Annotated in this window: 49 protein-coding genes and 1 tRNA gene; 33 read left to right on the top strand and 17 right to left on the bottom strand. The window is 38.0% G+C overall.

Annotated features, from left to right (window positions below; translation table 11 throughout):
- Positions 1–32 precede the first annotated feature (32 nt).
- From A7A78_RS05355 to polA, 3 genes are all read left to right on the top strand, one after another.
- Complete coding sequence (locus tag A7A78_RS05355; RefSeq protein WP_068761421.1) at positions 33–722, top strand: LytR/AlgR family response regulator transcription factor; 690 nt, start codon at positions 33–35, stop codon at positions 720–722.
- 133 nt (positions 723–855) lie between these two features.
- A complete protein-coding gene (locus A7A78_RS05350; RefSeq protein WP_068761420.1) occupies positions 856–2,658 on the top strand; it encodes a thrombospondin type 3 repeat-containing protein in 1,803 nt (600 codons plus the stop codon).
- Between the two features lie 230 nt (positions 2,659–2,888).
- Positions 2,889–5,747 carry a DNA polymerase I gene (gene polA / locus A7A78_RS05345; protein ID WP_068761419.1) on the top strand — a complete coding sequence of 953 codons (2,859 nt, stop codon included), beginning with the start codon at positions 2,889–2,891 and terminating at the stop codon, positions 5,745–5,747.
- Positions 5,748–5,850: 103 nt separating this feature from the next.
- Here the strand turns inward: polA and A7A78_RS05340 are convergent, their stop codons facing one another.
- Entirely contained in the window at positions 5,851–6,120 is a 270-nt protein-coding gene (locus A7A78_RS05340) for a lipocalin family protein (protein WP_117624753.1), read from the bottom strand.
- Positions 6,121–6,132: 12 nt separating this feature from the next.
- Complete coding sequence (locus A7A78_RS14995) at positions 6,133–6,321, bottom strand: hypothetical protein (RefSeq protein WP_131811110.1); 189 nt, start codon at positions 6,319–6,321, stop codon at positions 6,133–6,135.
- 205 nt (positions 6,322–6,526) lie between these two features.
- Between A7A78_RS14995 and A7A78_RS05335 the strand changes: the two genes are divergently transcribed.
- The 9 genes from A7A78_RS05335 (at position 6,527) to A7A78_RS05295 (ending at position 15,724) form a co-directional block, all read left to right on the top strand.
- Positions 6,527–8,080 carry a T9SS type A sorting domain-containing protein gene (locus A7A78_RS05335; RefSeq protein ID WP_068761417.1) on the top strand — a complete coding sequence of 518 codons (1,554 nt, stop codon included), beginning with the start codon at positions 6,527–6,529 and terminating at the stop codon, positions 8,078–8,080.
- Positions 8,081–8,181: 101 nt separating this feature from the next.
- On the top strand, positions 8,182–9,735 hold the full coding sequence (locus A7A78_RS05330) for a T9SS type A sorting domain-containing protein (RefSeq protein WP_068761416.1): 1,554 nt from the start codon (positions 8,182–8,184) through the stop codon (positions 9,733–9,735).
- 216 nt (positions 9,736–9,951) lie between these two features.
- Entirely contained in the window at positions 9,952–10,407 is a 456-nt protein-coding gene (gene rplM, locus A7A78_RS05325) for a 50S ribosomal protein L13 (RefSeq protein ID WP_068761415.1), read from the top strand.
- The gene (gene rpsI / locus A7A78_RS05320) at positions 10,407–10,793 is read left to right on the top strand and encodes a 30S ribosomal protein S9 (protein ID WP_068761414.1); all 387 of its coding nucleotides are present in this window, start codon (positions 10,407–10,409) and stop codon (positions 10,791–10,793) included. Before rplM ends, rpsI begins: the two co-directional genes overlap by 1 nt.
- Before the next feature lie 216 nt (positions 10,794–11,009).
- A complete protein-coding gene (rpsB, locus tag A7A78_RS05315; protein WP_068761413.1) occupies positions 11,010–11,876 on the top strand; it encodes a 30S ribosomal protein S2 in 867 nt (288 codons plus the stop codon).
- A gap of 97 nt (positions 11,877–11,973) precedes the next feature.
- The gene (gene tsf / locus A7A78_RS05310) at positions 11,974–12,939 is read left to right on the top strand and encodes a translation elongation factor Ts (protein WP_068761412.1); all 966 of its coding nucleotides are present in this window, start codon (positions 11,974–11,976) and stop codon (positions 12,937–12,939) included.
- Between the two features lie 110 nt (positions 12,940–13,049).
- Entirely contained in the window at positions 13,050–13,757 is a 708-nt protein-coding gene (gene pyrH, locus A7A78_RS05305) for a UMP kinase (RefSeq protein WP_068761411.1), read from the top strand.
- Positions 13,758–13,807: 50 nt separating this feature from the next.
- A complete protein-coding gene (gene frr / locus A7A78_RS05300) occupies positions 13,808–14,362 on the top strand; it encodes a ribosome recycling factor (RefSeq protein WP_068761410.1) in 555 nt (184 codons plus the stop codon).
- 93 nt (positions 14,363–14,455) lie between these two features.
- A complete protein-coding gene (locus A7A78_RS05295; RefSeq protein WP_068761409.1) occupies positions 14,456–15,724 on the top strand; it encodes a DUF5686 family protein in 1,269 nt (422 codons plus the stop codon).
- Between the two features lie 54 nt (positions 15,725–15,778).
- Here the strand turns inward: A7A78_RS05295 and A7A78_RS05290 are convergent, their stop codons facing one another.
- Positions 15,779–16,216: a hypothetical protein gene (locus A7A78_RS05290; RefSeq protein WP_068761408.1), complete on the bottom strand. Its 438-nt coding sequence runs from the start codon at positions 16,214–16,216 to the stop codon at positions 15,779–15,781.
- 124 nt (positions 16,217–16,340) lie between these two features.
- On the opposite strand from A7A78_RS05290, the gene A7A78_RS05285 reads away from it, so the two are divergent.
- The 4 genes from A7A78_RS05285 to A7A78_RS05270 all read left to right on the top strand — a co-directional run bounded on the left by A7A78_RS05285 (position 16,341) and on the right by A7A78_RS05270 (position 22,505).
- A complete protein-coding gene (locus A7A78_RS05285; protein WP_068761407.1) occupies positions 16,341–18,728 on the top strand; it encodes an efflux RND transporter permease subunit in 2,388 nt (795 codons plus the stop codon).
- Between the two features lie 176 nt (positions 18,729–18,904).
- Entirely contained in the window at positions 18,905–20,347 is a 1,443-nt protein-coding gene (gene asnS, locus A7A78_RS05280; protein WP_068761406.1) for an asparagine--tRNA ligase, read from the top strand.
- Positions 20,348–20,436: 89 nt separating this feature from the next.
- Positions 20,437–21,900: an RNA polymerase factor sigma-54 gene (rpoN, locus tag A7A78_RS05275; protein WP_068761405.1), complete on the top strand. Its 1,464-nt coding sequence runs from the start codon at positions 20,437–20,439 to the stop codon at positions 21,898–21,900.
- Positions 21,900–22,505, top strand: a complete 606-nt coding sequence (locus A7A78_RS05270; RefSeq protein WP_068761404.1) for a hypothetical protein — start codon at positions 21,900–21,902, stop codon at positions 22,503–22,505. The genes rpoN and A7A78_RS05270 overlap by 1 nt, the downstream gene beginning before the upstream one ends.
- On the opposite strand, the gene A7A78_RS05265 is transcribed toward A7A78_RS05270, so the two are convergent.
- The 8 genes from A7A78_RS05265 to A7A78_RS05230 form a co-directional block, all read right to left on the bottom strand.
- Positions 22,500–23,201 (bottom strand): outer membrane beta-barrel protein, encoded by a 702-nt coding sequence (locus A7A78_RS05265; RefSeq protein WP_068761403.1) that lies wholly within the window; start codon positions 23,199–23,201, stop codon positions 22,500–22,502. The two genes, A7A78_RS05270 and A7A78_RS05265, sit on opposite strands and share 6 nt — an antisense overlap.
- 95 nt (positions 23,202–23,296) lie before the next feature.
- Positions 23,297–23,770, bottom strand: a complete 474-nt coding sequence (locus tag A7A78_RS05260; protein ID WP_068761402.1) for an ExbD/TolR family protein — start codon at positions 23,768–23,770, stop codon at positions 23,297–23,299.
- A gap of 10 nt (positions 23,771–23,780) precedes the next feature.
- On the bottom strand, positions 23,781–24,407 hold the full coding sequence (locus A7A78_RS05255; protein WP_068761401.1) for an ExbD/TolR family protein: 627 nt from the start codon (positions 24,405–24,407) through the stop codon (positions 23,781–23,783).
- The gene (locus tag A7A78_RS05250; RefSeq protein WP_068761400.1) at positions 24,407–24,832 is read right to left on the bottom strand and encodes a hypothetical protein; all 426 of its coding nucleotides are present in this window, start codon (positions 24,830–24,832) and stop codon (positions 24,407–24,409) included. The genes A7A78_RS05255 and A7A78_RS05250 overlap by 1 nt, the downstream gene beginning before the upstream one ends.
- 12 nt (positions 24,833–24,844) lie before the next feature.
- Positions 24,845–25,654, bottom strand: coding sequence for a MotA/TolQ/ExbB proton channel family protein (locus A7A78_RS05245; RefSeq protein WP_068761399.1), 810 nt, complete (start codon positions 25,652–25,654; stop codon positions 24,845–24,847).
- Between the two features lie 121 nt (positions 25,655–25,775).
- A tRNA-Ser gene (locus A7A78_RS05240) sits at positions 25,776–25,863 on the bottom strand.
- 79 nt (positions 25,864–25,942) lie between these two features.
- Positions 25,943–26,971 carry an asparaginase gene (locus A7A78_RS05235; protein ID WP_068761487.1) on the bottom strand — a complete coding sequence of 343 codons (1,029 nt, stop codon included), beginning with the start codon at positions 26,969–26,971 and terminating at the stop codon, positions 25,943–25,945.
- A gap of 95 nt (positions 26,972–27,066) precedes the next feature.
- Positions 27,067–27,831 (bottom strand): TatD family hydrolase, encoded by a 765-nt coding sequence (locus tag A7A78_RS05230; RefSeq protein WP_068761398.1) that lies wholly within the window; start codon positions 27,829–27,831, stop codon positions 27,067–27,069.
- Positions 27,832–27,879: 48 nt separating this feature from the next.
- On the opposite strand from A7A78_RS05230, the gene A7A78_RS05225 reads away from it, so the two are divergent.
- From A7A78_RS05225 to A7A78_RS05215, 3 genes are read left to right on the top strand one after another with little or no spacing between them, the layout of a single operon-like run.
- The gene (locus tag A7A78_RS05225) at positions 27,880–28,314 is read left to right on the top strand and encodes a retropepsin-like aspartic protease family protein (RefSeq protein WP_207489332.1); all 435 of its coding nucleotides are present in this window, start codon (positions 27,880–27,882) and stop codon (positions 28,312–28,314) included.
- Between the two features lie 14 nt (positions 28,315–28,328).
- A complete protein-coding gene (locus A7A78_RS05220) occupies positions 28,329–30,392 on the top strand; it encodes a tetratricopeptide repeat-containing sensor histidine kinase (protein ID WP_068761397.1) in 2,064 nt (687 codons plus the stop codon).
- On the top strand, positions 30,389–31,027 hold the full coding sequence (locus A7A78_RS05215) for a response regulator (protein WP_068761396.1): 639 nt from the start codon (positions 30,389–30,391) through the stop codon (positions 31,025–31,027). Before A7A78_RS05220 ends, A7A78_RS05215 begins: the two co-directional genes overlap by 4 nt.
- Positions 31,028–31,319: 292 nt before the next feature.
- On the opposite strand, the gene odhB is transcribed toward A7A78_RS05215, so the two are convergent.
- The 4 genes from odhB to A7A78_RS05195 form a co-directional block, all read right to left on the bottom strand.
- Positions 31,320–32,597: a 2-oxoglutarate dehydrogenase complex dihydrolipoyllysine-residue succinyltransferase gene (odhB, locus tag A7A78_RS05210; protein WP_068761395.1), complete on the bottom strand. Its 1,278-nt coding sequence runs from the start codon at positions 32,595–32,597 to the stop codon at positions 31,320–31,322.
- 88 nt (positions 32,598–32,685) lie between these two features.
- Positions 32,686–33,189, bottom strand: coding sequence for an ORF6N domain-containing protein (locus A7A78_RS05205; protein WP_068761394.1), 504 nt, complete (start codon positions 33,187–33,189; stop codon positions 32,686–32,688).
- 32 nt (positions 33,190–33,221) lie between these two features.
- Complete coding sequence (locus A7A78_RS05200; protein ID WP_068761393.1) at positions 33,222–35,993, bottom strand: 2-oxoglutarate dehydrogenase E1 component; 2,772 nt, start codon at positions 35,991–35,993, stop codon at positions 33,222–33,224.
- A 152-nt stretch (positions 35,994–36,145) separates the two neighbouring features.
- The gene (locus A7A78_RS05195) at positions 36,146–37,120 is read right to left on the bottom strand and encodes a polyprenyl synthetase family protein (RefSeq protein WP_068761392.1); all 975 of its coding nucleotides are present in this window, start codon (positions 37,118–37,120) and stop codon (positions 36,146–36,148) included.
- 154 nt (positions 37,121–37,274) lie between these two features.
- On the opposite strand from A7A78_RS05195, the gene A7A78_RS05190 reads away from it, so the two are divergent.
- From A7A78_RS05190 to A7A78_RS05130, 13 genes are all read left to right on the top strand, one after another.
- Complete coding sequence (locus tag A7A78_RS05190; RefSeq protein ID WP_068761391.1) at positions 37,275–37,886, top strand: TetR/AcrR family transcriptional regulator; 612 nt, start codon at positions 37,275–37,277, stop codon at positions 37,884–37,886.
- On the top strand, positions 37,879–39,258 hold the full coding sequence (locus A7A78_RS05185; protein WP_068761390.1) for a TolC family protein: 1,380 nt from the start codon (positions 37,879–37,881) through the stop codon (positions 39,256–39,258). The genes A7A78_RS05190 and A7A78_RS05185 overlap by 8 nt, the downstream gene beginning before the upstream one ends.
- Before the next feature lie 72 nt (positions 39,259–39,330).
- The gene (locus tag A7A78_RS05180) at positions 39,331–39,693 is read left to right on the top strand and encodes a four helix bundle protein (protein WP_207489328.1); all 363 of its coding nucleotides are present in this window, start codon (positions 39,331–39,333) and stop codon (positions 39,691–39,693) included.
- Positions 39,694–39,752: 59 nt separating this feature from the next.
- Positions 39,753–40,913, top strand: a complete 1,161-nt coding sequence (locus tag A7A78_RS05175) for an efflux RND transporter periplasmic adaptor subunit (protein WP_068761389.1) — start codon at positions 39,753–39,755, stop codon at positions 40,911–40,913.
- Between the two features lie 15 nt (positions 40,914–40,928).
- The gene (locus tag A7A78_RS05170) at positions 40,929–44,423 is read left to right on the top strand and encodes an efflux RND transporter permease subunit (RefSeq protein WP_068761388.1); all 3,495 of its coding nucleotides are present in this window, start codon (positions 40,929–40,931) and stop codon (positions 44,421–44,423) included.
- A gap of 209 nt (positions 44,424–44,632) precedes the next feature.
- Complete coding sequence (locus A7A78_RS15270) at positions 44,633–45,817, top strand: T9SS type A sorting domain-containing protein (RefSeq protein ID WP_068761387.1); 1,185 nt, start codon at positions 44,633–44,635, stop codon at positions 45,815–45,817.
- Between the two features lie 3 nt (positions 45,818–45,820).
- The gene (locus A7A78_RS05160) at positions 45,821–46,519 is read left to right on the top strand and encodes a T9SS type A sorting domain-containing protein (protein ID WP_068761386.1); all 699 of its coding nucleotides are present in this window, start codon (positions 45,821–45,823) and stop codon (positions 46,517–46,519) included.
- A 247-nt stretch (positions 46,520–46,766) separates the two neighbouring features.
- The gene (gene aspS / locus A7A78_RS05155) at positions 46,767–48,521 is read left to right on the top strand and encodes an aspartate--tRNA ligase (RefSeq protein WP_068761385.1); all 1,755 of its coding nucleotides are present in this window, start codon (positions 46,767–46,769) and stop codon (positions 48,519–48,521) included.
- 42 nt (positions 48,522–48,563) lie between these two features.
- Positions 48,564–49,118, top strand: a complete 555-nt coding sequence (locus A7A78_RS05150; RefSeq protein ID WP_068761384.1) for a hypothetical protein — start codon at positions 48,564–48,566, stop codon at positions 49,116–49,118.
- On the top strand, positions 49,090–49,962 hold the full coding sequence (locus A7A78_RS05145) for a tetratricopeptide repeat protein (RefSeq protein ID WP_068761383.1): 873 nt from the start codon (positions 49,090–49,092) through the stop codon (positions 49,960–49,962). Before A7A78_RS05150 ends, A7A78_RS05145 begins: the two co-directional genes overlap by 29 nt.
- Complete coding sequence (locus A7A78_RS05140; protein ID WP_068761382.1) at positions 49,935–51,731, top strand: chloride channel protein; 1,797 nt, start codon at positions 49,935–49,937, stop codon at positions 51,729–51,731. Before A7A78_RS05145 ends, A7A78_RS05140 begins: the two co-directional genes overlap by 28 nt.
- A gap of 27 nt (positions 51,732–51,758) precedes the next feature.
- Complete coding sequence (locus tag A7A78_RS05135; RefSeq protein WP_068761381.1) at positions 51,759–52,004, top strand: hypothetical protein; 246 nt, start codon at positions 51,759–51,761, stop codon at positions 52,002–52,004.
- A gap of 96 nt (positions 52,005–52,100) precedes the next feature.
- The gene (locus tag A7A78_RS05130) at positions 52,101–52,298 is read left to right on the top strand and encodes a cold-shock protein (protein WP_068761380.1); all 198 of its coding nucleotides are present in this window, start codon (positions 52,101–52,103) and stop codon (positions 52,296–52,298) included.
- 53 nt (positions 52,299–52,351) lie between these two features.
- Here the strand turns inward: A7A78_RS05130 and A7A78_RS05125 are convergent, their stop codons facing one another.
- Positions 52,352–52,801, bottom strand: coding sequence for a nucleoside deaminase (locus tag A7A78_RS05125; RefSeq protein WP_068761484.1), 450 nt, complete (start codon positions 52,799–52,801; stop codon positions 52,352–52,354).
- A gap of 109 nt (positions 52,802–52,910) precedes the next feature.
- Here A7A78_RS05125 and A7A78_RS05120 point away from each other — a divergent pair, with 109 nt between their 5' ends.
- Positions 52,911–54,689 carry a 1-deoxy-D-xylulose-5-phosphate synthase gene (locus A7A78_RS05120; RefSeq protein WP_068761379.1) on the top strand — a complete coding sequence of 593 codons (1,779 nt, stop codon included), beginning with the start codon at positions 52,911–52,913 and terminating at the stop codon, positions 54,687–54,689.
- Positions 54,690–54,737: 48 nt separating this feature from the next.
- On the opposite strand, the gene A7A78_RS05115 is transcribed toward A7A78_RS05120, so the two are convergent.
- The gene (locus A7A78_RS05115) at positions 54,738–57,347 is read right to left on the bottom strand and encodes a T9SS-dependent M36 family metallopeptidase (protein ID WP_068761378.1); all 2,610 of its coding nucleotides are present in this window, start codon (positions 57,345–57,347) and stop codon (positions 54,738–54,740) included.
- Positions 57,348–57,671: the final 324 nt, after the last annotated feature.

The following is a 57,671-nucleotide window of genomic DNA, read 5'->3' as shown; positions in this document are numbered from 1 at the left end:
AGTTTCCCTTTTAGAATATTTAAAAACAAAAATTGAAAGCATTAAAAATCTATATTGTAGAAGACGAGCCACTCATTGTAGCCACAATTACTTCGGCTTTAAAAAAACAAGGTTTTCACGTGATTGGCGACAGTGATGAATTTGACGAAGCCTTGCCTGCAATAGATAAAAACCAACCCGATTTGGTTTTACTAGATATTCAACTGGAAGGTGCAAAAGATGGTATAGATCTCGCCATAGAGCTGGACAAACGCGCAATTCCATACTTATATCTCACTTCACAAACAGATCCTGAAACCATAAAAAGAGTTAAGGAAACACACCCATTGGGTTATATTGTAAAACCTTTTACGGAGAACGGATTGCGAAGCAATATTGAACTAGCTTGGCATAATTTTTCCTTGACAAACCAAGATTTTATATTACTGAAATCTGAAGGACGCACGCATAAAATAAATCAAGAAAGCATATTGTATTTGAAAGCTTTTGATAATTACTGCTATGTGGTTACGGCTTCAGACAATTTTTTGGTGCCACATACTTTAAAGCATACTTCAGAAAAACTGAACCTCAATAATTTTGTACAGACCCATCGTTCTTATTGGGTAAATATTAAAAAAATTTCTTCCACAACTTCCACTGTGGTTTTTTTGGGTGATGAGGAAATTCCTTTGAGTTCCTCCCATAAAGAATTGCTAATGTCTAGATTGCAAGAACAATAGTTTCTTTCTTCTGAAAAAGTGCTTCACTAAAAAATTTCGTCCATTCACTAAAAAAAATCCTGTCCAAAGTTACTATCCTGTAGTTTTAAGGTGTTAATTATCCAAAAGGATACTCGCCTTTAAAGAACTGACCATGAAAACAATTTACTTTATAGCGTTTCTGCTTTTCTCTCAATTCATTTTTGCTCAAACTTGCATTACTGGCAATGTAGGCTTAACATCCCAAGCTGCAGTAGATACTTTTGTGAGCACTTATGGAGGCACAGGTTGTGATACTATAGACGGTAATTTAACTATTAACGGCGGTGGAATTACTGATTTATCGGGTTTATCATTCCTAACTGATGTAACAGGTAACTTGATAATACAATCGTTAAACATTAGTTTAGCTGGCTTGCAAAACCTTTCAACGGTTGGTGGGGCTTTAACTATTCAATTCTACAACTTTTCTGTGTGCAACTTACCAGGGCTAACAACGGTCGGTTCTTATTTTTACTTTAACAATAGCAATTTACCTACATCTGCCAATTTTTCGAGTTTGCAAAGTATTGGCGGAAATTTTCAATTGTATAGGTTACAGGCCTTAACCTCAATAAATTTTTCTTCGTTAACTACGGTAGTAAATAATTTTACCATAGAAGATACTGGATTTACTTCACTAACTAATTTCAGTAATATTAGTACCATTGGAGGAAACGTAACTATTGATGATAATACTGCTTTAACAACCTTAAATGGTCTTACAGCTGCTTTTGGCAATACCTTGACTATAACCTCAAACACAGTACTTACAAGCATAGCTTCTGTTAATCAAGTTGCTGCTTTAACAGGCCAATTGAACATCCTGTCCAATGCAATATTACCCGCTGTTAGCTTTCCAAATTTAACTCAGGCAAGCGCAATTTACATTCAATCCAACAGTAATCTTACAAGTTTTTCTGTTCCAAATTTAAATTCTTGTGGCACGATGCAATTTCAAACAAATAACTCTCTTGCTACTATTGCTTCAATGCCCAACTTAACTTCATTAAATTCAGGCTTATATTTCATTCAATGTGCCTCATTAACTTCTTTGGCAGCCTTTGGAAACCTTACAAATTCTGATGGAGTCACTTTATCTTCTACTGGTGTAAACAATCTTGATCCACTACAAAATTTGGTAGCTTTAAATGATATGGTAATTATAAGCTGTCCTTCTTTAACGTCTATAAGCGGTCTTACTAATATTACAGCATTAGATACGTTTACATTAAATAATGCAGATGCTATTACCTCATTGGATGGTGTGCAGAATTTAGTAAGTATCAATAATGATTTAAATATAATCAACAACGATGTGTTAACTGATATTTCTCAACTGGACAATATTATTGTTGTTGGTGACGCAATTAATTTAAGATTTAATCCTGCTTTGGACGAATGCTGTGTGATGCGAAATTTTATAGATGGCTCAGCCTATGCGGGTGGTACAATTACTATAAATAGCAATAATACCAACTGTTCTTCTTTTGCAACGATTATCCCATATTGTAACACTACCCAACCCGATACTGACAATGATGGTATTTTAGATGTTGACGACAATTGCCCTTCCACAGCAAATGCTGACCAATTAGACACCGACGGTGATGGTGTAGGCGATGTTTGCGACAACTGCCCCACCTTTGCCAACGCTTCACAAACCGACACCAATAATGATGGCGTAGGCGATGCTTGTGAAGGAGACCCAGGAACAAATACAGGTAATAGTGGCGGCGGTATTGGCATTAATACTACAGACCCTAAAAGTTTATTGGAAGTGGCAGATGGTGATATATTCATAAACAATTTACATCGTGGCGTGATAATGAAAAGCGCCACTGGAAAATGTTTTCGCTATCAACCCGATGATAAAGGGAATCTCGTAGCAAAAGAAATTACCTGTCCCGATAATTGAGTTAGTTGTAATTTCATGATTCAACTAGTTTTGTGAGAAGAAAGCCGCTGTGGGGAGCGGCTTTTTTTATTGGTATAATGCCCATTTTCCAAATACTTATTTTTACTTTTGAAGCTAATTCAATGTCACGTTGAGCGCAGTCGAAACGCTTTCAATTTCTGAATTCGCTTTGACCTTCCCCCCAATAGCTATCGGGAGCATTCAGGCTGACATCATTTTCAAATAAAATTATGTCAGAAAAAAAACGCCTTTTCCTTGTTGATGCCTACGCTCTAATTTTCCGCGGGTATTTCGCTTTAATAAAAAACCCAAGATTAAACAGCAAAGGCCAGAACACCTCAGCCATTATGGGGTTTATGAATTCACTAATAGACGTTGTGAAAAGAGAGCGCCCAGACCATTTGGCCGTTTGTTTTGACAAAGGCGGAAGCGAGGCCCGCAACGAAATGTTTCCAGAATATAAAGCAAATAGGGATGAAACCCCAGATGCTATCAGGTTTGCAATTCCCTACATTTGCGATATTCTTGAGGCCATGAAAATTCCAATTATGGTCAAGGATGGTTTTGAGGCCGATGACGTTATTGGAACCTTGGCAAAAAAAGCCGAAAAAGAAGGCTACACTACCTATATGGTTACGCCCGACAAGGATTTTGCACAATTGGTTTCAGAAAATATATTTATGTATCGCCCTGTTTTCGGTGGAGGTTATGAAACTTGGGGCATTCCAGAAGTTCAAAAGAAATTTGAAGTAAAAGACCCATTACAGGTAATTGATTTTTTAGGAATGATGGGCGACAGCAGTGATAACATTCCGGGACTTCCGGGCGTGGGCGAAAAAACTGCGAAGAAATTTCTGAAAGAATTTGGCTCTATGGAAGGTCTTCTCGCAAACACGGCAAAGCTAAAAGGCAAAATGAAGGAAAAGGTTGAGGAAAACGGTGAGCTTGGTTTGCTCAGTAAAAAGCTGGCGACCATTATGCTGGACGTTCCCGTGGATTTTAATGAAGCCGATTTTGAAATGTGTCCCCCAGACACACAGAAAGTCTTGGAAATTTTTGATGAACTGGAATTTAGGAGGCTAAAAGATAATTTCTTGAATGCTTTTTCAATTGAAGGAATGGCTTCCGTTGGTACTAGTCGTGTAACCCCAGAAAATAATAGCGCTTCAGAAACTAAGGCTAAACCTGCTAAAAGCAATCCTGCCGGCGAAGGTCAATTTTCGCTTTTTGGCAACGATGGCGATGCTTCGGAAGAAATAAAAAGCTACAATTCCCGTGCAACTATTGAAAACACGGAACATTTCTACCAAACCGTTCAACCCGGAATGGGCACCAAATTGTTTCTTCAGAATTTAATGAAACAGAAAAGTGTGTGTTTTGATACGGAAACCACAAGCTTAAATCCGTTGGAAGCAGAATTGGTTGGAATCGCTTTTTCTTGGGAAAAGGGTAAAGGTTTTTACATTCCCTTCTCCGAAAATCGTGAAGAAGCACAACTACTTTTGGAAGAACTCCGCCCGTTTTTTGAAGATGAATCCATTCAGAAAATTGGTCAAAATTTGAAATACGACATAAAAGTTTTAGCGAAATACAACATTTCAGTAAAAGGAAAATTGTTCGATACCATGCTTGCGCACTATCTCATAAACCCAGATATGCGCCACAATATGGATGTTTTAAGCGAGACGTATTTGAATTATACGCCAGTTTCCATCACGGAATTGATTGGTAAAAAAGGCAAAAACCAACTCAACATGCGCGATGTTGAAATTGAAAAGCAGACGGAATATGCTGTTGAGGATGCCGATGTAACATTTCAATTAAAAGAACATTTCGAAAAAGAATTGGTAGAAGCCAATACCCAAAAACTATTTGATGAAATTGAAGTGCCTTTGCTTCGCGTTTTAGCAGACATGGAATTGGAAGGCATAAATCTTGACGAGGAATTTCTGAAAAAGCTTTCCACAGAATTGGACAAAGACATTCTTAAACTTGAAAAACACATTTACGAAGAGGCCGGTGAAACCTTTAATATCGCTTCACCAAAACAGTTGGGCGATATTCTTTTTGAAAAGATGAAACTGATAGATAAGCCTAAAAAAACCAAAACGGGACAGTATTCAACTGCTGAAGATGTACTTTCCTATTTGGCAAAAGACCATAAAATAATCCGCGATGTATTGGAATATCGCGGTCTTTCAAAATTGAAAAGCACTTATGTGGACGCACTTCCAGACCAAGTTGAAAAAACTACTGGTCGGGTGCACACAGATTATATGCAGACTGTAGCCGCAACTGGGCGACTGAGCAGCAACAATCCAAACCTTCAAAATATCCCAATTAGAACCGAGCGCGGACGCGAAGTTCGAAAAGCATTTATTCCAAGAAATGATGATTATGTCTTGATGGCTGCGGATTATTCACAAATAGAACTCCGAATCATAGCTGCGTTAAGTGAAGAAGACACAATGATTGAAGCTTTTAAAAAAGGGGAAGACATCCACGCTTCTACAGCTTCAAAAGTGTTTAATGTTCCTTTAAATGAAGTGACACGCGAACAACGAAGCAATGCAAAAACTGTAAACTTTGGGATTATTTACGGTGTTTCCGCTTTCGGATTGAGCAACCAAACCGATCTTTCCCGAGGCGAAGCAAAAGATTTGATAGAAACCTATTATAAAACCTATCCAAAACTTCGGAATTACATAAGCGAGCAAATAGATTTTGCCCGTGAAAATGGTTATGTGCAAACTGTTTTGGGACGAAGACGCTATTTAAAAGACATCAACGGAAGCAACCAAGTTGTGCGTGGCGCCGCGGAACGAAACGCCGTTAACGCTCCAATTCAGGGAAGTGCTGCAGATATCATTAAAATTGCGATGATAAATATTCACAAAAAGCTGGAAGAAGAAAACTACAAAAGCAAAATGCTGCTTCAAGTTCATGACGAACTTGTTTTCGACACCTACAAACCCGAATTGGAAAAACTAAAAACGATGGTAAAACACGAAATGGAAAACGCATACAAACTTTCCGTTCCGTTAGAAGTAGATATGGGGGTTGGGGAGAATTGGCTGGAAGCGCATTAATTAAATGGACCATGTCCAGTTGCCATTGGTAGTTAAATCAAATTATAAAAGGGCATTTCTGATGGAAACACCCTTTTAAATTATGTCATTTAAAGAAATTTATTTAATCCTTTTGATAAACAAATTCAATGTCGCCATATTCTTGGTAATCAAAAGTGGCCTTTAAAATATCATTGTTTAAGGTAATTGTTGTAGTTGTAACCTCTGGCCCTGTTGCAGTATCTACCGTGGTGGTTAATTGGTCACCATTCAATTCATAAGTTCCAGAATTTGTAAGGGTTCCATTGCATATATACATAATTTCCCCATTTAGTTCCTCGGCTTCCACTTTGCTGAAATTTTGTGTAAAAGTTCCATCAGCTTTAAAAGTTATATCACCGGTGAATCAAGGCACCTCGTTTATAAAATTAGGGTCTGCGGTACCGTCATTGTTAAAGTCAATGGGGGCACCAAGATTAGCTTGGGTCAATGTCCAAGATCCTTCCAATCTGTTTTCCGAAGATGAAGAATCATCATCTGAAGAACAGGATGCGAACAAAATCGCAATAAATAATACACTCATTAATCGTTTCATAATATATAAAGTTTAAATGTTAGGAATTCAAATTAAAGGCTTTATAGAAATTAAAAGTTCAATTTTATAATACACTTAAGTGATTTTTACGACATAATTAACAAAATTGTTTTAAGAAATATTTAACTTTATGATATTCTAGAGCATTGAATAATAGAGAAATACATTTCATAAAATATTTTATCAATAATAAATTTTAAGTCTGATGAAGAAAGAAATTACATTTTTGGCAATAATCCTTACTATATTTATGATGAAAGCCCAGGACCCCAACATTCTTTGGCAACGCACTGTTGGCGGCAGCAATTGGGACGAACCCAACTTTATACTTTCCACTGAAGACGATGGTTTTTTTATGGGAGGGAATTCAAAGAGTAATATTTCTGGAGAAAAAACGGAAGATTCACGTGGCGGAAAGGACTATTGGATAGTAAAATTTGACAGTTCAGGTACTCTTGAATGGCAAAAAACTATTGGAGGAAATCAAGAGGAATTTTTGAGGGATGCCAAACAAACTGCTGATGGAGGTTATATTTTGGCAGGGTTTTCAAATTCCGATATTTCAGGAGAAAAAACAGAAAATTCACAAGGAAATTACGATTATTGGATTGTTAAAATTGATACTAACGGTGCTATTGAATGGCAAAACACCATAGGCGGTGATGCATATGACAGTGTATATAATGTGGAAATAACCGCTGATGGTGGTTATCTAATCGCCGGTATCTCAAATTCGGGGATATCAGGCGATAGAACATTACTAAATCAAGCAGTTAATCCTTATACAACTGACACTTGGGTTATAAAATTGGATATAAATGGAAATATTGAATGGCAAAGGGCCCATTCAGTTATTATGAGAAGCTTAAAATTATCAAATGATGGAGGTTATTTTATTGGAGCCCTTGATAAATACCCTATTATAGAAACATCCTATTATATCATGAAAGTCAATTCCAACGGTGAGACCATTTGGGAAAAATTTTATGGTGGAGATGGTGAAGATTGGTTATATAACATAAATATTACAGCAGATGGGGGGTGTATTGCAATTGGCTATTCAGATTCCAATGTTTCTGGTGATAAGACGGAAGATTCAAAAGGAGGAGTTGACTATTGGGTTGTAAAAATGGATGCTGATGGCAATTTTGAATGGGACAAAACTTTAGGGGGCAGTGATAACGATATTCCTGCAAATATAATTCAAACCCCTGATAATGGGTATCTTTTGGCTGGAGAATCATTTTCAAACATTTCAGGAAATAAAACTGAAAATAGCCTTGGCTTAAATGATTTTTGGATTATAAAATTGAATGAAGCAGGAGATATTGAAGGTCAAAATACTATAGGCGGAAATTTTAATGATGAAATCCCTTTAATACTTTTAAATACAGACGGAACCTTTACAATTGGAGGCAGATCTACCTCAGATATTTCTGGAGATAAGACAGAAGATTCCCGGGGCGGTAATGATTATTGGATCATACACCATGCTGAAATATTGGGCATTCCTGAGACCCCTTTCAACAATACGATAACCTTTTACCCTAACCCCGTAAATAACACATTGCAACTCAATACCCAAGAACAAACCATAGATCACCTAAATATTTATTCAGTTACTGGCAGTCGCGTATTGTATAGGGACGTTAATACCGTTTCTCCCACGGTAGATGTTTCCAGTTTGGCTTCGGGCGTTTATTATTTGCAGTTGTATTCGGGGAAAAATGTTGCTGTTAAAAAGTTTGTGAAAGAATAACTTATTGAAATCGAAAAAATTTTTGTGGAGATATAGCTAGAAAAAAATCATAATTCCGTATTTTGTTGATTAAAAGACAGTTAAATTAATTTTTCAATATTATGAAAAAAACAACTACACTTTTAGCTTTATTCGTTTCCCTATTTACTATATATGCTCAGGATCCCAACATTCTTTGGCAACGCACTGTTGGCGGCAGCAATTGGGATGAACCCAACTTTATACTTTCCACTGAAGACGATGGTTTTTTTATGGGAGGGAATTCAAAAAGTGATATTTCGGGAGAAAAAACAGAAAATTCACGTGGTGGCAAGGATTATTGGTTAATAAAATTTGATGGCTTTGGTACTATTGAATGGCAAAAGACTATTGGGGGAAATCAAGAAGAATATTTGGCAGATGCCAAACAAACTTCAGATGGAGGTTACATCTTGGCAGGATATTCTAATTCTAATATTTCAGGAGAGAAAGCCGAAAATTCGCAAGGTGGTAATGATTATTGGATTGTTAAAATTGATGCTAACGGCACTATTGAATGGCAGAATACCATAGGAGGCGATGACAACGACAAAGCATTTAATGTGGAAATAACAAATGATGGCGGATACCTAATTGCCGGGACTTCAGATTCTGGGATATCCGGTGATAGAACTCTGGCAAATAATGGAAACAATGGATACACAACCGACACTTGGGTGGTAAAATTGGATATTAATGGAGTTATTGAATGGCAAAGAGGTCATGCAGTTATTATGACAAGTTTAAAACTAACAAATGATGGAGGATATGTTATTGGTGCACGGGGTAAGTATCCTGTTTCAACGCTTTCATATTTTGTAATGAAAGTGAATTCTAACGGCAATACCTCTTGGGAAAAATTTTATGGCGGAGACAGTTTGGATCTTTTAACAAACGTAATACCCACAATTGATGGAGGATATATGGTAATTGGTAGCTCGATCTCTAACGCTTCTGGCGACAAGACAGAAGATTCCAAAGGTTACTACGATTATTGGATCTTAAAGACAGATATGAATGGTAATATTGAATGGGACAAAACAATTGGTGGCAGTGAAGAAGATCGTCCAGATACTGTTATTCAAACTCAAGATAATAAATTTATTTTGGCAGGAATGTCATTCTCAGACATTTCAGGAGATAAATCAGAAAATAGCCTTGGCCTAAATGATTTTTGGATTTTAAAATTGAATGAAGTGGGAGTTATTGAAGGGCAAAACACTATAGGTGGAAATTATAATGATGCTTACCCTTTAATACTTTTAAACACAGACGGAACCTTTACAATTGGAGGCAGATCTACTTCTGATATTTCAGGTGATAAGGCAGAGGATTCCCGTGGTGGCTATGATTTTTGGATTATCCACCATGCTGAAATATTGGGCATAACGGAAAATCCATTCAACAACACAATAACCCTTTACCCCAATCCCGTAAAAAATACGTTGCAGGTTAATACCCAATCCCAAAATATAGACCAACTAAACATTTATTCAGTTACTGGCAGCCGCGTATTACAAAGGAACGTTAATACCGTTTCTCCAACGGTGGATGTTTCCAGTTTGGCTTCGGGCGTTTATTATTTACAGTTGTATTCTGGGAAGAATATGGCGTTGAAAAAATTTGTGAAAGAATGATTTCAATTCATAATTCTGAATTCAGAATTATGAATTTTCCAGTGTTGGTTCTTGATTCTTGATCCTACAGCAAAGCGGTCTTTTTTCATAGAAAATTTATTTCCTGTCCCTTGCTTTTCAAATAAATAACACTACATTTGCACCCCTCTTAGACAAAATCCGTTTTGTTTGGGGGTGAGAAAACAATGATTTATTAACCCTATTGACAAAAAACTAATGGATACATTAAGTTACAAAACAGTATCTGCTAACAAGAATACCGTTGTAAAAGAATGGTTGGTAGTAGATGCGGACGGCCAGGCATTGGGTCGTCTTGCTAGCGAAGCTGCTAAATTACTTCGCGGAAAGCACAAGCCAAGTTTCACCCCTCACGTAGATTGTGGTGATAACGTAATTATTATTAACGCCGGTAACGTAAAACTTACAGGTAACAAATGGAATGACAAAACGTACATCCGCCACACAGGCTATCCTGGTGGACAACGTAGCCTTACCGCTACAGAAATGTACAAAAAAGACCCTGCAAGGCTTGTTGAAAAAGCTGTGAAAGGTATGCTTCCAAAAAACAAATTGGGCGCAGAAATGTTCAGAAACCTAAAAGTGTATGCTGATGCAAACCACGGACAGGAAGCACAAAAACCTAGAACTATTAACCTTAACGACAACAAGTAATGGAGACAATTCACAAAATAGGTAGAAGAAAAACCGCTGTTGCACGTGTGTACCTTAAAGAAGGTAAGGGAAACATCACCATCAACAAGCGTGAGTTGGAAAATTACTTTCCAACTGGAACACTTCAGTATAAAGTAAAACAACCTTTAACACTTACAGATAACGAAAAAACATTCGACATTTCAGTAAATGTATTCGGTGGTGGAATTACCGGTCAGGCAGAAGCAATTCGTCTTGCTCTTTCCCGCGCTATGTGTGAGCTTAACGATGAAAATCGTGGCATCCTTAAGCCAGAAGGTTTACTTACAAGAGATCCAAGAATGGTAGAGCGTAAGAAATTCGGACAGAAGAAAGCTCGTAAGAAATTCCAGTTCTCTAAACGTTAATATTACTCAACTATATTGGGTATCTCACTTGGGGTACCCAATTACAGTTGAAAAGTTCATATTCATTATTAATTAAAAAAGCTGTTAACCCGAAAAATTCGGGTGTTAGTTTAGCATCTAAACCAAAGCTCTGCTTTGTGCTCCATAGCCTTTGGCGAAGGAGTACCAATAATGAGTCGGTTGCTATCCTTTCACAGAACGTAAACTAAAACAAAAATGGCAAAAAAAGTAGAAGTAAAAGACTTACTTGAAGCAGGTGTGCATTTTGGCCACCTAACCCGCAAATGGAACCCAAACATGGCGCCGTATATCTATATGGAGCGCAACGGGATCCACATTATCAACCTTTACAAAACCGCTGCAAAAATCAACGAGGCTAACGAAGCCCTTAAAAAAATTGCAGCCAGTGGACGCAAAATCCTTTTTGTAGCTACCAAAAAACAAGCGAAGGACATTGTTGCTGAAAAAGCAAAGAATGCAAACATGCCTTACATCACTGAAAGATGGCCGGGCGGTATGCTTACCAACTTTGTGACTATCCGTAAAGCCGTTAAGAAAATGGCTTCTATTGATAGAATGAAGCAGGACGGGACTTTCAACACCCTTTCAAAGAAAGAGCGTTTGGCAGTAGATCGTCTTCGCGCAAAATTGGAAAAGAACTTAGGTTCCATTTCTGATATGAGCCGTCTTCCCGCAGCACTTTTTGTGGTTGACACAACTCGTGAGCACATTGCAGTTGCAGAAGCATTGAAATTGAACATTCCAATCTTCGCGATGGTGGACACCAACAGTGACCCACGTGTTATTGATTACGTAATTCCAAGTAACGATGATGCTTCAAAATCTATTGAAAGCATTATGAACTTTGTTTCTGAAGCTGTTATTGAAGGTCTTTCTGAAAGAAAATCTGGAGGTGATGACGATAACAACGATGAAGAAGGAATGACAAAAAAGGCAAAAGCTCCTAAAAAAGTAAAAGCGGAAGTTCCATCAACAGATGAGGATGACGTAGAAGCAATGGAAGAAGCTAAAAAGCCCGTTCGTCAGAAATCGAAAAAAGAAGTTCTAAACGAAGAAGAATAATAACTTTATCTTAAAATTTAAAAGTCGTTTAGTTCTTTTCTTTAGTGAAAATATATTGAACGACTTTTTTTAATATTAAACTCAAAAATTTATACAAATGGCAAACATAACAGCCGCAGAAGTAAATAAACTAAGACAAACCACCGGCGCCGGAATGATGGACTGCAAAAACGCTTTAGTTGAAGCAGGTGGAAATATGGAGGAAGCAATTTCAATCCTTAGAAAAAAAGGACAGAAAATTGCCGAAAAAAGAGCAGACCGCGACTCTAGCGAAGGTGTTGCAACCGCAAAAGTGAACAGCAATAACACAAAAGGTGTTGCTATTTCATTAAACTGTGAAACCGACTTTGTTGCGAAAAACGACTCTTTCGTTGAAATGGCAAACAAAATGGCTGAAATTGCTTTGAACACATCTTCAAAAGATGAGTTTTTGGCTTCAGATTTTGGCGGGATTACCGTTGCTGATAAATTGACTGAACAAACTGGTGTTATCGGTGAAAAAATCGAGATTGGTGGTTACGAAATTTTGGAAGCTCCTTTCGTAGGTTCTTACGTTCACGGTAACAAAATTGCTGCTTTAACAGGTCTTTCAAAAGCAGTTAACAACGCAGAGGAATTGGCAAAAGACGTTTCTATGCAAGTTGCATCTATGGGTGCTACTACTCTTTCTTACAAAGATTTTGATGCAGATTTCGTAGCTTCTGAAACGGAAGCGAGAATTGCAGTTATTGAAAAGGAAAACATTGAGTTGGGCCGTTTGGGCAAAACCCTTAAAAACGTTCCTAAATACATTTCAAGAGCACAATTGACTCCAGAAATTATGGCACAAGCTGAAGCTGATGCAAAAGCTGAATTGAAAGCCGAAGGCAAGCCAGAGCAAATCTGGGATAAAATCCTTCCGGGGAAAATTGAGCGTTTCATTAGTGACAACACTACAATGGACCACGAAAAAGCGTTGCTTGACCAAAACTTTATTAAAGACGACAAAAAGAGCGTTGCAGATTACGTAAAAACGTATGGCGATGTTGAAGTTGTTGGTTTTAAAAGAGTTTCTTTAGCATAAGCTTTTTAAACATACATTTTACCGAAGAGAGACTGATTAATTTCAGTCTCTCTTTTTTTACTTCCACCGCATCAATAATTTTCTTTATTTTTGCGCAGTAAAAATCTGCTATGCACTACAAACGAATACTTTTAAAACTTTCCGGCGAGGCCTTAATGGGCGATCAACAATACGGCATTGACCCCGTTAGACTGAAAGAGTACGCCCACGAAATAAAACAGATTACCGAAAAAGGTGTGGAAGTGGCCATCGTTATTGGGGGTGGCAACATTTTTAGGGGATTGGCTGGCGCCAGTAGCGGGATGGACCGTGTGCAGGGCGACCATATGGGGATGCTTGCAACCGTAATTAACGGGCTTGCCTTACAGAGCGCACTGGAAAATGAGGAAGTGCCCACACGTTTGCAAAGTGCCATTAATATTAACGAAGTAGCAGAACCATTTATCCGCAGAAAAGCGATTCGCCATTTGGAAAAAGGTCGCGTGGTTATTTTCGGTGGAGGAACTGGAAATCCTTACTTTACAACAGATTCGGCTGCAGTTTTGCGCGCTATTGAAATTGGCGCCGATGTTATTTTGAAAGGAACCCGCGTAGATGGAATTTACACCAGCGACCCTGAAAAAGATACCCACGCAACAAAATTCGATTTTATCAGTTTTGAAGATGTATTGCAAAAAGGACTGAAAGTGATGGATACCACAGCTTTCACCTTGAGCCAGGAAAATGAATTGCCGATTATTGTTTTTGATATGAATACAAAAGGGAATCTACTAAAAGTAGTTTCCGGCGAAAAGATTGGCACAAAAGTAAATTTGTAAAAAATATAATTTAAGTTTAATCAAAAGATACCCGCCTTCGCGGGCATGTTATGGAAGACGAAATAGATTTTATAATTGAAGGCACAAAAGAAGCAATGGGGAATGCCCTGAGGCATCTTGAAAAGGAATTGGTAAACATTCGTGCCGGGAAAGCTTCACCTGCCATGGTTGGTAGCGTGATGGTTGATTATTACGGAAGTCAAACCCCTTTGAGCCAAGTGGCGAACGTGAGCACCCCAGACGGAATGACCATTAGCATTCAACCTTGGGAAAAAGGAATGATTCCTGAAATTGAGCGCGGTATCCATCTTGCAAATATTGGCTTCAACCCAATGAATAATGGTGAAAGTGTTATTATCAGCGTTCCTCCCTTAACCGAAGAACGCAGAAGGGATTTGGCAAAACAGGCCAAAGCAGCGGCTGAGGAAGCAAAAATAGGCGTCCGCAATGACCGTAAAAATGCCAATAACGATTTGAAAGGTCTTGAAATTTCTGAAGATCTTAAAAAAAGTTTGGAGGAAGACATACAGGAAATGACAGACGCGCACATCAAAAAAATAGATGAGATCTTAGCGAAAAAGGAAAAGGAAATAATGACGGTATAAATTCCGTTTCGTTAAACTAAATACAATAGAGCGGCAACTGTGCCGCTTTCTTTTTATTTTTAAATCATTCTTAACACCTTCTTCCAACAGTTTATGCGCAACCTCTTTTTCTTTTTTATGTTTTTGATTGCCTTTTCTGTTTTTGCGCAACAGCCAGCAATTCAAACTACCAAAAAAGACAGCCTATCCACCATTGAGGAAAAAAAGGAGCATCCGCTTTCCTCGGGTTATTATCCGGTGGGGTTTTTTGATATTGACCTCAAAACCCTTATAAAATATAATAATTACGAAGGCTTCAGGCTGGGCATAGGAGGTCTAACCAACGATAAACTTTTTGAGAAATACAGGTTTGGAGGCTATGTGGCGTATGGTTTTAAGGATAAGGCAATAAAATATAGTCTTGGGGGCGGTGCGCGTATGAACAAGGAAAAAAAGACCTGGGTAAATTTATATTATACGGACGATATAAAGGAAATAGGAACTTTTGATTTTCTTACCGATGCCCGTGTGTATTCCGTTTTTGAACCGCGATTGGTTAATATTACCCAATTTTATAAATACCGAAAATATTACGCCAATGTAACCAGCGAACTTACCCCTAAAATACTTGCGGAAGCGCGAATAGAACACAGCAATGTGGAAAATATTGAGGATTACTTTTTTGTGAACGACAACCGACTTTACAGTGATTATCAGTTGGCGGAAGCTACTGTTTCTTTTAGAATTAGCCCAAAAACCAATTTTTTTACCAATGAAGATGGAACTAAAGAGTATTTTGACGGTCTCCCAAAAATAAGTGCTCAAGTTACGCAAGGCTTTAAAGGTGTGGCTGGTAGTGATTTCAACTACACCAAAATTGGATTGAAGTTTGACTATTTCATAAAACGGACGGATCTTTCTTCAACAAATATTCTTTTGGAGGGACTGTTTGCCACAGGGGACGTGCCATTAACGCATTTGTTTCACTCATATCCCAACCAACCCAAAAAAGATGAAATTTTGCAGCGCTTCTCGGTTGCAGGGGTGCAGAGTTTTGAGACGATGTATTTTGGGGAATTTTTTTCAGATAAATTGACCACGTTGCAAATTAAACACAGTTTGCGACGGTTTAAACTTGCCGAGAAATGGAAGCCCGAATTGGTGCTGATTACGCGCCATGCATGGGGCGACATGGGAAATACGTCACGACATGTTGGAATTCCGTTCAATACCTTGGAACATTTTTATAACGAAAGCGGTTTTGAAATCAATAAAATTCTTTTTGGATTCGGGCTTAGCGCCGCTTACCGTTATGGGTATTATAACATTCCGAAGTTTTCAGATAATATTTCGTTTAAGTTTACTTTTTATTTGAAGGTTTAATTGGTTGTTAGTTGTTTGGGACACGATCTGGACACTGAATTTTGCTTAGATTTTCTATTTTATAAGTATGCCCCAAGTTGTGTCCAAAATAGAAGTATCATAATTTTGGGTCATTGATTCATATTTGTTATTTGAGTTTTTCCTGAAATCAAAAGGTAAGGATACATGGATATCTGGATTTTGAAAAGGAAGAATTTTTATCATTTGATTGACTTCGTATTCATCCGATAGATTACACAAATCAAGAACCCGAATTAATTTTCCATTTTCCATTTGCACTATAGTCATTGATGCAGAAGCCGTTATTCCACATAAAAAAAGAGCTGGATTGTGCTGAATTATCTTTACTTGAATCGTATCTTTTAATTTAAAGTATTTCCAATCTTTTTGAATAGATTCAATTTTTTGGAAAATGTAATTAATTTCAGAATTATCTTGGCTGAAACTAGGTGAATAAACCACAAATGCTAATATGAATAAAAAGTATTTCATAAAACTCTTATTCCTGTAAATCTACAAAAGGTTTTGAAAATTTTCCTACTTCCAAAATACCACACAAAATAAATTCCCTACTTATTGCAAATACGTACCTTTGCCAAGTCTATAAAAAATTGCTTTGAACAAACTTTTCAGCATTGGGTTTTGGGGCTGGGTGGCCCGTTTTATTTTACGGAACCGAACAGGGATTTTAATTGTTATCGCGCTCATTACCGTGCTGCTCGCGCTACAGTGGAAAAACATGCGCTTCACCTATACCGAGGCCAATTTGCTGCCCGATGACCATCCCATAAATCTTGAATATGATGAGTTTCTAAAACATTTCGGCGAAGAGGGCAACCTGATCGTGATGGGCGTGAAGGATTCAACCATTTTTACGCCTGCCAAGTTTAAAGCCTGGAACAAACTTTCTAAAGACATTGGTAAATTCAGCGAGGTGGAGCTAACGCTTTCCGTTGGCAATCTTCAAAAGCTAGAAAAGAAAGCGGACACCACAGGTTTTGAACTGGTGCCTTTTATAACGGATTCCGTTTTTACGGATGCGAACCTCGCGGTTTATAAAGACGAGCTTTTCAACAAACTTCCTTTTTATGACGGACTTATTTACAGCCCAGATAAACAGAGCATTCGCTCCGCAATCTATCTTAAAAAAGATATTGTAAATACTGCGGAACGTCGAGATTTTGTGGTGGACGACTTGATTCCACTTATTAAAAAATTTGAGGCTGAAACGGGTGTAAAAGTGCATACATCGGGCATGCCATACATACGTACACTGAATTCGCAAAGTATTATTGACGAAATTGGCCTTTTTATTGGCGCAGCGCTTTTTATTACCTCCCTTATATTTTTCTTCTTTTTCCGCTCCTGGCGCGCCACCTTTATTTCTATGTGTACCGTTATTATTGGGGTGATGTGGGCTTTTGGGTTTTTGGGACTGATGCATTATGAAATTACGGTGCTTACGGCATTGATTCCGCCGTTGATAATTGTTATTGGAATTCCGAACTGCATTTTCCTCATAAATAAATATCAACAGGAAATAAAATTGCACGGGAACCAAGCGAAATCCTTACAACGTGTAATTACGAAAGTTGGGAATGCAACCTTAATGACAAACCTAACAACAGCTTCGGGTTTTGCAACTTTTATTTTGGTGAAAAGTGAGCTTTTGAGTGAATTCGGTATAGTTGCTTCCATTAACATCGTTGCCATCTTTTTGCTGTGTTTACTGATTATACCTATTATTTACAGCTATATGTCCGTACCAAAAGACAAACACTTGAAGCATTTGAATAAAATGTGGATAAACAAGTTTGTTAATTGGGTAGAACGGATGGTGCGGGACCGTAGAATCACGATTTATATTGTGGCCGTTCTTCTTTTGTGCGCCAGTATTATTGGAATCTTTCAAATTAAAATTTCAGGCAGCCTTATTGAGGATATGCCTAAAAACACTGGCTTTTTTGACGATATCCGCTTTTTTGAAAAGGAATATGAAGGCATTATGCCCTTGGAAATAATGGTGGACACGAAGAAGAAAAAAGGCGTTATGAGCCTTTCTACCTTAAAGCGAATTGATGAATTGCAAGATCACATAAAAGAAATTCCCGAGTTTGCGAAACCACTTTCTGTGGTTGAATTGGTGAAATATTCCAAACAGGCTTATTACAACGGCAACCCAGAATACTACCAACTTCCGAATAGCCAAGAGCGTACTTTTTTACTTTCATACGCAAAAACTAGTTCCACAAAAACCAATTTGCTGAATAGTTATGTGGACAGCACTGGGCAATTTGCCCGAATCACAACCTTTATGAAAGACACTGAACCCGATAGGTTCGGGCGTATTGAAGAAGACCTTCATAAAGAAATAAACAAAGTTTTTCCGCCGGAACGCTATAATGTTTCGGTCACGGGGAAAGCTTTGGTCTTTCAAAAGGGAACCCGTTATTTGGTGAACAACTTGATTCTTTCACTTTCGTTGGCCATTTTCTTGATAGCGATATTTATGGCGTGGATGTTCCGAAGCTTTAAAATGATTTTGATTTCACTTATTCCAAACCTTCTGCCGTTGTTGATTACCGCGGGAGTAATGGGCTTTGTGGGCGTTCCAATAAAACCTTCAACAATTTTGGTGTTTAGTATCGCCTTTGGAATTTCGGTGGACGACACCATTCACTTTTTAGCTAAATACAGGCAGGAACTGATAGCCAATAACTGGAAGATAAAAAAGTCGGTTTTTGCGGCGGTGCGCGAAAGTGCCATCAGTATGTTTTACACTTCAATCGTGCTTTTCTTTGGATTTTCAGTGTTTACCATTTCAAGTTTTGGAGGGACGGTAGCTTTGGGGGCTTTGGTTTCAATTACCTTGCTTTTTGCGATGCTTTCCAATCTTTTGCTGCTTCCCACGCTCCTACTTTCACTTGAAAGAAGTATAGCGAACAAAGAAACGATGAAGAAACCCGCAATTGAAATTTTATCGGATGATGATGAAAATGAGTAATCAGTTTTCAGTCGCAGTAATCAGCTAATTCTTTTCAATAACTCAACTTTGAGTTTTGGAAGTTGTTTTTTATTTGTGATTTGTCCTTTTTGGAATTTGGCAATTGCTTTTTGGGTTTTGGATTTTTCTTTTTTGGAATTTTTTTGAAGTATATTTGCTCCTCTTAAAAATTGACCATGCAAGACAAGACTATAGCTGAATTGTTGAAAAACGAGCCTACCCATCACGAAGTGATTGTTAAAGGTTGGGTTCGCTCTTTTAGAAGCAACAGATTCATTGCTTTAAACGATGGGTCTACCATCAAAACTTTACAATGTGTAGTAGATTTTGAAAATTTCGAAGAAGAACTGCTTAAAAAAGTAACCGTTGGCGCTGCCATTGAGGTTTCAGGGATTTTGGTAGAAAGCCAAGGGCAAGGACAAACGGTGGAAATACAAGTTTCCAATCTGACCGTTTTGGGAGAAGCAAATCCTGAAGATGTAAAACTCACCATCCTTTCCCCAAAAAGACACTCGCTGGAAACCTTGCGCGAACAGGCTCATTTGCGAATTCGTACCAACACTTTTGGGGCAGTGATGCGCACGCGTTCAAAACTGGCTTTTGCCGTTCACGAATATTTTCAGAAAAACGGATTTAATTATATGCACTCGCCCATTATCACCGGAAGCGATGCCGAAGGTGCTGGGGAAATGTTTCGGGTTACGAATTTAGATGCGAAAAATCCGCCGTTGGATGAAAACGGCAACGTAAATTATAAAGAAGATTTCTTCGAAAAAGAAGCCAACCTAACCGTAAGCGGGCAGTTGGAAGCTGAAACATATGCGATGGCGCTGGGAAAAGTTTATACTTTCGGCCCAACTTTTAGAGCTGAAAACTCAAACACCAGTCGTCACTTGGCGGAATTCTGGATGATAGAGCCAGAGGTTGCTTTCAATGATTTGGATGCGAACATGGATTTGGCAGAAGATTTTATAAAGTACGTTGTAAATTACGCTTTGGAAAACTGTGCAGATGACTTAGAATTTCTTGAAAACCGTTTGTTGGAAGAAGAAAAGAACAAGCCACAGGATGAGCGAAGTGAAATGAAACTTAGGGAGAAACTTCGTTTTATTTTGGAGAACAATTTCAAAAGAGTGAGCTATACCGAAGCGATTGATATTTTGAAACGTTCCAAACCAAACCAAAAGAAAAAATTCAAATATATAATTGAAGAATGGGGAGCCGATCTGCAAAGTGAGCACGAGCGCTTTTTAGTGGAAAAACACTTTAAATGCCCTGTTATTCTGTTTGATTATCCCGCAAATATAAAATCATTTTACATGCGTTTGAATGACGACGGTAAAACGGTACGCGCCATGGATGTGTTGTTTCCGGGCATTGGGGAAATTGTGGGCGGTTCACAACGGGAAGAACGTTATGATGTTTTACTTGAAAAAATGAAAACCATGAACGTTGACGCAAAAGAATTATATTGGTATTTGGACCTCCGTAAATTCGGAACTGCCGTTCACAGTGGTTTTGGACTTGGTTTTGAGCGTTTGGTACAGTTTACAACGGGAATGGGTAACATTCGCGATGTAATTCCTTACCCAAGAACTCCGGGCAACGCGGAATTCTAATCTAAAAAGCATAAGATTGTATTAAAACTGGCTACTTCATTATTTTAGTAGCTGGTTTTTTTTAACTTTATGAAGAACTAATTGCATTTATGTTAAAGCAACAATTAAACTTTAAACTTTCCCAGAAATTATCGCCTCAGCAAATACAGTTGATGAAGATGATTCAACTGCCAACGCAAGCTTTTGAACAACGAATATCTCAAGAATTGGAGGAAAATCCAGCCCTTGAAGGCGGAAAAGAGGAAAGTGAAAATTTTGATGACGAATTTAGCAACGATGAGTATGACGACAATTATGATGAAGGCAACGAAGTAATTGAAACCGATATAAACGTTGACGACTACTTAAGCGATGACGAAGTGCCCAGCTATAAACTTTCCGCAAACAATTATAGCGCTGACGATGAAGAACGGCAAATGCCCTATGCCGCCGGAACTTCGTTTACCCAGCACTTGATGCAGCAATTGAGCACCTATCGTTTGGACGAAGAGGAAAAGGAAATTGCGGAGTTTTTGGTAGGAAGCGTTGATGAAAGTGGTTACATAAGGCGAGAGCTACAGGAAATTGTTGATGATTTGGCTTTCACCCAAAACGTTTACACCACTGAGAATAAAGTTGAAAAAGTGCTGAAAATAGTCCAGGAATTGGATCCTGCCGGAGTTGCAGCCCGCGATCTGCAGGAATGCTTACTTATTCAATTGGAACGCAGGGAACAGACACCTGCCGTAGCTTTGGCGATAGATATTATAGATGATTCCTTTGATCATTTCAGCAAGAAGCATTACAAAAAACTAATTCAAAAGTTTGATATCACCGAAGACCAACTGCGGGATGCAATCCACGAAATTGAAGGTTTGAACCCAAAACCGGGCGGCACGTATTCGGGAAATACAAGAATGGTAGAACATGTAGTTCCCGATTTCGCAATAAAAATTGTGGACGGCGAATTGGATTTAACCTTAAACGGAAGAAATGCCCCAGAGCTTCACGTGAGCCACGATTACACCAATATGCTTAAGGGCTACAAAGAGTCCAAAGACAAATCCAAAGCGCAGAAAGATGCTGTAATGTTCATCAAACAGAAGCTTGATGCTGCAAAATGGTTTATAGATGCCATAAAACAACGGCAGCAAACGCTTTTTGTTACAATGAACTCAATTATGCATCATCAGGAAGAATACTTTTTGAGTGGCGATGAACGGAAGTTGAAGCCGATGATTTTAAAAGATATTGCAGACAAGATAAATATGGATGTTTCCACAGTTTCGCGCGTAGCGAACAGCAAATATGTGGACACGCCTTACGGAACCAAGCTTATAAAGGATTTTTTCAGTGAATCGATGAAAAACGATCAAGGGGAAGATGTTTCCACAAAGGAAATAAAAAAGATTCTAGAAATAACCATTTCCGAAGAGAACAAGCGGAAGCCACTTACGGACGATAAACTTGCTAAAATTTTATTGGAAAAAGGCTACCCTATAGCCCGGCGAACCATTGCCAAATATAGAGAACAATTAGACCTGCCCGTGGCAAGGCTTAGAAAGGAAATTTAATGAGACTATTTCTTAAAATTGCTTCCTATATTTTTCATCCGTTATTGATGCCACTTCTTGGAACTATACTTTATTACAAAGTAACCCCAAAATATATTGATGAAGAAATAGTGCTTTCAGAATATTTTGCTATTGCTATTATCACCATTTTTATTCCTATTGTTATTTTTTTTCTACTTAAAAATTTAAGGGTTGTTGAAACCATTTATTTAAGGGAAGTGAAAGAGCGCAAGTTTCCTTTGATGATTCAATGCATCCTTTTACTGCTAATTATTAAAATGGTTTTTGACCCTTATGAAGACCCAGAACTTTACAGCTTTTTTGTGGGGATGGTCTTTTCAGCTTTCGCTGCATTGGTAATGGTATTTTTTAAAATGAAGGTTAGCTTGCACCAAATGGGCATCGCTGGAATTTTAATGTTTATTATTGGATTGAGTGCCCATTTCAAAATAAATTTACTTATCACTATCAGTTTTTTTCTATTTGTAAACGGCTGGGTGGCTTCTTCACGATTGGAAAATGACTCGCACACCTATGCAGAGCTTGGAATTGGACTTCTTTTGGGGGCATTGCCACAATTGATTCTTTTCAATAATTGGCTATAAAATATAAAACATTAAGCCCACCTTCAAAGTTCTAAAATCTACTTTTTCTCCATCTACAGTTACGGCATCCTTGAAGAAAGGATTAATGCTATAGGAAGCAAAAAAATTGAAGGTATTGTACCCTAAACTTAATGTTGCAGCCATACGAAGTGGATCAAATTCAGGAATTTTTGTTTGATTGACATTATTTCCTGTCTGCTTAAAAGTTGCTTTATACCAATAAGCATAACCAACCCTAAAACCAGCATAGACTCTCCAAAATTTATAGCTGGAAGGCGTAGAGCTCCGCCATCTAAACTCAATTGGGGCTTCAACAATAGCCGTATTAAAACGGTTTCGTGTGTAATCAACATTATTCAAGACCCTAAAAATGGTTTCATCATTGGCGGTTTCACCAATAAAAAGATTTTGTCCATATTGATCAATTGAAATACCAGCGCCAATTGCAATGGCTATATTTCGTTGTTTATTAATGGGCATATCGCGAAGGAAACCAAGTTGGAATCCTCCGGAAAGACCTCTTACATTAGTGCCCGAAGGGAGGCTTAAAGGAAGGTTATAGGTAACACCCACGTAAAACTGATCTTCTCTATACAAAGAATCAACAGCAGCGGGCCGAATGGTATCTTGGGCAATGCCACAAAACGAAACAAAGCCTAAAAGCAAACCAATATAGAATTTAAACACTTTTTGCATATCTATAAAGATAAATGTATTTTCAGAATAAGCTAAAAAAAACGCCTTGATCCCGAAACTTAGGAGCAAGGCGTTTTATTGTAATATTAAATAATCTATTCGTTTATTTCGTTTCCAGGAGTGGTGATGTAAATAATCTTTAACATATTAAGATCACGCAATTCCTGTTTAATGTCAGTAACCATTCCAGTATTGGTTTTCTCATCAACTTTAAGCGCCACCATAACTTTATCCTGAAGTTCAGGAAGCAATTTTTCGCGCGCTTCTGTCAATGCAAATTTAATATTGGAAATATCTGTGTACTTATCGCCAATCTGTATTTTAGCTTCTGTACCAAATTTATCAGTATATCTGGAACTTGGCTTTCCTGCATAAATATAGACGGATCGGTCTTTCTTTAATTTCTCTACCTGATCTGCTTTTGGCAATTTGTTCTGAACAAGCAAATTGTCATTCCGCAAAACTGTTACCACCATAAAAAAGAATAGTAACATAAATACAATATCCGGGAGGGATGCTGTAGAAATTGCGGGCAATTCGCTGCTTTTTTTCTTTGTGAATTTTGACATACTCTTAGTGTTATTGTCCAGATTTTTTAGGTTCTGCTTCAGATAGCTTTAAAGGAAATAACTTTTGAATTTCTTCCAATTTTAATTGAAGTGCTTCTTTGGCTGCTTCTCCTTTAATCTTCCCTTCATCAAGATCTCTGCTCTTTTCAGTAAACTTCCAACCGTAGAGCCTTTCGGATTCTCTATCTCTTAAGGTGTTGTATGCTGCCACCAATTCATTTTGAACGGCAATGTACATTTTATAAGAGGTAAGTCTGTCATTCTGAACAGAAATTACAGCCTTGTCTGGGTTATCTGAAGATTCTGGATTTCGTTTTCCTCTGCAGTAGCTGCAATACTCAGGGCTACCAGAAGGTGCTCCCCCATTATCAAGAAAAGCAATCGCGGCCTGACGAAGATCTTTAAGCTCCATCAATTTTTCTTCAACCAATAATTGATCGCTTCGGTTCACATTTACAATGAACAGGTTTTTCTCCTTGATTTTTGGTGGGTCAACAACATCTTCCTTCGGCGGCAACTGTCTCGCGATACCCTTGTCCTTTTCAATGGTAGTAGTTACCAAGAAAAAGATAAGCAGTAGGAAAGCGATGTCCGCCATAGACCCTGCATTTACTTCGGGTGTTGCTCTTCTTGCCATTATTTTGTTACTTTTTTAATTCCGCTGAATACCATTGCGCCTACTGCCAAAACAGCCATTATGTAGAATGCATACAATCCTGCACCAACCCATTTAGAGCCACTTGCAGAAAGCATTTCACCTTCTTGCATTTCCATTGGTGTGCCGTCTGCTAAAACATATGATATAACAACAATAAGAAGAAAAGCTCCTACTGAAATTAAGGTGTTCTTTATGTTCCCTGCGAAAATTCCTTTCAAAACGAAAAACAGAACGAACACTATTGTAATAGCAAATATAATATAAGCAACAAACAAGAATCCATCTACGCCTTCACCTGTAGCAGTAACGGCTTCATCACCTTTCGCGATGATCATTGCAAGAAAAATAACCCCTGCAACGCTAAGAAGCAATGCTACTATTTTTAAAATTTTATGTAATGCCATCTTGTGGTTTATTTAGATTTTGTTTTTTTGTTTGTAGTCGAACAACATATCGATCAAAGTAATAGAAGCATCTTCCATACTGTTAACGATACTATCAATTTTAGCGATAATATAGTTGTAGAAAATTTGAAGGATAATAGCCACGATCAAACCGAATACGGTTGTTAAAAGTGCCACTTTAATACCACCTGCCACAAGAGAAGGGTTCATATCACTCGCTGCCTGAATTTTATCGAATGCAATAATCATCCCGATTACTGTACCCATGAAACCAAGCATAGGAGCCAAAGCGATAAAAAGTGATATCCAAGAAACGTTCTTTTCCAATTGTCCCATTTGAACACCTCCGTAAGCAACAACAGCTTTTTCAGCAATGTCTATGCCTTCGTGGGCGCGGTCAAGACCTTGGTAATAAATTGATGCAACAGGACCTTTTGTGTTTCTGCATACTTCTTTAGCAGCTTCAATTCCGCCACTGTTTAAAGCATCTTCTACATCCTGAGCTAATTTTTGAGTGTTTGTGGTAGAAAGATTAAGGTAGATAATTCTTTCAATAGCAATAGCCAAACCAAGAATTAAACACAGGAGTACAATCCCCATAAATCCAGGACCACCTTCCACGAAACGTTCTTTCAACTCTTGGTGAAATCCTTTTTCGGTCTCTGCAGCAGGAGCTGCTTCATCTTGAATAATTGAAACTGTAGCTGCTGTTACCAGCGCCTGTGAACTGGTTGGCATTGTTTGCGCTGTTGCAGCGTTCGCGTTTAATGTGCCTACAAATACCATTGCGGCAACCGCCATAATAGAAAATAATTTTTTCATTGCTATCGACTTAAAGTTTGTTTTTAGTTAAAGGTTTAAAGATATAAAATAATTTAGTTAATCTGCAAGAATATTAATTCACACAGTAAATGTTTATGCCCAGTTGGTTAAAATTTATTTGCAGAGAGGAAGGGATTCGAACCCTCGATACGCTTGTGGCGTATACACACTTTCCAGGCGTGCGCCTTCGACCACTCGGCCACCTCTCTAATTAATTCAGCCATTTTTTGAATGGAGTGCCAAATATCACAAAAAAAATAACGCTATAAAATAATTTAGCGGGTTTATTTATTGCATTTCTCCGCGCAAAGAGGTTTCAAATATGGTTTTGAAGCTGTTAGCCGAAATTTTTTGTCCCAATAAATACATCAATTTTGCCAAGGCAGCTTCTGTAGTACAGTCTTTTGCACTGATAACACCTATTTTTTTAAGTTCGGTGCTGGTTTCATAAAGGCCCATATTCACACTTCCGCCAGAACATTGTGTTACATTAATAACGGGAACTCCTTTTTTTATTACCTTTTTAAGTGAATTTAAAAACCATTCGGCATTGGTAACGTTTCCACTTCCATACGTTTCAAGCACCAAACCTTTTATTTCAGGATATTCAAAAAGATATTTCACGGTAGCTTCATCAATTCCTGGAAACATTTTTACCAAAAGAATATTACTCTCCAATGTTTTGTGGACTTTCAGTTTTTTTCTTCGGTTTGGTCTATACAAAGCTTCATTGTTTACAACCAAATGCACGCCGCTCTGCACTAAATCTGGATAATTTAATGATGCGAAGGCCTCAAAATGCTCTGCATTAATCTTTGTAGTTCTGTTTGCACGGTATAATTTATATTCAAAATAAAGACAGACCTCAGCAATTTTTGAAACGCCTTTTTCCTGTAACGATGCAATCTGAATAGAGGTAATCAAGTTTTCTTTAGCATCCGTGCGCAAATCACCTATTGGCAATTGAGAGCCCGTAAAAATTACCGGCTTGCCCAAATTTTCCAGCATAAAACTTAATGCTGAAGCGGTATAGCTCATAGTGTCACTACCGTGAAGCACGACAAAACCATCCATCACTTCATAATTTTCTTCAATGATAGTTGCAATATCCACCCAGTATTCGGGATTCATATTTGAACTATCTATTGGTTTTTTGAAAGCGGTGGTGGTTATGTTGCAATCCAAAAGTTTAAGTTCAGGGATGTGGTTGAGCAATTCATCAAAATTGAAATTGCGCAGTGCGCCTGTTTCAAAATCTTTAATCATTCCGATGGTTCCACCAGTATATATAAGGAGAATGTTGGGTTGGGTTTTCATTTTGGCATACATATTATATTTATGAAATTCCAAATGTTAAAATTCCAAATTCCAAAGTTCAACTTTTTTGGTATTTGGCACTTGTTTTTTGGAATTTAAATTTTAAATACCGCTTTTGAATTTTCAGTGGTGATTTTCGCTATTTCTTCTTCCGAAACATTATAAATCTCTGAAAGTTTTTTACATACCAAAGCCAAATAACTGCTCTCATTGCGTTTACCCCGAAAGGGTGCCGGAGCAAGATAGGGCGAATCTGTTTCTAAAACGATGTGCTTCAGCGGAATTTGATTTAAAAAAGTATCAATCTTTCCGTTCTTAAAAGTAACCACTCCCCCAATGCCCAGTTTCATATTAAACAAAATTGCTCTTTCAGCTTGCTCAAAAGTTCCGGTAAAACAATGAAAAATTCCAAAGAGATCATCGCTTTTTTCGGTTTCCAAAACCTCGAAAATTTCATCAAAAGCATCGCGGCAATGTATAACAATGGGAAGTTTGTATTTCTTCGCCAACTGAATTTGCCTTTTAAAAGCAATCTGCTGGATTCCCAAAGTTGATTTATCCCAATAAAGATCAATCCCAATTTCGCCCACCGCAAAAAAATTCCTCTTTTGGAACTGCGCTTCCACATGCGCCAATTCTTCCTCAAAATTTTCCTTCACCGAAGTTGGATGCAAGCCCATCATCAAAAAAACATTCTCTGGATATTCCTTTTCCAAAGCATACATTGCCTCGGTATAACCTGAATCAATAGCTGGAATAAAGAACCTTTTTATACCAACATCAAACGCGCGCTGCATCATTTGCGGGCGGTCTTCGGCAAAAGCATCACTGTATAAATGTGTATGTGTGTCGGTCAACATAGTTGCAAAGCTACTTATTTTGTTTGCTATCTTTACACAAAAAAGCTGATGCAATTACGCAAATTTCTTGAAGACGAAGGTTTTTATCGTGTTCCACTGAAAAGGCTCGCCACGGGCCATTATCTTTTTTCGGCAAAAATTAATGGTGTTTTGGGCAGTTTTATACTGGACACAGGTGCTTCAACTAGTTGCATAGGTTTTACGGACAGTGCCCATTTTTTATTGATAAGTGAAGAAAGCATCATTAAAGCTGCAGGCGCTGGTGCTATAAACATGGAGACCATGCTTTCGCGGAAAAATAAATTCAGCATTGCAAATTGGGAACTGAAAAATATGGATTTTGTGCTTTTTGATCTTTCGCATGTAAACGAAGCGCTTTCACAAGCCGATGAAGATGCCATACACGGAATAATTGGCGCAGATTTTTTAAAGGAAAGGAGAGCCGTGATTGATTATGGCAGAAATTGTTTTTATGTGAAATAGAATAACCGGCTGATATGTTTATTTCCAATAATTTAAGTACTTTTATCTTCTCCGCTGATAATTCATTGGTATTGAAAAAACTATTGTTTTTACTTTTTATAATTGCACTTTGTCCTTTTTCGGGATACTGTCAGGATATTCCACATTATGAGAAAATTGTAAAAACCACCAATGACAAATCCTTAAAATTAGCGGCATTGGACAGTTTGTTGCTCCGCACTTTTTCAACCAATCCAGAATCTTTTATTAAGTATAGTTTAGATTACATAAGCTTGGCGCAAGAAATGGACAGCATTGAATGGGCCGCCAAAAAAGCAATGAATCTTCAATACCCGCTTACAAATTATGCCAACGATCCACTGAACGCCATCACCATAATAAACAGTGTGCTTGCCCGAAAGTACAAAATAAAGGACAGCTCATTGTTGGGCGGGCTATATATAAAACGCGGAAAAGCAAATACTAAAGTAGATTTTAAAAAAGCAATTGAGGATTATAACCTTGCCCTAGAAAATTTTTCCGCCAAAGACTCTTTGTACATTGCAGATGCCTATCTATTTAGGGGGCAAGCATATTCGCAGTTGGGCAAATTTGTTTTGGCAGGCGAAGATTATACAAGGGCATACACCATATATGAAGCGAAAAAAGAATATAACTATATGGTTTTTGCACAGGAAGGCATAATCAATATGTTCAGTATGAATGGTTTTTATGAAAAAGCCAAGAAAGAACGGGAGGCGCTGATTGAAAAGATGAAAGTCTTGGGTCTGAATTCATTTTTGCCGAATGAATATTACAACCAAGCGTTGGATTACAAAAAGATGGGCGAGCGCGATTTGGAGTACAAATCATTGCTTTTGGCCGAAAAACTTTTTGTTAAAAACGAATCGGAAGAGTCAATATTTATTGGCATCCATTCGCGCTTGATAGAATATTATTGTGAGCACAACCAAATTATCGAGGCAAAAAAGCATCTTGACCTAATAGAAAATCTAGATTTTGATCTTAGCGGAAATCCTTCCGCAGAGCTCAACTATATGGGCGGAAAGGCCAAATATTTGCAATCTACAGGCAAGCAAGATGAGGCTTTAGCGCTAGCCAAAGAAAAATTAGCCATTGCCAAAAAGTTAGGTTTGGAAGACGAAATAATGAGCTCCTATTCTTTTTTATCTGAAATATATTATGACATTGGCGATTTTAAAAAAAGTGTGGAATACAATCAAGCTTCAACAGCAATAAAGGATTCCATTTATAACAGAAGTACCGCAAATGCTCTTGCTTATTACCAAACTCTTTACGAAACTGAAAAAAAGGAAAAAGAACTTGTTGAAAAAACCTCAAATATTACTCTGCTGGAGAAAGACAATGAAAGTTTCAAAAAAGCAATGCTCTTTGGAGGAATTGCAATTTTATTGGGGTTTGGGCTAATATTGCTCTATCGCAACCAAAGACATTTAAAAAGCAATAAAATACTTCAGGAAAAATTCAGCCAGGAATTGCTTGTATCCCAAGAAGGAGAACGAAAAAGAATATCAAAAGATCTTCATGACGGGGTTGGCCAACAATTATTGGTTATTAAAAACAAGTTGATGGCGAGTGGCGATGAGGACACAAAAAAAATGGTGGACCACACCATTGAAGAAGTTAGGACCATCTCAAGAGACCTACATCCCTTTCAACTTCAGGAGTTGGGCATAACAAAAGCCATTGAATATACCATTAATTTGATAGACGAAAACACTACGCTTTTCATTTCAGCTGAAATAGATAACATTGACAATATTTTTTCAAAAGAAGATGAAGTGAACATTTATAGAATTATTCAAGAAAGCTTGAGCAACATTCTTAAACACGCCAACGCAGAAGCTGGCAAAGTTTCAGTGAAAAAATTCACCAATAATATTTTAATCTCCATTCGCGACAATGGCGTGGGGTTTGATTTTTCAGAAAAATACCAAGATGTAAAATCATTAGGCCTAAAAACCCTTTTGGAACGCACCAAATTTTTAAAAGGACAAATGAAAGTAACCTCAAAAAAAGATACCGGCACTGTGCTTGAATTTCAATTTCCGTTATGACCAATTCTACGCCATCTATTATTATTGCAGACGACCACCCGCTTCTTTTGAAAGGTTTGAGCGATTTTTTGCTTGAAAAGGGGTTCAATTTATTGGGAAGTGGAAAAGATGGAAGGGAGGCATACAACCTCATAATACAAACAAAGCCGGATATTGCCATATTAGATATTCAGATGCCTTATATGTCTGGACTTGAAATTGCACAAAAATGCAAAGGACTTGATATTGACACAAAAATAGTATTGATAACACTCCACAAAGAAAAAGAACTGTATCAAAAAGCGCAGGAGCTAAATATTTTTGGATATATATTGAAGGAGTTTGCGCTTGAAGAAATTGAAAACTGTATTAAAACAGTTACGGAGGGTGTTCCATTTTTCAGCGATAAAATAAAGGAACTTATTGGGGTTGTGTTAATGGAGGATAGTGACCTTAACACACTTACTCCTTCAGAAAAAAAGATTTTAAAACTTATAGCCCAGGACAAGACCAATAAAGAAATTGCTTCACAACTATTTATTTCATACAGAACGGTTGAAAAACACCGTAGTAACATCATAACAAAACTCAACATTGAGCCCAAAACTAACAGTCTACTCATTTGGGCAAAAGAGCACCATATGAAATTGTTATAGAATTATTTACGAATAATTTTCAAAATTTACGTGTTACCACGTATTTCATATTTCTATATAATGACGGATATTTACAATATGAAAGATTCAGTGTATATAGAAGAGCAAGAAAAAGACTATAATGCTACTGCGACTAGTAAAAAACCAGTTGTAGTTGTTCTGATTGTTTCTGTTGTATTGATTCTTTTACTCAATTTAATCAGTACAATCATTTTTTATTAAGATGATGTTTCTAACTAACCAAAAAAACCCAGCCAATTGGCTGGGTTTTTATTTTTATAAATTCTTCATGTTATAATTCCAAAGCACGTTTAACGTTGCCGTCCATTAATAGTTCTTCTGGACTTTCCAAAGCTTCTTTTATTGCAACCAAGAAACCAACAGATTCACGGCCGTCAATTATTCTGTGATCGTAAGACAAAGCTACATACATTACTGGCGCAACCACTATTCCCCCGTCGCGAACTATTGCGCGCTCCACAATATTGTGCATTCCTAAGATAGCAGATTGCGGTGGGTTAATAATCGGGGTGGAAAGCATGCTTCCAAAAACACCGCCATTTGAAATTGTAAACGTTCCGCCTGTCATTTCATCAACAGTAATTTGGCCATCGCGAGCTCTTATTGCAAGGCGTTTAACCTCATCTTCCACGCCCCTAAAACTTAAGTTTTCGGCATTTCTTATAACAGGGACCATCAAACCTTTTGGTCCTGAAACAGCAATGGAAATATCCTTAAAGTCATACGTAATCATATAATCACCATCAATCATTGAGTTTACGTCTGGATATAATTCCAAAGCGCGAACAACAGCCAAGGTAAAGAAAGACATAAAACCAAGTCCAACTCCATGTTTTTCTTTGAATTGCTCTTTGTATTGATTACGCAATTCATAAATCGCAGTCATATCTACTTCGTTGAAAGTAGTAAGCATAGCGGTTTCGTTTTTTGCTGAAACCAAACGCTCAGCAACTTTTCGGCGAAGCATGGAAAGCTTTTTGCGCTCGCTTCCACGGCTTCCACTTCCAGGAGTTCCCATAGATGGTGCCGCATTGTTTGCATCTTCTTTAGTGATTCTTCCATCGCGGCCACTCCCTTTTACGTCTTTTGAAGACATTCCCTTTTCATCAAGAATTTTCTTTGCCGCAGGTGAAGGCGAACCTGTTGCATATGTTTTCTTATCCTGTTCCTGATTTGGAGTAGAAGATTTTGAAGGGGTTTGTGTTTTGGCTTCGGCTTTTTTAGAAGTATCTTCTTTTGTTTCCTTAGTCTTAGCATCAGCTTTTTCCTTTTTATCTTCTTTTTCTGAAGAATCATCGGCGCCCGGCTTTTTGGCATCGGTATCAATTAAACAAACAACGTCACCCACGGCAACGGTATCGCCTTCTTCCGCTTTCAAAGTAATAATACCACTGGCTTCAGCTGGAAGTTCTAAGGTTGCTTTATCGCTATCTACTTCAGCTATTGCTTGATCTTTTTCAACATAATCGCCATCTTTTACTAACCAAGAAGCTATTTCAACTTCGGTGATGGATTCTCCCGGAGATGGGACTTTCATTTCTAATGCCATATTCCTATTGTTTATTGCAACCTTTTCTGTTGCTATTTTTAAATCGTTTATTATACCCTCAGGGTTTTAAAAACTTTGCAGGGACTATTTATTTATAGCCTATTTTTTTTCGTTCTTTTTGTTCTTTTTCAACTTCATCTTTCTGCATCAAGTACTTTAAAACATCATAAACATTTTTAAACTCTTGATCATATCTCTCTTCAAGTTTGGATAACTTTTCGCTTAAATCATTATGCGAAAGTGCAAACTGACGCATCATCACAAAGGCTCGCATAATTGAGATATTTATAGCGATTGCGGTTTTACTACGCAAAACGCTGGACAGCATTGCCACGCCTTGTTCTGTAAAGGCAAAGGGTTGTGCCCCGCCAAACTTACTTTTTGACGGTATCACAGATTGTGACACCAAGTCATCGATTTCTTTCTCAGAAATTTCAAACATAAAGTCCTTCGGAAATCTCTCTAAATTTCTACGCACTGCTTGTTTTAAAACCCTTGTTTCAATTCCGTAGATTTCTGCAAGGTCAAAATCGAGCATTACATTTTGCCCACGTATTTCAAAGATTTTATTTTCAATTTCCTGCAGTTTCATTTAAAAAATTGGTTTCTCTAAAATTATGGAATCTAATCCATATTTTTATCAAAAACGTTTTCAATTACTTTTGCATGTCGCGCTTTTGATCTTACAGAGCTACCCGCTGCTGGTGCTGCATACATTTTTCTGCTGCAAACCCTGAAATTTCTGGCTTCTTCAAAATGCATCAAAACATGTGAATAGGCACCCATGTTCTTTGGTTCTTCCTGTGCCCAAACCACATCATCTGCATTTTTATATTTTTTGATTATCTTTTTCATTGCATCCGTTGGCAATGGGAACAGTTGTTCCACACGCACCAATGCAACATCATCTCTTTTTAATTCTTCTCTTTTTTCAAGCAAATCGTAATAGAATTTACCAGTAACAAAAACCAAAGTTTTCACTTTTGTAGCTTTTGCTTCTGCATCGTCAATCAGCATTTGGAAACTTCCATTGGCCAATTCTTCCTTAGTTGAAACCACTTTTGGATGGCGTAACAAACTTTTAGGAGTAAATACAATCAACGGTTTGCGATAGTTTACTTTCAATTGTCTTCTGAAAAGGTGAAAGAGATTCGCAGGTGTTGTTACGTCTGCCACAAACATATTATCATTCGCGCAAAGCTGAAGATAACGCTCCATTCTAGCTGAAGAATGTTCAGCACCTTGCCCTTCGTAACCGTGTGGCAACAGCATTATCAAACCATTCTGCAGTTTCCATTTATCCTCCGCAGCAGAAATATATTGATCTATCATTATCTGCGCCCCATTGCTGAAATCTCCAAACTGCGCTTCCCAAAGTGTCAATGTTTTCGGGCTTGCCATTGAGTAACCATAATCAAATCCAACTACCCCGTATTCCGAAAGCAGGGAATTGTAAATATAAAAATCGCCTTGATCACCTTTCAAATGGTTTAAAAGCACAACTTCTTCCTCACTGTCCTCAACTTTTATAACCGCGTGACGGTGTGAAAACGTTCCGCGCTCCACATCCTGCCCGCTCATACGCACATCGTGACCTTCCTTTAAAAGTGTTCCGTAGGCAAGCAATTCGCCCATGGCCCAATCCAATTTGTTGTCCTCAAAATACATAGTGTGCCTTGCTTCAACAAGCTTGGCTATTTTTTTTAGGAATTTCTTATCCTCAGGCAACTTTGTGATTACTTCAGCAATTTCATCCAGTTTTTTTAGGTCAAATTTCGTGTTGACCGTTTCCATCATTTTATCCTCCTCCGCATATTCGTAGCCTTCCCACTCATCCTGCATAAAGGGAGTGATGGTGGTTTTGTCTTCTTTTCTGGAATTTTCAAGACTTTCTTCAAGCTTGTCTTTATATTCCTGTTCAAGTTTATCTGTGAAGCCTTTTTCAATAACGCCTTGAGCAATCAGCTTTTCCGCATAAATATCGCGTGGATTTTCGTGCTTTGCAATTGCCTTGTACAATTTTGGTTGCGTGAAACGTGGCTCATCCCCTTCGTTGTGGCCATATTTTCTATATCCCAATAAATCGATGAAAACGTCGCGGCCAAACTCCATTCTGAAATCCAATGCAAAAAGCATCGCGTGCACCACAGCTTCAACATCATCGGCATTTACGTGAAGTATTGGTGAAAGGGTCACTTTCCCAACATCGGTACAATAAATTGACGAACGTGCATCTAAATAATTGGTGGTAAAACCAATTTGGTTATTCACTACAATATGAATAGTTCCTTGTGTTTTATAACCGTCCAACTGCGCCATTTGCACAATTTCATAAACAATCCCCTGTCCGGCAATTGCAGCATCGCCGTGAACAATTATTGGCAATACTTTATTCGGGTTATTTTTATGGTGGTCGTCTTGTTTAGCTCTTGTAATACCTTCAACAACGGCCCCCACTGTTTCCAAATGCGAAGGGTTTGGCGCTATATTTAAATTTATTTCTTTTCCAGATTCGGTTTTTCTTTTTGAAGTCCAACCCAAATGATATTTTACGTCGCCATCAAAAATATCCTGCGCATAATCCTTTCCGTCAAATTCACTAAAAATATCTTTTGCACTCTTTCCAAAAATGTTTGTCAACGTGCTCAAACGCCCACGGTGAGCCATTCCCATCACAAATTCCTCTACTCCTTTTTCGGCAGCATTTTCAATCAAGGCATCCAAAGCTGGAATTAAGCTTTCGCCACCTTCCAATGAAAATCGTTTTTGACCAACGTATTTTGTGTGAAGAAAACTTTCAAAAGCAACGGCTTCATTAAGTTTTTTCAGAATATGTTTTTTATGCTCCGTTGAAAAATTTGGTTGGTTATCATTAATATTTAGCTTTTCCTGAATCCATTGAATTTCATTCGGCTTTCGAATATACATATATTCAATCCCGATGGAATCACAATAAATGCTTTCAAGGTGTCTTATAATTTCCTCCAGCGTAGCCTCACCTATTCCGAGGATTTCGCCAGCCTTAAAAGTAGCTTTAAGATCGTGCTGTGAAAGGCCGAAATTTTCCAATGCAAGTGTTGGCGTATATTTTCTGCGCTCGCGAACGGGATTGGTTTTGGTGAAAAGATGCCCACGGGTTCGGTAACCGTCAATTAATTTCACCACCTGAAATTCCTTTACAACGTCTTCACAATTCGCTCCTTCTGCGTATTGCGGTGCCTCAACAGCTTCGTTTGTGCCAAAAAATTCGTGGGCACTATTTTCAGAACCAAAGTCAAATCCTTGGAAAAACGCTCTCCAACTGGGTTCAACACTGTCTGGATATTGTAAATATTTTTCGTAAAGTTCCGCGATGTAAGATGGGTGAACCGCGTTTAAGAAGGAAAATTTATCCATGATAAATATGCAAAGGGTCTTTTTTGTAAAACGGTACAAAAATACAACAAATACATCAACTAGCGGACTGGAATCTTTATATTTATATGCTCGAAAATCTTAAAATATTCATAAATAAGTCAGCAGTAAAAACGCAGTTTATTTAATTGTTTTTAAACATTTCGCTGCATCAAACTGTTGCCAAATTCGCGGAATACTTCCCTTTTCTCCTCAGAAATAGTTATGGTTTCCAAAATTGAATAAGCGTGCATGCTGTATTTTTCTATTTCATCACGGGTAGCCTCAGCAGCGCCGGAGGTCCGGAATATTTCTTTTACAGTTGAAATTTTATCGGTCGGGTCTTTCGGATTTATACTGAAAAGATGTTCCAGTTCTTCGGCTTGTACTGAAGAACCCTGCCCAATGGCCATCAAATAAAGAAACGTTTTTTTGTTTGCAATAATATCGCCGCCCACTTGTTTTCCAAAGGTTTCGGGGTTGCCGAAAACATCTAAATAATCATCCTGTAACTGAAAAGCGATACCCAAATTTCTTCCAAATTGATAGATTTTATCCTTATCGCTTTCCGAAGCTTCGGCAACGATAGCACCCATTTTCATTGCCGCTCCCAATAATACGGCGGTTTTATGGTCTATCATTTTTATGTATTCCACCAAGGTAACATCATCACGGGTCTCAAAATCCATGTCGTGCTGTTGGCCTTCACAAACCTGCAGAGCGGTTTCGCTAAAAAGTCTTGCGAGTTCCTGAAACATTTGTGGCTCATAATTTTCAAAAAAACGGTATGCCAAAATAAGCATCGCGTCTCCGGAAAGGATTGCGGTGTTTACATCCCATTTTTCATGGACTGTTTTTTGGCCCCTTCGCAAGGGCGCATTATCCATTATATCGTCGTGGATAAGTGAAAAATTATGAAACAATTCCACGGCCAGAGCGGCGTGAATAGCTTTTTTGAAATCAGTGCCAAAAAAATCGCAAACCATTAATGTGAGCAAGGGACGAAGCCTTTTGCCCCCCAAAGAGAGAATGTATTTTATGGGGTCGTAAAGTTGGCGCGGTTCTTTTTGGGCAACGGCACTGTCAAGATATTCCTGAAGTACTTGGTTGTATTTTTTCAAAAAATCCATTCAATAAAAATTTTGGCTAAAGTAAAACAAGCAAAGCAAAAGCACACAATTTAAAACCAAAAATAGGCGGCTTGTTAATGCATTGTTAAAAAAATAAAACTTAGGAAACTTTTTTTGTTTTAAAAGTTTCCCCGACATATCTTTGCGCCCAATTATGAAAGAAAAAATTGTTCAAAAAGCCACTGGTCTTTTCTTAAAGCTTGGTTTTAAAAGCGTTACGATGGATGATATTGCCAATGAAATGGCTATTTCAAAAAAAACCATTTATACACATTTTAAAAACAAAACCGCCTTGGTCAAGGAATGTACATGTAATGTACTTCAAAATATTACTTCCGGAATTGATGAAATTTGTTCCATGGAGCAGAACCCCATTGAGGAATTATTCGAAATAAAAAAATTCGTAATGGGAAAAATTGAGGATGAAAATTCTTCCCCACAGTACCAACTTCAAAAATATTATCCAGAAATAAGTGAAGGTTTGAAAGAAAGCCATTTTGAAAAGATGATGGAATGCACCCGCACAAATCTTCGCAGGGGTATTGAACAGGGGCTGTACAGAAGCAATTTGGATATAGAATTCATCGCAAGGCTTTATTTTTTGGGTATTCATGGCACCAAAGACCAAAATCTTTTTCCTCTCGACAAATTTTCAACCAAATTTATTACAGAGGAATATCTGGAATATCATTTACGCGGAATTGTAACACCGGAAGGTTTTTTAACACTAAAAAAATTCATTAAAGAGCATCAAACCAATGACTAAAAAACTTTTAATATTCAGTTTTCTATTGTGCACTACTTTAGGTTTTTCGCAACAGCAGAAAAATTATACGTTCAGTTTGGAAGAGGCGGTAACCTTTGCTTTGGACAGCAATTACACCTCCATAAATGCGCAACGTGATATTGCCAAAGCTATTAAGCAAAAGTGGGAAACCACCGCGCAGGGTCTGCCGCAGATAGATGGAAACATTTCTTACAACAACAACCTAAAACAGCCTGTAACCTTGCTTCCCGCTGAAATTACTGGTGGCGAACCGGGCACCTTTGTTCCCGTTACTTTTGGAACAAAACAAAGCGCAAATGCTGTGGCAACACTAAATCAATTAATTTTTGACGGAAGTTACCTTGTAGGTTTAAAAGCGGCAAAGGCGTTTTTGAGGTATTCTGAAAATGCCAACGAGAAAACCCGTTTGGAAGTGCGGAAAGGTGTAATCAACGCCTACGGAAGTGTTTTACTGGCGCAGGAATTGGTGGACATTTTTGAAAAAAACAAAACCAATCTTGAGCAAAACCTCAACGAAACCCGAAAAATTTACGAAAACGGTTTAGGCGAAGAGGAAAGTGTAGAGCAGTTGGAAATAACCCTGTTGGATATTGAAACCCAGCTCAACAATGCCCGTAGAAGCCAAGCTATAGCCAAGCAAATGTTCAATCTTGCTTTGGGAATTGACGTGGAAGCGCCAGTAACTTTGACAGATGATTTGGATCAATTGGCCAATCAAAACATAAGTCTTTCGCTTTTGGATTCATCTTTAAAGATTGAAGAAAATGTAGATTATAAAATTGCCTATAACCTTACAGAACAGCGCTATTTTGAAAACAGACTTGAAAAAAGCAAGTTTCTACCACGTCTTTCGGCTTTTGTGAATTATGGAACTTCAGCCAACAGTGATGATTTCAGTTTTTTTAATGGTGATCAGGTTTGGTATCAATCTTCTGTTTTAGGGGTTAGTTTAAACATTCCCATTTTCAGCAGTGGTATGAGAAGCGCCGCGAGCCAACGCACCAAAATAGCTTTGGATCAGGCAGAGACAGATTTGGAACAGACCAAACAACAAATAAAACTTGATTTAACAACGGCCCAGAGCAATTATCAATTCGCTATTGAGAATTATGAAAACTCAAAGAAAAATCTTGCCTTGGCCGAGCGTATTGAAGGAAAAAATCAAGTGAAATTCACCGAAGGCCTTTCAACCAGTTTTGACTTGCGCCAGGCGCAAACCCAATTATATTCAGCACAGCAACAATTTTTTCAGTCGATGCTTACGCTAATTAATGAAAAAGCAAACCTTGAAACAGTTCTCAATATTCCGCAGTTGCGGATGAATTACGAAGAAATTAAAGGAAAATACTAATTAAAAGTTGAGGAGTTGAGGAGTTTAGAGTTGAGAGCGCAATTAAAGAATGACGACTAAAATAATTTGATTATGAAAATTTTCGGTTTTGAAAAACTACAGGTTTGGCAACGATCAAAACAAGTTTCCATTAAAATATATAAAGCTACGGCTGATTTTCCTTCCGAAGAAAAGTTCGGTCTTACCAGTCAAATGAGGAGAGCTGCAGTTTCAATTTCCTCTAATATTGCGGAAGGAACTGGAAGACATACTAACAAGGATAAGGGACGATTTACAGAAATTGCCTATAGTTCCGCACTTGAATTATTAAACCAATGTATCCTTTCTAACGATTTGGAATTTTTAAACGAGGAAAAATATTTTGAACTAAGAAACGACATAACCGAAATTACAGCTATGCTCGACGGTTTATATAAATCACAAATTCCTAACTAAGCCCAACTCCTAAACTAATCAACTCCTAAACTAATCGACTTTTTAAAAATAAATCAACAATGAAAAAATCACTTCTATTACTAATAACAATCATCACCCTCGCTTCCTGCGGTGGTGACAACAAATCTGTTGATGCGGTTATTGATTCGAAAGACATGGCGGCGGTAAAAGCCAAGCGTGCCGAACTGAACAAACAGCAGCGCGAACTTAAGGCCGACATCGATAAATTGAACGCCTACATAGACGAAAATGAAAAGAAAGAAAGACCAGCTTTAATCACTGCTGAGGTAATTAAAGACACCCTTTTTAAACATTATGTTGAAGTGCAAGGCAATGTGGAGACAGATCAAAATGTAGTTTTAAATGCGGAATATTCCGGTGTACTTACCAATGTGTATGTGAAGGAAGGCCAACGCGTTTCCAAAGGACAGCGTCTTGCGAAAATAGACGATGGCGGAATGTCCAGCCAAGTTGCACAACAGGAAGCTCAGTTGGCATTGGCAAAAACCACTTTTGAACGTCAAGAGCGTTTGTGGGAACAAAAAATTGGTTCCGAAATACAGTATTTGCAAGCCAAAACTAATTATGAAGCTGCCAAAAATGCTACCCAGCAAATGCGTTCACAGTTAGGAAAAACAGTAGTTACAGCCCCATTTAGCGGTGTAGTGGACGAAATTATTTCAGATCCGGGACAAGTGGTGGTTCCCGGGCAAACCCCAATCATCCGCTTGGTGAACTTGAGCGATATGTACGTGAAAGCTTCCATCCCCGAAACCTATCTTAGAAACATAAAAAAGGGAACGCAAGTAAAGGTGAAGTTGGCTTCAATAAATGAAGAATTCACCGGAACCGTTCGCCAAGTAAGCAACTACATAAATCCGAACAACAGAAGTTTTGAAATACAAGTAGAAATTCCAAATAAAGATGGATTGGTAAAACCAAACCTTATCGCCACTGTAAAAGTGAACGATTACAGCGCGGAAGGAGCCATTACCGTTCCAGAAAATGTATTGCAGGAAAACGCCGCTGGCGAAACAATAGCCTATATCTACCAACCCATAAACGATTCAGTAGGTGTAGCAAAACGTGTTCTTCTTGAAACAGGACTTTCATACCAAAACCATACAGAGGTAAAATCTGGCCTTAAAAAAGGCGATACCATAATCAAGGAAGGTGCAAAAACCCTTCGCGACGGACAGAAAGTAACCATCAAAAACTAAGAAACCCTTTGCACCATGAGCAAAAACCCGTATAAAGAATTTAGTATTTCGTCTTGGGCCATTGACAATAAAATGACGGTCTATGTAATTATGGCCATCATCCTGTTTTTGGGTGCTTATTCATATTATAGCATGCCGCGCGAGGCTTTTCCTGAGATTATTGAAACCAAAATTTACGTGAGTTCCGTAAACCCCGGAAACTCTGCAGAAGACGTCGAAAAATTCATCACTGAACCACTCGAAGAGGAATTTAAGGACGTTGCAGGCGTAAAGGAAATTACCTCAACAACCCTTCAGGATTACTCTATTATTATTGTTGAATTTGAGGAAAATGTTGAAATTCCCGTAGCAAAACAGTCCGTAAAAGATAAGGTGGATCAAGTGAAATCTGAAACTACCTGGCCCACACTTACCAATGGCGCAAAGGTAGAGCCGAATGTTTTCGACTTAAATTTTTCGGAAGAAATGCCCATCCTCAACATAAATCTTACGGGCGACTATCCCGTGCAGCAGCTTAAGGAATACGGCGAATATCTTCAAGATAAAATTGAATTACTTCCGCAGATTAAAGAAGCAACTATCCGTGGAGCCGAGGAAAAGGAAGTTGAAGTTGCGGTTGACATCTATAAAATGACCGCCTCGCAGGTAAGTTTTGACAACATCATCAACGCGGTAAAAGGTGAAAACAACACTATTTCCGGTGGAAATATTATTACCAACGGAGTTCAAAAAAACATCCGAATTACTGGTGAAATTAAAGACCCGAAGGAGTTGGAGAACGTTGTAGTTAAAAAAGATGACGGAATTATTTTCCTAAAAGACATTGCCGAGATAAAATTTAAGGAAAAAGACGCTACAACCTACGCCCGTGAATACGGCGAGCCCGTAGTAATGCTAGATGTGAAAAAACGCGCCGGAAAAAACATGATCGAGGCCGTAGAGCAGATCAAAAAAATTGTAGCCGAAGAACAGGAAAATTATCTTCCAAAAAGTCTGCATATTAGCCTCACAAACGACCAATCCATAAAAACCGAAAACCAAGTGAACGACTTGGTAAACAACATCATCTTCGGGGTAATTTTGGTTGTATTGGTTTTGATGTTTTTCTTAGGTTTCAGAAACGCACTTTTCGTAGGTTTTGCCATTCCGCTTTCCATGTTGATGTCGCTTTTTATCCTTTCTTCCTTGGGCTTTACGCTAAACACTATGGTGCTTTTCGGGCTTGTGATGGGTCTTGGAATGCTTGTAGATAACGGTATTGTGGTAGTGGAGAACGTGTACACGCTTATGAGCGAAGGCATGCCACCTAGAAAAGCCGCAAAACAAGGAATGGGCGAAATTGCTTGGCCTATTATCGCTTCTACAGCAACCACATTAGCGGCGTTTTTCCCGCTTGGGCTTTGGCCGGGAATGATCGGTAAGTTTATGATTTATTTCCCCATAACACTTTCCGTGGTGCTTTCATCATCGCTTTTTGTGGCGCTGATAATTAACTCCATGCTTACTTCAGAATTTATGAAAACTGAAGAAGAGTCCATGACAAAAAAGAAACTAATCCGCTGGAGTTTAATTCTGCTGGGAGTAGGTATTTTGCTTTTGGTTGCAGGCTTTGCGATGGATGTTGCCGCATTCCGTGGTTTTGGAAACTTGGCCATTCTTTCCGCAATTATGCTTTGGGTTTATAAATATATCTTGGCCGGGGCAGTTGATTATTTTCAGTACAAATCGCTTAAAAAGCTTGAAAATTTTTACGAAAGAATTCTAAAATATGCTTTGCGCGGAAGAAAAGCCTACGTGTTTTTCTTCGGAACAATTATACTGTTACTTATGTCTTTCGTTTTAGTGGGAATTGCGCAGCCAAATGTGCTCTTCTTCCCCGAAAATGAACCGAACCAAATAATTACATATATAGAATATCCGCAGGGAACGGACATTGAAAAAACAAACGAGCTTACCAAAAAAGTAGAACAACGCGTGTTTGATGCCATATCAAAATATGACGACAATGGCTACAATTATATGGTAGAATCTGCCATTTCACAGGTTGGTCAAGGTGCCGGAAACCCACAAACGGACGGTGGCCAAAGCAATGAAATGCCTCAAAAAGGAAAAATCACACTTTCGATGCGCGACTATCAATTGCGCCGCGGAGTGAAAAGTAGCGATGTGCTGGAAGAAGTACGCGAGTCAGTAAAAGGCTTCCCCGGAGCTTCCATTATTGTTGAAAAAGATGCTGCCGGCCCTCCGGTTGGTTATCCAATAAACATTGAATTGATTGGTGAAGATTACGAAGAAATGCTCCGCCAAGCCGAAAACCTGCGTTCCTATATTGAAGGTTTGGGCATAAGCGGTATCGAGGAATTGAAAATAGACGTTAACAAAAGTAAACCAGAAATGGACGTGACCGTAGACCGTGAAAAAGCGGGCCAGTTGGGCATTTCCACGGGACAGATTGGGCAAACCCTTCGCCGGGCTATTTTTGGGGAAGAAGCTTCCACCTATAAAGAAGGTGATGACGATTACGAAATAAACGTCCGCCTTTCCGAAAAATCCCGCTATGATGAAAGCGCGCTTTTCAACCAGCCAATCACTTTCAGAAATAACCAAGGAAACATAGTGCAAGTGCCTATTTCGGCAATGGTGACTAAGAACAATACGGCTTCCTTCAGTTCCATTAAAAGGAAAGATTTAAAACGAACCATCACCGTTTACTCCAACGTAATTGGGGGTTACAATGCCACCGAAATAGTAAACGATCTGAAAACCGAACTTCAGAATTACGAGCTTCCAAAAGATATAAACCTTGCGTTTACGGGCGAGCAGGAAGAACAGGCAGATAATATGGGCTTCCTTTTGTTGGCACTATTCTATGCTTTGGGCGGAATCTTGCTTATTTTGGTTGCACAGTTCAACTCGCTTTCCAAACCGATGATTATTTTAACTTCGGTGGTACTAAGTTTGGCGGGGGTATTTCTCGGGCTGGTAGTTTTCCATATGGATTTCGTGATTATTATGACGATGATGGGTATCATTTCCCTAGCGGGTATTGTAGTGAACAACGCCATTGTTCTTATAGATTACACCCAGATTTTGATTGACCGAAAAATGAACGACCTAGAAATGGACGATGATGATATGCTCACCAAAAAGCAATATTTTGACATCATTGTTGCGGGTGGAAGGTCGCGTTTGCGTCCTGTTTTGCTCACAGCAATTACTACTGTGCTTGGTCTCGTGCCTTTGGCTATCGGGTTTAACATAGATTTCTTTGGACTGTTTACAGATTACAACCCAAACATCTATATAGGCGGTGATAACGTGATTTTCTGGGGGCCGCTGGCTTGGACTGTAATTTTCGGACTGATTTTCGCTACTTTCTTGACCTTAATTGTGGTGCCGGTAATGTTCTATTTGGTAAACCGCGCCAAGATTAAATTCAGAAAAAAACGCAGAATGAAGGAGTTAAAGAAACTAAAGGCGAAGGAACAATTGCGAATCGAGAATCAATAGGTATTTGTCACACTGAGCGTAGCCGAAGTGTCGAAGTTCAGCCCAAAACTTGTATTAATAAATTATAAAACCCTCTTAGGAAGTTGTTTTCCTAAGAGGGTTTTAATTTGTAGGAAACGGGCTTCTTGAAAAACAGGGTAAACCCTTTTTTATTATTGTAGGTTTTGACTTACCTTTAAAAGGTCAACAATCTATTAACCATCAAAGTTATGAAAACACTACTACTCATTCTTTTTTTATGCACCTGCACAATTTCTTTTGCGCAAATAACAAATATTCCCGATCAAAATTTTGAGCGCGCACTAATTGATTTGGGGATTGATAGTGATGGCATTGTTAATGGTCAAGTATTAACAACTGATATTAATTCAATAATAGCACTGGATGTAAGGTATGAAAACATACATAATCTAACGGGTATTGAGGATTTTGCAGCTTTGGAAAATTTAGATGTAAGAGGAAATAGTTTAACCAGTTTAAATACTTCGTCAAATACAAATTTGAAAAACCTTATCTGTCACGCAAATCCTTTAACCTCAATAAATATTTCAGGCAATATTCTTTTGGAAAGCTTAGACATTCAGGTTTTACATCAGCTGGATAACATTGACCTTTCAAATAACATAAATTTGGAAACATTAGAGATGGGAGATTGTTGGATTGATACAATTGATCTTTCAAATAGTGTAAATCTTAAAACATTGATTGCTGATGGAGCATTTATTTCTGAAATTGACTTATCCCAAAACCTTTTATTGGAATATTTGAACTTAACAGGTGTAGATATCTCTTCACTAGATGTTAGCAATAATATTCTCCTAAAAGAACTCTATTTTGGTAATTTTGATGGATATATAGGCCCGCTTTTTACAACTTTAGATCTTAGCAACAACGTAAACTTAGAGATAGTTTATGGCACGAATTTATTTTTCTTGGAAACGGTTGACGCAAGAAACGGTAATAACGAAATATTAACCGTGACCCTACCCTGCCTATTTGAAGGAATCCCATGTGAACTCACCGAATTGCATTGCGTAAAAGTAGATGATGAAGTAGCCGCAACAAACCATGAGGCTCCTTATGATAATTGGCGCATAGATGCAGATTTTGTTTATTCTGAAGATTGCACATTAGGTGTTTCCTCCCAAGAGGACAGTGCTTTTTCAATCCACCCAAACCCCGCAAAAAATGAACTGTTTTTAAGTTCACAAAACCCCTCAGAAAACCTAAAAATTAAAATCTTCAACATAGAAGGTAAACTTTTAAGCTCCCAAACTTTAGCGCTTGAAAAACAAACTTCCATAGATGTTTCCAATTTATCAAGCGGTATGTATTTTCTAAATATTGAGGATGAAAACGGTAATACTGCAGTGAAAAAATTTATAAAAGAATAAATTATGAAAACACTATTATACCTTCTGCTATTCAACATTAGTGCAATTTCTTTTGCGCAAGACCCACAACTTTTTGAAAATGACTGGTATTTGTATGAAGTAATGTCTACAGATGAGGGCACTTTGTATGATGTGTCTCTTATTAGTCCGTCTATTACTCCCTATTTAAGGATTTCAGAAGATTTAACTTATAGTGGCGAAGGCGCCTGTAATACCTTTAGCGGTACTTATGAGTTTTTTCCTCCAAATGATTTGAGCTCCATTAGTTTTATAGCAACCACAAATGATTGTGGCATACAGCAACATAACTGGTTTGAATACGATTATTTTGGTTTTATTTCAAATGGCTTTTGGTTCAGTATCACTCAAGATAATGGAGGCAAGGTACTTTCTATGTCAAGCCCTTTAATGGGTTATGCCATTTTTAAAAGTTACCCACTTTCCACTTCAGACTTTCAAAAAAATAAATTTCAACTATACCCAAACCCCGCAAAAGACAAAATGTTTTTAAGTGCAACAAATCCTACAGAAAATCTAAAAGTCAAAATCTTCAACATAGAAGGCAAACTTTTAAGCTCCCAAACTTTAGCGCTTGAAAAACAAACCTCCATAGATGTTTCCAATCTATCAAGCGGCATGTATTTTCTAAATATTGAAGATGAAAACGGTAATACTGTTGTGAAAAAGTTTATAAAAAACTAGCTCTAGTTTTTATATTCACGAAACTACTTTTACACATAGAGCTTCTGCTTTAACAAATATTACTTCCGCACTTATAAAAGTCCCACCCGCTCTAAAGAAAGTCTTGGTTCTTGAATCTTGGTTCTTTAAGTACCAAACGTCTTAATTAAGTTGCACAATTTATCCGCCTAAATAATAATCCCTTCAAAACCACTTCAATTCATTTAATACTTATTAAATTTGCACCCTTAATTTTTTTCAGAATAAAATGTACAGAACGCACAACAACGGTCAGCTTCGAGCGGCAGATATCAATAAGGAAGTAACCCTTGCGGGATGGGTACAAAAAACCCGCGACAAAGGTTTTATGGTGTGGGTAGACCTTCGCGACCGCTACGGCATCACCCAACTTATTTTTGATGAGGAAAGAACTTCAAAAGAAGTAATAGAAAAAGCTGCAAAACTAGGGCGTGAGTTCGTAATCCAAGTAACGGGAACCGTAATTGAGCGCGAATCCAAAAATCCAAATATGCCAACCGGCAATGTAGAAATTTTGGTTTCTGAACTAACTATTCTGAATGAATCACTTACCCCACCCTTCACCATAGAAGACGAAACCGACGGTGGCGAGGATTTGCGAATGAAATATCGTTATTTGGATATTCGTAGAAAACCAGTACGCGAAAATTTAATTTTCCGTTCAAAGGTTGCGATGGCGGTTCGTAATTATCTTTCAAATGAAGGATTTATTGAAGTGGAAACTCCTTATTTAATAAAATCAACTCCAGAAGGAGCGCGCGATTTCGTAGTGCCTTCCCGAATGAACGAAGGGCAGTTTTACGCACTTCCGCAATCGCCACAAACCTTTAAGCAATTACTAATGGTAGGTGGATTGGATAAGTATTTTCAAATAGTAAAATGCTTCCGCGATGAAGATTTGCGTGCAGACCGCCAGCCGGAATTCACACAAATTGACTGCGAAATGGCTTTCGTGGAGCAAGAAGATATTTTGAATGCTTTTGAAGGTTTGACAAAACATTTATTGAAAGAAATAAACGGCATTGAAATTTCCGAATTCCCGCGAATGACCTATGATGAAGCGATGGAAAAATACGGAAACGACAAACCAGACATCCGTTTCGGAATGGAGTTTGGTGAGTTAAACGCTGTTTCACAACACAAAGATTTCGGCGTTTTCAACCAAGCTGAATTGGTAGTTGGAATAGCAGTTCCGGGAGGAAATGCTTTCACCAGAAAAGAAATAGACAATTTAATTGATTGGTTAAAGCGTCCACAAATTGGTGCTTTAGGAATGGTTTACGTTCGCTGCAATGAGGACGGAACCTATAAATCTTCCGTAGATAAATTTTACACTGAAGAAGATTTGGCAAAGTGGGCAGAAGCAACTGGCGCAAAAGCTGGTGATTTAATCTGTGTACTTTCCGGAACAAAAAACAAAGCGAGAACACAGTTGAGTGCATTGCGTATGCATTTGGCAGAACAACTTGGTTTACGCAAGAATAATGAATTTGCCCCACTTTGGGTTGTGGATTTCCCGCTTTTGGAATGGGACGAAGAAACGGAGCGTTATCACGCGATGCACCACCCCTTCACTTCCCCAAAACCGGGACAGCTTGAACTTTTAGCCACAAACCCCGGCGAAGTAAAAGCAAACGCCTACGATTTAGTTTTAAACGGAAATGAAATAGGCGGTGGCTCAATAAGAATTCACGATAAAAAAACACAGGCGTTGATGTTTGACTATTTAGGTTTCACACCTGAAGAAGCAAAAGCGCAGTTTGGCTTTTTGATGGATGCCTTTCAATACGGCGCGCCACCACACGGCGGAATTGCTTTTGGTTTGGATAGATTGGTTGCCATTTTGGGCGGACAGGAAACCATTCGCGACTTTATTGCTTTCCCAAAAAACAATGCAGGTCGCGACGTGATGATAGATGCACCAGCGCCGATTGACGAAAAACAATTGGAAGAACTTCATTTAAAAGTTGAAATAAAATCCTAATAAAAAATCCTGCTAACGCGGGATTTTTTGATAGCTTTAAAGATGAATTGGAAAAAAACAATAAAGATCACCGCATTAGTTATTGGTTTTCTTGTTGTAGCTTTTGTCGGTTATAGCAGCTATATTTATTATTCCTACTATGGAAAATATGCAACGGATGAAGAAAAATACCCACATTACATCGGTTTTATAGACCAAAATACCGCATTACTCAATCAAACATATTCTTTATGTGGCGATGGCACAATTTATAAAACCCATCACGGAGCACCGTTTGATGCATACAAAAACAACAAAAGAACTTTTACTGAAAGTGTGCTAAAAACATACAAAAACGAAGGTTATACAGATTCTGGATACGTAAACTTCAGATTTTTGGTGAACTGTGAAGGCAATCCGGGTTGGTTTGAGATTATTGAAATCAATGAAGATTATGAAGATGTTTCACATACCAAAGAAATGGTAGATCAGCTTTTAAAAATTACTTCTGAACCTTCACATTGGGCTATTTACACCGTTGATGGAGCGCCACAGAATTATTATCATTACGTATCCTATAAAATTGAAAATGGAGAAATTACCGAAATACTTCCTTAGTATATTTGCGCTACTTCTGGCATTTTCATGTTCAGAAAAAGGCAAGGATTACAGTATTCTTTCAAAAGAAGAACGCAAAAAACTATCTATTGAAATTTTTGAAGGAGGCAGCCATCTTCCCCAAGGTTCACCAAAAAGCATGACCCGTATTGAAGAGGCTATAGCAATAGACCCCGGCAATTGTGATGCCGTTCGCGAACTTTCAGTTGCATATTTAAAACGTGGAATGCCCAACAAATGGAAAATTGAAATGGACAAAGCAGTAGCCTGTAATGCCGCCATTTGGCAACCTTACAGAGGCTACAATTATTTATGGTTTTATCGTGACTATAAAAATGCAATTGCAGATTTTGATGCTTCGGACACCTTAACGCCAAACTTTACGGATGCACCGCAAGGCCATAGTGTAGATTATTGGCGCGGTATTGCCTATTTGGGATTGAAGGATTATGAAAAATCCATCAGTTATTTCGATAAATATTTAACCCAGATAACTGAAGAAAGTGGGGAAGATTGGGCAGAACCAACAGCTTTTCTTTACCGTGGAATTGCTTATTATGAAAAGCGTAATTTTGACGACGCTTTAAAAGATTTTGACAAATTACTTTTTTATAATAGAGACCGTTCAGCAGATGGGAAATATTATAAAGCATTAATTTTAAAGGAAAAAGAAGACTGTGAAACCGCAAAAAAATTGCTTGCAGATGCAGAAGTAGATTTTGCGAACGGTTATTATAACAATAGAGATTATGTGGAAACCTTGTATCAAATTTTCCCACAGGATTTTGAAAAGCTAAATACGGAACTAGAAACCCAATGCCAACACAAAAAAGAACTTTATTAACCCGCTTTCTTATTTGGAGGATTAAATATATCTCCCACAGACAATTTGTGCTATTTTTGAGCATAATGGTCGGGCTTTTGGCAGGAATGGGAGCTGTGATTCTCAAAAACCTTACCCACTTAATCCAACATTTATTAGAAGGCAAATTGATAGCAGATTATCAAACAGCTTTCTATTTCATTTTTCCACTTATAGGTCTCACTTTGGCATTTTTGACGATGCGTTATGTAATCCGCAATAAAGTGAGCCACGGAATTCCCTCAACACTTTATGCCATTTCACAACGAAAAGGATTTATGCGACCCTTTCAAATGTTCGGAAGTCTTATTACAGCGCCCATTACCGTAGGTTTTGGCGGTTCTGTGGGTCTTGAGGGTCCAACGGTTGCAACGGGCGCAGCCTTAAGTTCCAATCTCTCGCGGCTTTTCCATATGAACCAAGCTACCCGAACTTTGTTGATTGGCTGTGCGGGAGCTGGCGCAATGTCTGCTATTTTTAAAGCCCCCATTGCCGCCATTATTTTTGCAGTGGAAGTTTTCAGTTTAGACCTTACTTTGGCTTCAATGGTTCCCTTGCTTTTGGCTTCAATTTCCGCTATTACAACTTCCTATTTCTTTTTGGGTTCAGATATATTGCTTCCTTTTAAAATCACAGATAAATTTGTAATCAACGACATTCCCTTTTATATTTTATTGGGATTGGTGGCATCTATGGTTTCCATTTATTACACAAAAATGTATTCCAATATTCAGGATTTCTTTGAGAAAATTGGAAACCCGATTAAACGTTTACTAATTGGTGGTATTGGTCTTGGGGTTATTGTTTATTTTATTCCACCTCTTTATGGGGAAGGATTTGACGTAATAAACAACTTGGTACAAGGCAATCCAAATGCCGCTTTGGAAAATAATTTTTTCAATCTGGATCTTTCCAGTATTTGGGTAGTTATAATGCTTTTGGCCGGCTTGGTGGTTTTTAAAATTATAGCCAGTGCGCTCACTTTTGGCGCCGGTGGTGTTGGTGGCATTTTTGCACCTACACTTTTTATGGGGAGTTTAATGGGGAATTGTTTTGCGAAAATCCTTAATAACATTGGGTTTCTCAACAATCCCGTTTCAGAAAGTAATTTTACTTTGGTAGGAATGACCGGATTGATGGCGGGAGTGCTCCACGCTCCTTTGACTGCAATTTTCCTTATTGCCGAAGTTACGGGCGGGTATGAACTTTTTATACCGCTAATGATTACCGCAGCCATTTCTTATTCGCTCACTAAATATTTCATTCCCCATTCTGTTTATACGATGGAATTGGGCCGAAAAGGCGATCTTATTACACACAATAAAGATCACGCAGTACTCACTTTAATGGATATTACAACAGTAATTGAAAGTGATTTCGTCCCTATTTATCCTGAAATGAATTTAGGTGAAATGGTACACGAAGCTGTGGTAAAGTCTAAAAGAAATCTTTTTCCTGTGTTGAACAAAAAGACAAATGCTTTGGAAGGCATCATCCTTTTGGACGATTTGCGGCCCGTCATGTTCGACCAAAATTTATACGAAGAAGTAAAAGCCAGCGAACTAATGCACAGCCCACCAGGATTGATTATTCTAAACGAAGATAAAATGACCGATGTAATGAAAAAATTTCAGGACACGGGTGCTTGGAATCTTCCCGTAATCAAAAATGGCGAATACTATGGCTTCGTTTCAAAATCAAAATTGCTCACGGCCTATCGAAGAAAATTGATTGATTTTTCTGGGAAATAGTTCAGTAGTCAGTAGTAAAAAAATATTATGAAATATATTATAACCGTGTTATTTATTGCTGTTTGTATCGCTTTGGGCGTTGGTTTCTTCATAAAATCTGATAATGAAGCAACCGGAAATTTGGTTATTGGCCTTTCCCTAATGGCAGGTTTTTTTGTTTTGATGCCCCTCTTCATCTATCATAGATGGAAAAACCGAAGCGTAAAAGATTATATGCTTACAAAGGAAAATATTGAAAAAATGCAGGATTACCAAAAGGATAAAAAAATTTGAGGGGTGAAGGATTTCAAAAAATTTTGATTTCTTTAACACATGAAATCATAATTATCATACATTTGTATCTAATTATTAATTTATTTTTTATTTACAATGGAAGGAACAGTAAAATTTTTTAACGAATCTAAAGGTTTTGGTTTTATCACAAATGATGAAACTGGAAAAGACATTTTTGTACACGTAACCGGCTTAAACGGTGAAGCTCTTAACGAAGGCGACAAAGTAGAATATGTTGAAGAAGAAGGAAGAAAAGGACGTGTTGCGGCTCAAGTTCGCGTTATCCACGACTAAAAAGATATATGTTACGGATTCTAAAAGCCTTTCATTTTGAAAGGCTTTTTTATTTAATTTAAATTTCTTTTCTCGATAAAGAACCGTTTAAGTAGTTGTGATGCTTCCTCGGCCATGACTCCGCCAATCATTTTTGTTTTGGGGTGCAATTTTGTTTCCATTGCGATGCAACCCCGCTGTTCATCCCTCGCCCCGTACACAATTTTTGAGATTTGGCTCCAAGCTAAGGCACCTGCGCACATTTGGCAGGGCTCGATAGTTACGTAAAGTGTGCAATCAATTAAATATTTTCCGCCCAAATAATTTGCCGCAGCTGTAATGGCCTGCATTTCGGCATGGGCGGTAACATCGTTCAATGTTTCTGTCAGATTATGCGTTCGGGCAATAATTTGATTGTTTATCACGATTACTGCACCTATTGGTATTTCACCTTTTTTATAAGCAGCTTCTGCCTCTTGAAAGGCGCGTTTCATAAAATAGGTATCATCGTAAGGGTTTATTATATTCAAGGATTCAGGTTTTTCAGGTTTCAGGTTTCAATTTAATAAAAACGAAATTACAAATTAACGAATTCCCCAATTATCAAATTCCCAATAAACGTATCTTTACCACTTGGAAAAAAATATCTTAAATACAATCCACTTTCCCAACGATCTTCGGAAAATTCCGAAGGAAAAATTGCCACAACTGGCGCAGGAACTTCGTGAATTTATTATAAATATTATTGCAACAAAAGAAGGTCATTTGGGCGCCAGTCTTGGCGTTGTAGAACTTACTATTGCGCTGCATTACGTTTTCAACACGCCCGATGATATTTTAGTTTGGGATGTGGGCCATCAAGCCTACGGACACAAAATATTGACGGGCAGAAAAGAAATTTTTCACACCAATAGACAACTGGGCGGCATTAGCGGTTTTCCAAAAAGAAGTGAGAGTGAATATGATACTTTTGGCGTTGGCCATAGTAGTACGGCTATTTCGGCAGCATTGGGAATGGCAATTGCTTCCAAACTAAAAGGCGAAATAGACAAACAACATATTGCCGTGGTTGGTGACGCCTCTATTGCCAGCGGAATGGCTTTTGAAGCCTTAAATCATGCAGGAGTTACGGATACCAACCTCTTGATAATTTTGAATGACAATGCCATCGGAATAGACCCAAGTGTGGGTGCATTAAAAAATTATTTCACCAAAGTGAAGCTTGATGGCGCGAAGGAAGCTGACAATATTTTTGAAGCCTTAAATTTCAATTATTCTGGGCCTATTGATGGCCATAATTTGAATCTTGTAATTTCTGAATTGGAACGATTAAAAAATGTTCCCGGACCGAAGGTGCTTCACGTTATTACAACCAAAGGTAAGGGTTTGCGTCAAGCAGAAGAGAACCAAGTTGTGTATCATGCACCAGGAAAATTTGATGCACTTACGGGAGATTTGGCTCCAAAAAGCACCGAATTGCAACCACCAAAATTTCAAGATGTATTTGGAAAAACCCTGGTTGAACTAGCTTCAAAAAACGAAAAAATAATAGGCATCACGCCAGCAATGCCTACTGGAAGTTCCTTAAAATTTATGATGGATGCTTTCCCTGAAAGAGCTTTTGATGTTGGTATTGCCGAACAGCACGCCGTTACTTTTGCTGCAGGAATGGCCACACAGGGATTTAATGTTTTCTGTAATATTTATTCCACGTTTTTGCAACGGGCTTATGATCAAGTGATACACGATGTATGTTTGCAAAAAATACCTGTAATTTTTTGTTTGGACCGCGCTGGGATTGTTGGTGAAGATGGCCCAACCCATCACGGTATTTTTGATTTGGCTTATTTAAACTGTATTCCAAACCTCATCATTTTTGCACCTCGCAATGAAATAGAACTTCGGAATATAATGTTTACTGCCCAACAAGGATTGGATTCACCAATATTCATACGCTATCCGCGTGGTAGGGGAAAGATTTTGGACTGGCAAAAATCTTTTAGTAAGATTGAAATAGGAAAAGCTACTGTTTTAAAAGAAGGGAGTGATACAGTTGTTTTAACCATTGGAACAATAGAAGATAATGTTCTGGAAGCAATTGGAACTTTCCCAGCTGTGCAACAGCAAAAAATTGGCTTGGTAGCTATGCGTTTCCTAAAGCCATTGGACGAAGTGATTCTTCATCAAATTTTCAAGAAATACAAAACGATTATTACGGTTGAAGACGGAACTATTATTGGTGGCTTGGGAATTTCGGTTGCTACTTTTGCTACTTCTAAAGGCTATAAAAACAAAATTGAAATGATAGGTATTCCCGATGTTTTTCCTGAGCAAGGTACAATTTCAGAATTGCAGGAAATTGCAGGCATTTCTTCAAAAAAGATTAAACAATCCCTTCAAAAATACTTATAAAAAAAGAGGCTCTTTCGAGCCTCTTTTCAATTCAAAACTATATTAATCTTAGTTGATTATCAATTTAGTTGTTTGTGAACGATTATCACCGTCAATCTGGATAATGTAAATACCTGGATTAAGACTGCTAGCGTTAATGTTAGCAATATGATGAAGTTCAATTTCTTGATTAAAGACTTTTCTACCATTCATATCAAAAATTGAAACTTTAGCGTTCCCTACGTCATATCTTGATTTGATGTTAAGCTCACCATTAGATGGGTTTGGAAAAACAACAAAATTGTTTTCAAGTAGTCCATTATCAGAAACTCCCAACTCACAATCAACAGGAACATCAAAAGCCTCAGTACCATCAAATCTGCTATTGGTGCTTCCTTGAAGTGCACTTACACCAAGTCCTCGTTTTGCAAAAGCTCTCCAAATAATACATCTGTTTGCTCCACCATTGGTAAGTTGATCAGCTTCCAAAATTGCATCACGACCATCCACAAAACCTGGGTTACAAGGTTGAAGTTTTAATCCGTCCATAACCAATTGCAATGCAATGTTATTTCCGCCCGTACCGTTGTAGATATCCGGGTCAAAACCATATTCGTCTATCAAATCCCAAGTTAAATCCCAAAGCATTGTAGCCCAAACAGAACCAACGCCATGAGGAGCTACTTGGCTTTTAATATCATCATAGGTAAAATCATTTATTGCAAAATCTTTACTGTAAGGTTTATTTCTTAAACCTTTTCCGGCTGTGCCTTCCCCAAGTGCATATGTTCCAGTGCCTCTTGGGCTATTTTCTGTATCATCAGATTGAATTGTAAGAACCATTCCGAAGTAATCGCTCCATCCTTCACCCATTTGCTCTTCATTTTGCAGACAGCCCACATTTGCAGGACCAGCTGTTAAACGGTTTGAAATTCCATGGCCATATTCGTGTGCAATAATAACATTGTCCAAATCACCATCTCTTTGGAATGGATCATTTCCTGTTCCATCGTCTCGTAAAGTTGCATTTACGGTGTCACCATTAAGTAAAGCTGTAATGATAGCCTCTCCATCAGACTGGTATATCATAATAGAAGGAATATCCAAAGATGAACCACCTCCAATCATAGCCGTTGGGTCCAAAGGTGTATTGTTTACTACAATTACCGCAATAGCACCAGCTGCTTGAATTTGAGCAATTTTGAATGTATTACCACATCCACCCAATCTAGCCACAGCAATTTTTCCATTTATTTCAGCGGCATTTAAAATGTTATCACAACCATCATTTGGGTCTGTTGAAGAACCTGCGTTATCGTCAACAACCAAAACCAAATCTTCAGTTATAGCAGTTGTTGGTAATGGTGTTCCGCCCACAAAGTTAGAGTCTATAGCGTAATATTCACCTGCTAATGGTCCTCCGTTAATATTCATCAAAGTACCCAATACTTTTCCAGGAGCACTCCAAAGATACATTTGCATTCTTGGCGCGCCTCCATCAGGTGGTGTTCCAAAGTTTGCATTATTTATTCCACTACCATCTTGAGCATCTGCAAATACATAATCACCGCCATTTCCAGGATTTCCGTAATTGTTTACCTGAAAATTTCCGCTTTCTTCATCAAAACCATACTGATACATAATATCATGCATCATATTGTTCATATAAAACAAATTGGTAATTGCGCCATCTCTAAAAGATGCAGGAGCTTGTGGAAGGTTGAAAGGAAAATCAAAAGTAAGGGTTGGACCGCCTTCTGCTCTGTCACCAACTCCATTGTTACCGTTTGCGTCTTCTTGTGCAATTACGTTATTCCCACGGCTATAAGTATATTCTGGTCCAGCAACACCATCATTATCGTGCCAGCCAAAAGGAGAAGCAATAGGGTCAGATGGGTCAAGAACAAGCTGATCTGGACCATCATTAGGACCTATTAAAGGCAATGGAAAAACACGGTATGAAGATCCATCACCAAGCATACGGCTTGAATTATTTACATTCGCTTCTGAAAAAAGAATGCTCTCTGTATTGGTGTGGGAATGTGAACCTTCGCCAAAGTTACAGCTTACCACCCAATCATCAGTCGCCAATAATTCCCCTGTAAGGGCATCGATACGAACACTATAATAATGTGTTGAATCTAAAAGATAAATGCTTAAATCCCAAGCAAGTTTCAAAGCGCCAGTTTCGTCCATTTTTTGGTAAACAAGTTCTACTGGAATGTTCTCCTGTGAAATGTTTCCATTGGAAAAAATATAGCTATTGTCTGAAACCGTTTCAATTAAATTCAAATTTGTAGGATTTTGAAGACCAAGCCAATTTGCTGCTTTTGAAATCGCATTTACAGCAGATATGGAAGGCGAGGTGCCATTTACCTTTGCGGCAACATTCTCAGTAAAGGAAAGTTTTGCACTATAAACTGCTCCATCTTTAATAGTAAAAGGAGAAACAGAGTTGAACAATTTAATGCCTTGATGGCGTTGTTCAACGTACACATTATAAGCTTTCAAGCTTTTTGAATAGCTTTGTGACGCAATTGAAATGTCCGAAATATCCTGCTGTTGAAGCGAATATTGGGAACGGTTTTGTTGAAGGTACGTTTTTACCAAATTGCTGTAATCCTGTGCAAAGGATATGTTTACAGCAAAAAAGATAATTAAGTAAAGAACTTTTTTCATAAGATTAAATTAAGTTTTTAGGTGATTAAGATCAGATGTTATTGATCCAAAAAATGTTGATTTAATATCTCCCACGAATAGGATTTATAAAAATATCATAAAATTGACGATAATCCCTATTAAAATTCTGTTTTTAACATTATTAAGAAGCAAAAATTTTAAATATTACATTTTTCTCGTATCAAGTTTATATTTCCATTTAAAACAAAAAAGAGGCCAGTGCGGCCTCTTTTTTATTTACTGAATAATCACTAATTTATAATAAGTTTAGATGTCTGCGAGTAATTATCTGCATCAATACGGATTAAATAGATTCCTGTTTTT

Source organism: Aequorivita soesokkakensis (assembly GCF_001641085.1).
Lineage (GTDB): Bacteria > Bacteroidota > Bacteroidia > Flavobacteriales > Flavobacteriaceae > Aequorivita > Aequorivita soesokkakensis.
The sequence above is the reverse complement of the archived record's forward strand: the minus strand, read 5'-3'. Positions and strand labels throughout refer to the sequence as shown.

Coding starts and splice junctions, on each gene's coding strand:
- A7A78_RS05350 (WP_068761420.1), top strand. CDS start 856: ATGAAAACAATTTACTTTATAGCGTTTCTGCTTTTCTCTCAATTCATT.
- polA (WP_068761419.1), top strand. CDS start 2,889: ATGTCAGAAAAAAAACGCCTTTTCCTTGTTGATGCCTACGCTCTAATT.
- A7A78_RS14995 (WP_131811110.1), bottom strand. CDS start 6,321: ATGAAACGATTAATGAGTGTATTATTTATTGCGATTTTGTTCGCATCC.
- A7A78_RS05335 (WP_068761417.1), top strand. CDS start 6,527: ATGAAGAAAGAAATTACATTTTTGGCAATAATCCTTACTATATTTATG.
- A7A78_RS05330 (WP_068761416.1), top strand. CDS start 8,182: ATGAAAAAAACAACTACACTTTTAGCTTTATTCGTTTCCCTATTTACT.
- rplM (WP_068761415.1), top strand. CDS start 9,952: ATGGATACATTAAGTTACAAAACAGTATCTGCTAACAAGAATACCGTT.
- rpsI (WP_068761414.1), top strand. CDS start 10,407: ATGGAGACAATTCACAAAATAGGTAGAAGAAAAACCGCTGTTGCACGT.
- rpsB (WP_068761413.1), top strand. CDS start 11,010: ATGGCAAAAAAAGTAGAAGTAAAAGACTTACTTGAAGCAGGTGTGCAT.
- tsf (WP_068761412.1), top strand. CDS start 11,974: ATGGCAAACATAACAGCCGCAGAAGTAAATAAACTAAGACAAACCACC.
- pyrH (WP_068761411.1), top strand. CDS start 13,050: ATGCACTACAAACGAATACTTTTAAAACTTTCCGGCGAGGCCTTAATG.
- frr (WP_068761410.1), top strand. CDS start 13,808: ATGGAAGACGAAATAGATTTTATAATTGAAGGCACAAAAGAAGCAATG.
- A7A78_RS05295 (WP_068761409.1), top strand. CDS start 14,456: ATGCGCAACCTCTTTTTCTTTTTTATGTTTTTGATTGCCTTTTCTGTT.
- A7A78_RS05290 (WP_068761408.1), bottom strand. CDS start 16,216: ATGAAATACTTTTTATTCATATTAGCATTTGTGGTTTATTCACCTAGT.
- asnS (WP_068761406.1), top strand. CDS start 18,905: ATGCAAGACAAGACTATAGCTGAATTGTTGAAAAACGAGCCTACCCAT.
- rpoN (WP_068761405.1), top strand. CDS start 20,437: ATGTTAAAGCAACAATTAAACTTTAAACTTTCCCAGAAATTATCGCCT.
- A7A78_RS05270 (WP_068761404.1), top strand. CDS start 21,900: ATGAGACTATTTCTTAAAATTGCTTCCTATATTTTTCATCCGTTATTG.
- A7A78_RS05265 (WP_068761403.1), bottom strand. CDS start 23,201: ATGCAAAAAGTGTTTAAATTCTATATTGGTTTGCTTTTAGGCTTTGTT.
- A7A78_RS05260 (WP_068761402.1), bottom strand. CDS start 23,770: ATGTCAAAATTCACAAAGAAAAAAAGCAGCGAATTGCCCGCAATTTCT.
- A7A78_RS05255 (WP_068761401.1), bottom strand. CDS start 24,407: ATGGCAAGAAGAGCAACACCCGAAGTAAATGCAGGGTCTATGGCGGAC.
- A7A78_RS05250 (WP_068761400.1), bottom strand. CDS start 24,832: ATGGCATTACATAAAATTTTAAAAATAGTAGCATTGCTTCTTAGCGTT.
- A7A78_RS05245 (WP_068761399.1), bottom strand. CDS start 25,654: ATGAAAAAATTATTTTCTATTATGGCGGTTGCCGCAATGGTATTTGTA.
- A7A78_RS05235 (WP_068761487.1), bottom strand. CDS start 26,971: ATGAAAACCCAACCCAACATTCTCCTTATATATACTGGTGGAACCATC.
- A7A78_RS05230 (WP_068761398.1), bottom strand. CDS start 27,831: ATGTTGACCGACACACATACACATTTATACAGTGATGCTTTTGCCGAA.
- A7A78_RS05225 (WP_207489332.1), top strand. CDS start 27,880: ATGCAATTACGCAAATTTCTTGAAGACGAAGGTTTTTATCGTGTTCCA.
- A7A78_RS05220 (WP_068761397.1), top strand. CDS start 28,329: ATGTTTATTTCCAATAATTTAAGTACTTTTATCTTCTCCGCTGATAAT.
- A7A78_RS05215 (WP_068761396.1), top strand. CDS start 30,389: ATGACCAATTCTACGCCATCTATTATTATTGCAGACGACCACCCGCTT.
- odhB (WP_068761395.1), bottom strand. CDS start 32,597: ATGGCATTAGAAATGAAAGTCCCATCTCCGGGAGAATCCATCACCGAA.
- A7A78_RS05205 (WP_068761394.1), bottom strand. CDS start 33,189: ATGAAACTGCAGGAAATTGAAAATAAAATCTTTGAAATACGTGGGCAA.
- A7A78_RS05200 (WP_068761393.1), bottom strand. CDS start 35,993: ATGGATAAATTTTCCTTCTTAAACGCGGTTCACCCATCTTACATCGCG.
- A7A78_RS05195 (WP_068761392.1), bottom strand. CDS start 37,120: ATGGATTTTTTGAAAAAATACAACCAAGTACTTCAGGAATATCTTGAC.
- A7A78_RS05190 (WP_068761391.1), top strand. CDS start 37,275: ATGAAAGAAAAAATTGTTCAAAAAGCCACTGGTCTTTTCTTAAAGCTT.
- A7A78_RS05185 (WP_068761390.1), top strand. CDS start 37,879: ATGACTAAAAAACTTTTAATATTCAGTTTTCTATTGTGCACTACTTTA.
- A7A78_RS05180 (WP_207489328.1), top strand. CDS start 39,331: ATGAAAATTTTCGGTTTTGAAAAACTACAGGTTTGGCAACGATCAAAA.
- A7A78_RS05175 (WP_068761389.1), top strand. CDS start 39,753: ATGAAAAAATCACTTCTATTACTAATAACAATCATCACCCTCGCTTCC.
- A7A78_RS05170 (WP_068761388.1), top strand. CDS start 40,929: ATGAGCAAAAACCCGTATAAAGAATTTAGTATTTCGTCTTGGGCCATT.
- A7A78_RS15270 (WP_068761387.1), top strand. CDS start 44,633: ATGAAAACACTACTACTCATTCTTTTTTTATGCACCTGCACAATTTCT.
- A7A78_RS05160 (WP_068761386.1), top strand. CDS start 45,821: ATGAAAACACTATTATACCTTCTGCTATTCAACATTAGTGCAATTTCT.
- aspS (WP_068761385.1), top strand. CDS start 46,767: ATGTACAGAACGCACAACAACGGTCAGCTTCGAGCGGCAGATATCAAT.
- A7A78_RS05150 (WP_068761384.1), top strand. CDS start 48,564: ATGAATTGGAAAAAAACAATAAAGATCACCGCATTAGTTATTGGTTTT.
- A7A78_RS05145 (WP_068761383.1), top strand. CDS start 49,090: ATGGAGAAATTACCGAAATACTTCCTTAGTATATTTGCGCTACTTCTG.
- A7A78_RS05140 (WP_068761382.1), top strand. CDS start 49,935: ATGCCAACACAAAAAAGAACTTTATTAACCCGCTTTCTTATTTGGAGG.
- A7A78_RS05135 (WP_068761381.1), top strand. CDS start 51,759: ATGAAATATATTATAACCGTGTTATTTATTGCTGTTTGTATCGCTTTG.
- A7A78_RS05130 (WP_068761380.1), top strand. CDS start 52,101: ATGGAAGGAACAGTAAAATTTTTTAACGAATCTAAAGGTTTTGGTTTT.
- A7A78_RS05115 (WP_068761378.1), bottom strand. CDS start 57,347: ATGAAAAAAGTTCTTTACTTAATTATCTTTTTTGCTGTAAACATATCC.